Below are 55667 nucleotides of genomic sequence, written 5' to 3' on the forward strand. Positions count from 1 at the left end.
TGACCAGGGTGGATTCAGTTATGTTGTGCCCCAAGGCTGGGCGCAAGCGGACGCGCGCAGGCTGACATACGGTTCGGCGCTGCTGACCAACCCAGCGGCGCCAAACGGCAGCATTCTCCTGGGTCGCCTCGATCTGAAGCTCTTCGCGGGCGCCGAGCCTGACAACCAGAAGGCCGCACGCAGGCTCGCTTCGGATATGGGTGAGTTCTTCATGCCGTACCCGGGGAACCGCGTCAACCAGGAAGATCAGAGCTTCGAAGTGGCGGGCATGCCCGCGGCGTCCTCGTACTACGAGGTGAAGTTCGATGACGCCGCCAAGGAGCCCGGTCAGATCTGGGCCGCGGCCGTGGGCAAGGGCAAGGATCGTTGGTTCATCGTGTGGCTCGGCACGGCGGCATCTCCGGTGGACAAGGGAGTGGCCAAGGCCCTCACCGACTCGGTTCGCCCGTGGACCCCGCCCGCTCCTGCCACGCCTCCGGCCGGGCAGCCCGCCGATCCGAACCAGCCGGCACCCGCGCCTGCGGACCCGAACCAGCCCGCGCCTGTGCCTGCCGATCCCAACCAGCCACCGGCTCCTGCGGCACCGGGTGCACCGGCGCCCGAACCCGCTGCTCCGGGGCAGCCCGTGCCACCGCCACCTCCAGCGGCGCCAGCAGCACCCGGGGTTCCGGTCTAACGCTCGGCTAGTTCGGCTCACGCACTGTGCGGTGAGCGCTGACGGTAAGTGTCGGTGAAGGTCGGATTCGGTGCGCCCACGCGATCAGCGTGGGCGCACGTCACCGATGCACTGTGTTTTCGCCGGAAGATGCCGCCTAAGGGCAGCGACTAGCTTTTGGTTTTCCCGGCGATGAACTTGTAGACGACCAGCAGAATCACCGCGCCGACCAGTGCTCCCAGGAAGGCGTGATTGATCGGCGGGGTAACCGTGAACTTGTGAGGGGCGAACACCAGACTTCCCAGCGTCCCGCCGACGTAACCACCGACGATGCCCAGCAACGCTGTCACGATCCAGCCGAAGTTCTCCTTGCCAGGCACGATCAACCGGGCGATCCAGCCAACGATCAGGCCAAGAATGATCATCCAAATGATGTTCAACACCATGTCTAGCTCCTTCGAGTATGCGTACTGAGGAAACGAGCGTCGACCCGCTGCTGATGCTAGTGGAACACTTCGCCCGTCGGCGCTCTAACGGCGCGCTGCGGGGAGATGTCGTTCTCACGCTCGGTGGATCCGTGCGGTGAGGACGCGGTGACAGCCGGATAACCTCGGCGGAAGAATTCGGGAATCTGACTCGCTCACCATGGCGGGGTGACCGAACTCAGCGCGCCGCCCACCGCGCGCCGTGCCGCCTGCTCGTATTGCGGTGTCGGCTGCGGTGTGGTGGTGTGGGCCGAGAGAAGTTCGGCGGGTCCGGTCACCATCGCAACCGTCGAGGGCGACGCCCTGCATCCAAGCAATCAGGGACGCCTGTGCACCAAGGGCGCCACGCACGCCCAGCTGATGGCCGCCGACGGACGCATGACGGCGGCGCATATCCGTCCCGCGCGCGGGACGGAGCCGGTTCCGGCCCCATTGGCGGCGACAACCGCCGAGGCCGGCAGGCGATTACGCCACATCCTCGACACCCATGGACCCGATGCGATCGCCCTGTACGTATCCGGCCAGATGAGCCTGGAGGCGCAGTATCTCGCTAACAAGCTCGCCAAGGGTTATATCCGTACCACGCAGATCGAGTCCAACTCGCGGCTCTGCATGGCCAGTGCGGGAACCGGATACAGCCAGTCATTGGGAGCCGACGGGCCGCCCGGGTCGTATTCCGATATCGAGCAGAGCGATCTGTTCCTCGTCATGGGTGCGAACATGGCCGACTGCCATCCGATTCTGTTCCTGCGCATGGCCGATCGGCTCGGCAGCGGAGCACGGCTGATCGTGGTCGATCCGCGCCGCACCGCCACTGCCGAACGCGCTGATCTGTTCCTGCAGATCACCCCCGGTACCGACCTGGCCCTGCTCAACGGACTGCTGCATCTGCTTGTGGAGAACGGCGATATCGACTCCGGGTTCATCGCCGAGCACACCGAGGGCTGGGCGGGGATGCCGGAGTTCCTGGCCGGTTATCCACCTGTGACGGTCGCGGCTATCACGGGCCTGGCCGAGGACGATATCCGCACCGCCGCCCGGTGGATCGGGGAGGCGCGCGAATGGATGACGTTGTGGACCATGGGCCTCAACCAGAGCACTCATGGCACCTGGAACACCAACGCGATCTGCAATCTGCATCTGGCTACCGGCGCCATCTGCCGCCCCGGCAGCGGACCGTTTTCGCTGACCGGCCAGCCAAATGCGATGGGCGGCAGGGAAATGGGTTACATGGGCCCGGGGTTGCCGGGACAGCGCTCGGTGAAATCCCTCGCCGATCGAGAATTCGTCGAGCGGCACTGGCACCTCGCACCCGGTTCCATCCGCGAGGAGTTCGGCACCGGAACCGTGGATATGTTTACCCAGATGGCCGCCGGCGATATCAAGGCGTGCTGGATCATCTGCACCAATCCGGTTGCCTCGGTGGCTAACCGGCAGAATGTGATCGACGGACTGCGCCGGGCCGAGCTGGTGATCAGCCAGGATGCCTTCCTCGCGACGGCCACCAATGAATACGCCGATGTGCTCTTGCCCGCCGCGCTGTGGGCCGAATCAGATGGCGTGTCAGTCAACTCGGAGCGCACGGTAACGCTGACCAACCGGGCTGCCGACCCGCCGGGGGATGCGCAGCCCGACTGGCGCCTGATTTGCGATGTCGCCCTCGCGATGGGATTCGGCGACGGTTTCGACTACGCGTCAAGCGAGGAGATTTTCGAGGAGATCCGCGGATTCTGGAATCCACGGACCGGATACGACATGCGCGGGGCGAGCTACGCGCGACTGCGTCAAGGCCCCGTGCAATGGCCTTGTCCACCCGAAGATTCGGGGGAGCGGAATCCGATTCGCTATCTCAACGACGGAGTCAGCCAAGGCCTGCATATCGGCGAGGACGGCACTATTCCGCGGCTGGCGTTCCCCACCCCGTCGCGGCGGGCGGTGTTCCACGCCCGTGCCCACCGCGACCCCGCGGAAACCCCCGGTGACGGGTATCCCATGGTCTTGAACACCGGTCGTTTGCAACATCATTGGCATACTCTCACCAAAACCGGCCGCATCAAGACGCTCGAGCGGCTCCATCCGTCCCCGTTCGTGGAGATCCACCCCCGCGACGCCGCCACACTCGGCATCTCCGAAGGCGATATCGTCGATATCGCCTCGCGGCGTGGCACCGCCGAACTCCCGGCGATCATCAGCGACAGGGTCAAACCCGGCAGCTGCTTTGCGCCCTTCCACTGGAACGACGCGCAGGGTCCCGGATTGGCGATCAACGCGGTGACCAACGACGCCGTCGACCCGGATTCGCTACAGCCCGAGTTCAAGGTCAGCGCGGTGATGCTGCGTCCCACCGGACGGAGCGTTGTCCACGAGGTGCTCGACAGGCCGGCACAAGCATTGGGCGACATAGCAATTCTGTGGACATCGCAAACCGGCAACGCCGAGACTGTGGCCACCTCGGTGCACGGGCTGCTGGCGACAGCGGGAATCTCCGCCACACTCACCGCGATGGACGAGTGCGCCCCCGTCGATCTCGGCGAGGTTCGAACAGCCGTACTCATCGCCAGTAGCTTCGGCGAGGGTGGCCCGCCCGATAACGGTGCGCAATTCTGGTCCGCACTCTCCGGAGAGACCAAGCCCCTGAACCGCCTGCGTTATGCGGTGCTGGGGTTCGGCGACCGGGCTTACGCGGATTTCTGTGGTCACGCCAAGGCGCTCGACGCCCGGCTGCTCGAGCTCGGCGCCACGCCGGTACTGGCCCGGGTAGACGGCGAGGCGAATGACCGAGCGCTGATCGCGGCGTGGACCGCGGACCTGCTGGAGGCGATTGGGGATGGCACCGACGCCAGCGTCGAGGCGGTCAGACGATTGCGCAGCGACGGGCTGCCGACGGCCGCGCCGGAACTTTTCACCCGCGACGCGCCGATCCTGGCGGCGTTGTCACACAACGAGGTCCTCTCCGCGCCGGGCTCCGGCAAGGAGGTACGGCGCATCGAGTTCGACCTGACCGGCCACGATGTGGGCTACTCGGTGGGAGATGCTCTCGGCGTCTATCCGACGAACCGCGAGGAAGATGTCCAACGCTGGCTCACTGCAACAGGTTTCGATGCGGAGTTGCCGATCACGATCGACGGGGGCGAGCTGCCCCTGGGTACCGCGCTCGCCAGCCACTACGACATCTGCCGCGTCACCGATGACCTGCTGCGTTTCGTCGCCGAGCGGCGCGGCGACAAACCGGCCATCAAGCTGTTGCGCGGCCCCGACACCGCGACGCGCGAGCGGTGGCTACAGGGCCGTAATGCCCTCGACGTGCTGCGCGAGTTCCCCGTCCGTGCCGGTATCGAGGAGTGGCAACAGGTCCTGATCCGACTCACCCCACGCCAGTACTCGATCTCGTCCAGCCCCTTGGTCAGCCCGAAATCCATTGCATTGACCGTGTCCATCGTCCGGTTCCAGGGGCCCGACGGTTCGGCCCGTGGAGGTGTGGGATCGACCTTTCTGGCCGATCGTGCACAGCGGCTGCCTGTCCCGATCTTTCTGCAGAAATCGCCGCATTTCCGCCCGCCCGATTCCTCGGACACGCCGATGATCATGGTCGGTCCCGGGACCGGTATCGCCCCATTCCGCGGGTTCCTGCAGGAACGCCGTGCTCTGGGCCACTCCGGACCCAACTGGTTGTTCTTCGGCGACCAGCACCGCACCCAGCATTTCTACTACCGCGACGAGCTCGACGGCTTCCTGCGTGATGGCTCCCTGCGCCGACTTGACCTCGCGTTCTCGCGCGACCAGCAAAAACGCATCTATGTCCAGCACCGCATGATGGAGCAGGGGGCACAGATATGGCGGTGGCTCGCTGACGGCGCGCATCTCTACGTGTGCGGAGACGCCAGCCGGATGGCCAAGGACGTGGACAGCGCATTACTGGCCATCGCCCAGAAGCACGGGCGGATGTCGCCCGAAGAGGCTCTTGAGTTTCGTAAGGAGCTCGTCGCCGGGAAACGGTACGTCCGCGACGTGTACTGACCCGTCTCGCGCTATATTCGTCACGCGCGATGGATCTCGCCGGGGCTTGTCCCGAACCGCCACTGATGGCTGATAGTTCCTGTGTTGATGAGTCGTAACACGATGGGACCGAATGTGACAGGTGCGCAGCGCGAAGAGTCCGTGCGACCCCTCCATCTGCGACCGTACGCCCTGCTGTGGGTTTTTCTCGGCGGCGTGTGTGGAACCGCCTTGCGGTATTGGTTCGAGAAGATGTGGCCGGCCACCGGCGCGGCCTGGCCTTGGGGGACCTTTGCGGTCAACCTGACCGGAGCGTTCATCCTCGGGGCGCTGCTGGAAACCCTCACACTGCTGGGCCCGGACGGCGGTTGGCGCCAACGCGCCCGGTTGTTTGTCGGCACGGGCATCTGCGGCGCCTTCACCACGTACAGCGCCTTCGCCCTGGAGATCAGCACTCTCGCCCGCAACGGATTTGCGGGATTGGGCGTGGGGTACGCACTGGTCAGCATCACGGCCGGTCTGGCCGCCGCCATGGCCGGGATAGCTGCCGCCGCCGCGGTCCTGGGGCGGTACTCGGGAGGTTCCGCGTGACGGTTATCGCCGTGATTCTCGCCGGGGCTTTGGGTGCGGTAGCGCGCTTCGTCGTCGATTCCCTCATCAAGCATCGCCGGACCTTCCGCTTCCCATGGGCGACGCTCCTCATCAACCTCAGCGGATCGGCCCTTATCGGCGTGGTGGCGGGCACCGTGATCTTCCACCATTCGTCGTCGGCCCTGCTGGCTGTCGTGGGGACTGGGTTCTGTGGCGGCTATACGACTTTCAGCACCGCCAGTGTGGAATCGGTCAGGCTTCTCGAGCGGCGTGAATGGTCACTCGCCCTGTACAACATGTTCGGCACGCTGCTGGGCACCGTCGGGGCCTGTGTCGCGGGACTAGCGCTGGCGTGGTCGATAGCGTGAGGATGTCACTATGACCGAATCGTCAGGTGTGCACGTGGTAGTCGGATGGGACAGACACCCGCCGAGCACTGCCGCGCTGCGCTTCGGGATCGATATGGCCCGGCGCCTGGGCGCCTGCGTGCACGTGGTGCACATCCTCGATATGGACGACGAGCCGATGGATCTCGACACCGACAGCTGGGAAGCGCAGGCAGGCAACGCTGTTACCGCTGCCGAGGCCGAGGCTGTCGAACAGCTTGCGGGCCAGGAAGTGGCGTGGAAGTATCACCGCGCGCAGGGACCCGCTGCCGCCGCCCTTTTGGGCGTGGCACAGCAGTATGAGGCGATGATGATCATTCTGGGTAGCCCCCGGGGAGGGTTGGCGTCCGCGCTGGATGCGTTGCTCGGGCAGTCGGTGTCGCATCGCCTCATCGGCGCGAAAAGGGTTCCGCTCGTTCTCGTGCCCGCCACCTGACGACTTTCACGGAGCGAACGTTTCTCCTGTAGCCTGACGCGGTGTCTAGCAAATCCGGCCTCCGGTCCGTGGCGGACCTTGGGCCGGTCACGATCGGCGGGGTGACGGTACTGCTACGGCCGCCCCGGCTCGCGGATGGTCCATCCTGGCGGGAGACCGCGCTGGCTTTCACCGAGCGGCTGTCACCGGCGTTCAATCGTGACGACATGGATTGGGAGAGCGCGCATTCTCCGGTTATCTGGGTGGACACCTGGCGTTCGGCGCTTGCCGATGCGCGCGCAGGCGGAGTCTCATACCTGCTGGTAAGGATCGATGACGGCGTCGAGAGAGTCGTTGGGCACTTCTCGATGACCGGCAGGGATCCACGAACCGGGGGCGCCGAGATCTCCAGCTGGGCGGTCGATGTGCCCTCGGCCGTGAGCGGGTGGGCGCAGCTGGTCACGGTGCTGGCTGCCTTTGAGGGAAACCCTGCGATTCCACACGCGTTGGCGCCCGTGGCGGTATCAAACGTGCGCGCAAACAGGTTCTGCGAATCCATGGGCTGGACCCAGCTACAGACACGTCGTGCTCTGCGTAAATACGATGGGCAGATCTCAGACCACAACATGTGGGTGCTCGCCAATACGGCCGAGTACCGAGATTGGGTAAGGCAGCGCCTCACGGAAATCCCCGCCACGAGAACGCTTCTCGCGCCCACCGTGTCCCGCAGGCCGGACGCTGGATACCTCGCCGCGTGGGCCCGATTCGCGGCGATTCGCGTCCGGCAGCGGATCAGTGCCACACTGCGGCCCGCACCGACTGAGTCCTCACTCGAAACCTCCACCACCAATGGGGAAGTGGTGCATATTGCACCGGCTGGTCGCGGGCAGTTCCGGGTGGCGGTGGCTGAGCGCACGGCCGGTTCGATTGATGTCTATACCGATGTCGGCACGTCCACAACGGAATTGGTACCACGATTCGAGCCGTGGGTGTCCCGCGATGCCGGCGCGTGCGCACTGTCCGCACTCGCAAGCCATGTCGCCGCTCGCCCCGGCGGGTCGCGCCGGACGGTCGTTGCGGTCAGCGGCGCGGATGGCACGCTCGCGGACCAGCTTGCCCGCCGTGGTTTTGTCGACGAGGGTGAGGCGCCGGCGACCCTGGGTGACGGTGGTACCGCGCGGCGTATGTGGACGCTGCTGGCGGGCCCGCTTCCAAAATAGACAGCCTGTACTTGGCAATCATCTTCTCGCAGTTGCCGATTAATCGCCATACGCCTGTGCCAAGGTGCGCTACCCTGCCGGGGTGTTCGCAAGCGATCGGCCCACTCCGACATCTCTGGGGCCGGTTGAAATAGACGGTATGACCGTAATGCTGCGCATTCCGCGGCTCTCCGATGGCTCATCGTGGCGGGAAACCAACCTGCGCTACGAAAAGCGGCTGGCACCGGCGTTCAGCCATCCGGACATGCCGTGGTCGACAGCGCATTCGCCGTACATGTGGATTCACACCTGGAAGCAGGCACTCTCCGATGCCGCGCGTGGCTGGGTCTCGTATCTGCTCGTGCACCTCGATGGAGGCCGCGAACACGTCGTCGGCCACTTGGCCATGGCGGGGCGACATCCGCGAACGGGGGGCGCCGAGGTATCAACATGGACGGCCGGTGTTCCACACAGCGTCACCCGGTGGGCGCAGGCATCGCTCATCATCGCCGGATTCGAGGCTGATCCCCGGGTTCCGCACGCGGTGGCGCCGCTCGCGGTGGAGAACATCGCGGTGCAGCGACTTGCCCAGTCGGTGGGCTGGTCGCAGCTACAGACATGCCGCCGATTGCGCATGTACGACGGAAACCCCACCGATCATCAGATCTGGTTTCAGGGCAACACCATCGAGAACCTGGCGGCGTTACGCCGGACGCGAGACGCCCTGTCCGGCAACATCACCAGCTGGACGACGTCAGGGCGCCGCGCGGCGGTTTCCTGGAGCGATCTGCTGGCGCGCGGTCGCTACGAACTGCGCAACTGCAGACGGCGCGTCGCTGCCGATGCGAATAGTTCAGTCGCGGTGACGGTTTCGGGGACATCTCTGGGATCTGTCGAGATCGCTGTCGATCAGGGCAGCTCCACCACGGAGCTCATTGGCAGGCCCCGTCCCGATGTATCTGAGGATGAGCTCACCGCGACCATCGCAGATCTTGCGGGACGCTTGATGGGCGCTCCTTCACCCACTAGGCGGATCGTCGTCGCGGTGCGCGATGAGGATCGGCCCTTGACCGGGGCTCTCGCCGTGCACGGTTTCCGCAACGAGGGGCGCACCCTGCCCACCCTGGGCGACGCATCCACAAACCGACAGTTGTGGGCCAGTGTCAGCGACAACTAGTCGTCACGACCTCGTGCGTATGCCTCCGCCAGCAGTGGCCGGAGCACCTCGGCGAAGGTGTCCTCACCTGGATTTACCACACACACCCATTTGGCGCCGCCGTACTCGGGATGCGGAAGTACCTGGTCGAACTCGGTGTAATCGGGCTGGATCGCTTCGTCCTGACCGGGCACAACCTTGACGAAGGTGTCACCGCTGACGCCGATGTTGAGCCGGTAGACGTGCGGTCGTCCGAGGTCGGAGTACGTATCGAATGCCTCGTTCGACATCAGGGTGATGACCGGCAGCTGACGTTCGGGGCCTTGGAAGAAGAACCAATTGCCCTGTACAACCTCGTGCTGCAGATCCGGGAAGGTCGTGACGATGTATTCGATGATGGCGCCCTCATCCATGACACCGAACCTACCGGCCTAGGCTGCTGACATGTTGCGAGCGGGAATCGTCGTCACGGGTACGGAGGTCCTCACCGGGCGTGTTGCCGACGCAAACGGCCCATGGCTTTCCGAACACCTGCGGGAAGTGGGCGTGGATGTGGCACATATCTGCGTGTGCGGGGACCGCAGAGAAGACCTGACAGCGCAGCTGCGGTTTCTCGCCGATCAGGGTGTAGATCTCATCGTCACATCCGGCGGCTTGGGTCCGACGGCCGACGACATGACGCTGCCGACTGTAGCTGAATTTGCCGGTACCACACTAATTTTCGACGCAACGCTAGAAGCGGCCATCATGAACCGGCTGCGGCCGATCGCGGATCGCTGGGAGAATGTCGATTGGGAAGCACTGCGCGTCGGCATCGCCAAACAGGCGCTTGTCCCGGCTCGGGGCGAGGTGCTTGATCCGGTGGGCACGGCGCCGGGAGCGATCATGAGTGCGGACGGTGTTCTCATCGTGGTGCTGCCCGGGCCGCCGCATGAGCTTCAGCGGATGTGGCCGTCGGCGCTCGACGCCGCGCCTTTCCGGGCGCTCCTCGGCGAGGATGTCACCGCTATCGAGCAGGCCACACTGCGTCTCTATGGAATCACCGAGCCGGATATCGCCGAGACACTGCGCCTTGCTGAGGGCGAGTTGGGAAGCCTTGCCGCGCTGGAGATCACCACCTGCCTGCGGCGCAGCGAGGTCGAGGTGGTCGCCCGCTTCGAGGCCGATGCGCACCCATTATGGACGCGCCTGCATGAGTTCATTCAGACCCGGCATGGAGCGGCACTGTTCTCTGCGGATGGCTCGACCGTCGACGACGTGGTGGCCCGGCTGCTGAACGGGAGGCGCTTGGCGGTGGCGGAGTCATGCACGGCGGGACTGTTGGGCGCTCGCATCGCCGACGTCCCGGGCTCTTCTGCGTACTTCCTGGGTGGGGTCATCAGTTACGCCAATGACGTCAAAATCGGTCAGCTGCAGGTGGATCCGCAGCTACTTGCAGAACACGGTGCAGTATCACCGGAGGTCGCCGAGGCCATGGCGGAGGGCGCGCTGAAGGCGCTGGGTGCTGATATCGCGGTGTCGACGACGGGTGTGGCAGGCCCGGGCGGTGGTACGGCGGAGAAGCCGGTGGGCACGGTGTGTTTCTGTGTCAAGACCTCGGCGGGGGAGAAGGCTGCCCTTCGCGTCGTTATCCCGGGGAATCGCAACCAGATTCGTGAGCGTGCAACCACTGTCGCCCTGCATTTGCTGCGTCGGTTGTTGCAGCGCTAGCGCTACTCGCTGAAGGGCGCCGCCCTGATCAGTAGCGGAAACGCCGCATAGCGAGTCAGCCAAGCCGCACGGCCCGCCGGCACCGCGGCGCCCTCTGCGGCCCAGGCCGCGAGCATGTGCCGCTTGAATTGAAGCCTCGGGTGCCGTTGCAGCAGCTCGTCCACCCACGTGGCGTCGAGGTCGGAGAGCCGTAGACCGAAGACGTCTGTTCCTGCGCCGGCAGAGACGAATCCGCCCGGATCTGCGAGGTTCTCGCTGGCACCGAGAGTGATGTGTGCGGCGATCGCTGCGCCGACCGCCTCCGCGCGGGCTTCCGGCGCCCCTTGATCCCGGACGAACTGCGCGGCACGCTCGCCACCCGCGACGGCGAAGCACCGGCCGGGCGTGGGATGTTCGAGTTGTAGATCGTGCAACAGACTCGCGACGTACACGAGCTCGTCATCGACTGCTACGCCATCGAGCGCGGCCAGTGCCTTCCCGAAGAAGTAGGTGCGGTACGAGTGTTCGAGCACGTGCGGGGTCACCGAATCGCGTGCCTCCTGCTCGGCGGCAAGAGCAAGCGTGGAATCGGGCACTGCGATCGATCCGAGTTCCACTCGCCCCTGCCCGCGGCGGCCGGTGCGCGTCCTGATGGCATCGCCGATCATCGCGGGTAATGCGCGAAACAGGCGTCCGAACAATGCCCGCCGCTGAGCCGACGAGATCTCCCCGCCGGTCTGAGTGGCCCAGTGCCAATCCAATTCGGTCGTCATGGGCTTCAGTCAAGGCGGGTATGTCCCCGAAGGCCAGTGGCATGAATGCCATAGATGCTCCGATTCATGCCATAGTGAGCCATGGGCACCAAGACGGTGGCGGCACTGGCGCTCGACGGCGTCATCACCTACGACCTGGCATGTGCCGTGCAGATGTTTCGCCGGGGGCCGGGGCGTGCCGGTCAGCCGGACGGTTTCGACCTGGTGACCTGCGGCCATCGAGCGGGCAGCGTGTGGACACCGGACGGTTTCAAGCTCGAAGTGGAACACGGTATCGACGCGCTGGAAACCGCCGATATCGTCGTCGTTCCCGCGCGTGCCCCACACGACCGTCCGCCACCGGATGACGTCTTGAGCGCGCTGGTGACTGCGCACGAACGCGGCGCAGTGATCTTCAGTATCTGCCTGGGTGCGTTTGTCCTGGCAGCAGCCGGGTTGCTGGATGGACGCCCTGCCACCACACATTGGGAGTACTGCCAGGACATGCGCACGCTGTACCCACAGGTCGATCTGCGGCCCGATGCGCTGTACGTCGACGACGGGGACATCCTCACCTCGGCGGGGCTTTCCGCGGGGATGGACCTATGTCTGCACGTGCTGCGACGAGAGCTGGGAGCCGCCGCGGCGTCGGAGATGGCGCGGTGGAATGTCATGGCGCCGCACCGCGATGGCGGCCAGGCCCAATTCATCCCGCCCCCAAGGAATTCTCATGATTCGGCTGGGCTCGGTCCGACCTTGAGCTGGGCATCGGAGTATCTCTCCGAGATCGACGATGTATCGGCGCTGGCACGGCACGCACACTTGAGCCTGCGCACATTCAACCGGCGGTTCGGCGAGGAAGTCGGTACGACTCCCAAGCGGTGGCTCGACCTACAGCGCGCCACCCGTGCCCGCGAATTGCTCGAGAACACTGATCTGACTATGGAATCCATTGCTGCACAGTGTGGTTTCGGCAGCGTTACCGCCATGCGGACACACCTGCGCAGGGTCACCGCAACAACACCGAGTGCCTACCGTCGGGCATTCCGGCGGTAGGCGATCACGGTCAGCGCACGACGTGCGGCATCAGGGCATCGGGCGGAATCGCACCGAAGCGACCGGCCTGATAGTCCTCCACGGCCTGGATCAGCTCCGCCTTGGTGTTCATCACGAATGGCCCGTAGGCCACGACACGCTCACGGATGGGCCGCCCGCCCAGCAGTAACACCTCCAATGCCGGGCGGTTCGCGTCTTGTTCCGCATTGGCCTGCACCGAGATCCGGTCACCGGGGCCCAGCACCGCGAGCTGCCCCTGTTCGATCGGGTGCCCCAGTGCCCCCACCGTGCCACGTCCGGAGAGAACGTAGACGAGGGCGTTGAACTCTCGATTCCAGGGCACATTCAACTGCGCGCCCGGCTGGATCGTCGCATGTGCCAATGTGATTGGCGTGTGTGTGCTGCCCGGTCCGTGATGGGGCCCGACGTCTCCGGCGATGATGCGTACCAGCGCACCGCCGTCGGGGGAGCTCACCAGTGTGGTTTGCGCCCCCTCGATGGCCTGGTAGGCGGGCGTCAGGAACTTGTCCCGCGCCGGCAGGTTGACCCAGAGCTGGATGCCATGGAATAGCCCGCCACTCTCCACCAATTCTGCTGGGGGAGTTTCGATATGCAGAATTCCCGATCCCGCCGTCATCCACTGGGTGGCTCCGTCGTGGATGAGCCCGCCTCCACCATGGGAGTCTTGATGGGCGAACCTGCCGTCGATCATGTACGTGACGGTCTCGAAGCCGCGATGCGGGTGCCAATCCGTCCCACGCGGCTCGCCGGGCTCATACTCGACTTCGCCCATCTGATCCATGTGGATGAACGGATCCAACTCGGCTGACGGGACTCCGGCGAACGCACGCACGACGGGAAAGCCTTCGCCCTCGTACCCGCGCGGCCCGCTGGTGATGGACCGCACCGGCCGTTCGGTATCGGCAGGCTCGGGAGCGGGGATGCGCGGCAGAGTCAGGGCGTCCGTTGACGACACAGTGATAGCTGGCATGCAAACCTCCTGTTGAGAGTTCCTATGCCTGCTTAACCGGACTGCGGTCCGCTTTATTCCGGAAGTGTGCTCCCGGTGGCGAGCGCGGTCGACACCGCCGCCGCGACGGTTTCACCGGCGGCCAGCAGGGGCTCGGTGCTGCGCAGCGCCCGGCTCAGCACGAACGCACCTTCCAGGCTGGTGATGAATCCCAGCATGAGGCGTCGGCACATCTCGGGCCTCAAACCCGATCCAGCGATCCGTTCCGCCCCCTGATCGATCCAATCCGTGAAGACGTCGGCGGTGGCACAGCGGAGCGTCTCGTCGGTGCTCGCCACTTCGAGGGCGATGGTGGCGATCGGGCAGGCGTCGGCGTAGTCGGTTGCGACGAGATTGTCCGCTGCGGCCGCGAACGCGATCCGGACGGTGGTCGGCAGGTCTGGACCACCTTCATCGAAGATCGCTAGTACCAGATCGCGGTACATGGCCCCGGCTGTTCGAATTGCCTCGTCCGCCAGTTGCACCTTGCCTCCGGGGAAGAAGTGGTAGATCGACCCGAACGGTGCGGCGGCGCTCTGCGCGATCTGCTTGAGCCCAGTGCCCGTCATGCCCTGCCGTCGGAACAACTCGCACGTGGAGGCAACGATGCGGTCGCGTGTGTCAGCGGGCATGGCGAGTCCTTCGGGGAGTCTTGTATCCGATTGCACAGCATTGTACGGTCCTTACTAGAACGTTCTATCAAGTACGGCCGAGGTGGAGAGCGTGGAGATGGACAAAGTGCTGAAGTACCTGGCGATCCTGACCGGGGTGATCTGCCTGGCCATCGGCCTCTATCACCTCATCGGGGGACCGGGGACCGTCATCGGCGGGGGAACGGTCACCGCGAGCACCGACAGTCAGGAGCGCTTCTTCTCCGGGTTGTTCGCCGTCTATGGTGCGGCATGGATCTGGGTGGCGCGGCGATCGCCCATTCCCGGCGCTGCCATTAGGTTCCTCGCCGCCGGCCTGCTGGTGGGCGCACTTGGCCGAGTGGCATCACTGATCGACTCCGGACAGCCCCATCCATTCTGGATTGTCATGCTCACCGTCGAAATTCTCGTCCCCGCACTGTTTTTCGTGATCGCGGGCGCAGACGAGAAGGCGCGTTGACTTCGTAAAATCAATATGCGAGTTCAGATTTCGCAACCGCTAGAGTGCGTAGTACCGACAGCACAATGTGTTTCTCAAGCACTCTAGGAGGAAGCTATGCGGTTCACCTTCGCCGAGGCCATGACCGATCCGTCGTACTACGTTCCCTTGGCCCGGGCGGCCGAGGCGGCCGGTTATCACGGTATGACCATCGCCGACAGCCTGGCGTATCCCTACGAGTCGGATGCGAAGTATCCGTACACGCCCGATGGGAACCGCGAATTCCTGGAGGACAAACCGTTCATCGAGGCGTTGACGCTCACGGCCGCGCTCGGCGCGGTGACCTCGACGTTGCGGTTCAACATCTTCGTACTCAAACTGCCGATCCGCCCGCCCGCCCTGGTGGCCAAGCAGGCCTCGTCCATTGCGGCACTGACGGGCAACCGTCTCGGGCTCGGCGTCGGTACCAGTCCGTGGCCCGAGGACTACGAGCTGATGAACGTGCCCTTCGCCAAGCGCGGTAAGCGCATGGACGAATGCATCGAGATCATCCGGGGGCTGACCACCGGTGACTACTTCGAGTTCCACGGCGAGTTCTACGACATTCCTAAGACCAAGATGTGCCCCGCGCCGACGCAGCCCATCCCGATCCTCATCGGTGGACATGCCGACGCCGCACTGCGCCGCGCGGCGCGGTGCGATGGCTGGATGCATGGTGGTGGCACCGAGGACTTGGACGAGCTGTTGGTCAAGCTCAACAAATTCCGTGAAGAAGAGGGGACGGCCGACAAGCCCTTTGAGGTCCACGTCATCTCCGTCGACGGGTTCACCGTGGACGGGGTGAAGCGCCTGGAGGACAAGGGCGTCACCGATGTCATCGTCGGCTTCCGCATTCCCTACATCGTCGGGCCGGACACCGAGCCGCTGGAGACGAAGATCAGGAATCTGGAGGGCTTCGCCGAGCACGTCGTCGCCAAGGTCAACCCCTAGCGGTCCCATTTCGTGAGCTGGGCTACCCCCAGCTCACGGAATGCGTCTCGGCGCTGTGCGCGACCGTTGACAGATATTCAACGCAAGCGTTAAATATCAACTATGAGCACACGCCCTAGTTTGGCCTCGGCGGTCGTCTATCAAGACCCGGCGGCAGCACTTGACTGGCTGGAGAAGGCCTTTGGTTTTGAACGATCCATGGTCATCACCGACAACGACGGCAAGATTGAGCATTCCGAGATGCGCTTCGGGGACGGTTACCTCATGGTCGGATCCGAGTGGGACTCCAGCGTCGCCAGCCCAAAGAGTGTGGGCGGTAGATGTACCCAGACGATCCACGTGCAGATCGACAGCGAGATCGACACGCACTGCGAGCGGGCGGAGGCCGCCGGCGCGAAAATTCTCATGCGCCCGGCCGACCAGTTCTACGGCGATCGGGTGTACCGCGCTCAGGATCCCGAGGGGCACGTCTGGACCTTCGGGCAGTCAGTGCGGGCCGTGTCGCGTGAGGACGCCGAGAAGGCCAGCGGTCTGAACATCGAGGGCTGGGTTTGACCCGGCCCTCGCCGCAACTCGCGAGCATTGATCGCACGCTGACTGCACTTGCCGATCCCAATCGGCGAAGAATCGTTGAGGTGCTGCGGGATCAACCGCGTCGGGCAGGGGAGCTGGCGCAAGCCGTTGGCCTGAGTCCCGCAGCGCTCAGCAGGCATCTGCGGACCCTCAAGGCCAGCGAGCTGGTCGAGGAGTCGCACCCGGAGTTCGACGCGCGTGTACGCATCTACACCCTGCGGCCCGCGCCTATGGCAGAACTGAAGGGTTGGCTCGACGAGATCGAGAAGCTCTGGGCTACACAGCTTTTGGCATTCAAGGAGCACGTCGAACGCGAGCCGGGCCGATGACGTCACGAGTGCTGGTATCGCTGCGCGTGGGCGCTACGCCGGCACGTGCATTCGAGGTGTTCGTCAATGACATCGGAATGTGGTGGCGGCCCAACACGCTGTTCCGATTCACCAGGCAACGGAGGGGAACTCTCGCGATAGAACCGGTGCTCGGGGGCCGCTTCGTCGAGTCGTACCCGGACGGCACCGAGTTCGAAATAGGCAGGGTCACCACGTGGGAACCGGGCAGCAGGCTGGGATTCACCTGGCGCCAGGACAGTTTCACCGGGGATCAGATAACGACCGTCGAGGTGAGGTTCGAGCCGGTTGGCGACGAGACCCGGGTGACGGTGGAACATCTCGGCTGGGAGTCCGTGCCGCAGGATCACGTTGCACGCCATACGTTTCCCGATGGGCTGTTCTTGCGGCGCCACGGCGAATGGTGGCAGGACCTTCTGGAATCGCTGCGTGCCCGGGTCGGTGCGTCATAGAGCGTTAGGAGCTTCCCGGGGTGTGCAGCTGTGCCGCCAGCCACGGCAATGCGTCGGAAAATGTCCGGCTGGCGAACTGCCAGGTGTGCCCGCTGATCATCTGGTGGATGGTGCAGGAGATCTGTACCTGCTGAGCCGCTGCGCACAGGTCCGCGGCGGCACCTTCTCGGTCATCATCGGTCACGTCGTCATGCCCGCCGATGCCCGTGGGCGTGTCGGCCGTGGGCCGCTTTGCGCCACTGGGTTTCTTGCTGTCCGCAGGTGGTATCGCATCCTCGAACCATCCGGTCACACCGGTGTACGGCCCGTGCTTCGCCATGACGGTGCGCGGGTCGAAGGCGTCCCATCGGGCGGCGTCGCCGCCGTATAGCCGCTCAATGGTCTGCTGTTTGGTTCCGGCGGTGGGTCCGTGGTCGCCGGCGATGTCGACGAAGGTGGAGAACAAATCCGGGTGCATGACTGTCAGGTCGATAGCGCAGGTACCGCCCATCGACCAGCCGACCACGGCCCAGTTGGCGGGATCGGGCGATCCGTCGAACTCCGAAACCACATAGGGGCGAACATCTTCGGTGAGATGGTCGGCGGCGTTGCCGCGTGGCCCGTTGACGCATTCGGTGTCGTTGTTGAAACTTCCCGCGACGTCCACGAAGACGAATATCGGCGCCTGTCCGCCGTGTGTCTTGGCGTATTCGTCGATCATCTGGGTGGCGTTGCCCGTGCGAATCCAGTCGGCGGGAGTGTTGAACTCGCCGGCGATCATCATCACCACCGGCAGCCTCGGCGGGGTATCGCCGGCGAACCAGGCCGGCGGGAGATAGACGTACTCGCCCCGGTGTTTGAATCCGCTGGCATCTGCGGGGATGTCCACTTGTACGAGCTTGCCGGTGTTGGGCTTCGAGTTACGCAGACCCGCAAGGTCACTCATATCGACCTCGTTGGGAAGCGGTCCCGCGGACACCGCACCCCAGGCCGCCTGCACAGTGGGGTAGTAGCCCACCCAGGTGTTGAGTGCGACGAGTGCGGCGAGCAGCGTCACCGGAATGGCCACCACCGATACGCCACGGCGCCACCATTGCGCACTGGGGAAGCCGATCACGGCGATCGCGACCGAGGTGACGAAAACACCGATCCAAATCCATAGTCTGAAAGGCGCCGGATCGGACGCCAACCCTTCGGAGTTCATGTAAATCCATGCCGCCAAGGCGCCCAACGCTCCGACCGCTACGCTCACGGGCACCCACAGGAGGCGCCACCGGCGGGTGCGCCATCCGATGACCACCACCAACGCCACGACCGCCAGTACCTGAACGACGATCGGAAACCAGCCGCCGAGCGCGGAAATCCCATGGTTGTACTGGTGGAAGTCATTGGCGGGCAACTGTGGGATAGGGGTCGGCGCCGGAGCGGGCGTCGGCGTAGTCGGTGGCACGCTGACATTGTGATGAGGTTTCCTGGGAGGAAGCTGGACATGACCCAGGGTTATCTGTCGGACGAGACGATTGCGGCGCTGTCGGCAGCCGAGCGCAGGGACCTCATTCAGCGACTGGAACGCCCGCTCAGCGAGGTGGCACCGCCGAACCTGGCCAGGTTTCGTGCACTGCGACTCGGATTGATGATCGGCGGCGCGCTCGCGCTGATTCCCTGGATCACCTACCTTGCGTTCACGCTGCCGGAAAACTATGTGGCGCAGCGATGGACGGCGACATGGGTGGGTTTCGACATCCTGCTGGTGACGTTCATGCTGGCCACTGCGGTGCTTGGCCTGCTGCGCCGTCAGCTACTTGTGCTGACGGCCTTCACCACCGGTGTGCTCTTGATCTGTGACGCCTGGTTCGACGTGATGACGGCCGGACCGAGCGAGGTGCGGTGGGCGATCCTGACAGCGGTGCTGGCTGAGTTACCGGTGGCCGTGGTGATGATCCGGGGCGCGTTGCTCATCACGCGATTGACGATGACGCGCCTGATGGTCATCGATCCAGGAGTGCCGCTCTGGCGGGTGCCACTGCTGCCCTAGCCGCTCACCAGCAGTGCGCGAACCCATCGCAGTACTGCGGGAACCGGTCCACGGGTACGTCGAGCGGCTTGACGAACTGCAGGCTGAAGGGCTTCTTGGTCATCCCGGGCTGGCCACCGCACACGGCGCTGTGGATGCTGGTGTGCACTCCGGTCAGGGTTTCGTCGTTGAAGACGTACTTCTCCTGAGTGGGTGCGAAGGTTCCATCGGGGCAGGTCATGCCTTGCGGCCGGGCGTGCAGGAATGTCCATTGGTCATCGACCAGCTTGGCCGGGATGGAGTAGTTCTGGAGTCGGTCGTTGTGTTTGAGGATGTCGGGTGTCGCGCTGGTGACGGTGAGGGTGCAGCCGTCGGCCTGGATGGTGGGGTCGGTGTAGTCGGACTGGATGCGGGTGCCGGATGCCTGCACACACACCGCGGACATCGTCCAGGAGACCTCGCCGGCACCTTCCTCGATCATTCGGTAGGTCCCATCCGCCGGAGGCGCCACGGCCGAGGCCGGGCCGGCGAATCCGATTCCGATCGCCATGGCGACGACGGGGATCATCAGCAGGGAAGGTGTGCGCACGGGTCAAGTATCGCAATGCGATGGACCGCTCACACCGCAACCTCAGTGATTAGACGCGCCGTCCAATAGCGCCACGACCAGATCGGCCACGGCGGTCATACCCTCCTCGTTGGGGTGAAGCGGTGCCGGACGCCCTGGCCACGGGAATCCGGGGCGGTTCGTCCAGGGCCGCGATGACCATGCGTGATGTTCGGCGCTGGCTGCCGATGCGCGGATCATGTCGCAGCCGGCGGCGTGGGCCGCATGCGCGGTGACCGCCGCCAGTTCCGCGGCAACACGGCGCCCGTTGTCAGCCTCGGCCCGGGTGTACGGCGGCGCCGGCTCGTTTTCAGGCGGCAGCAGCGTCAGGTAGTCGATGAAGATCACGCGTGCGCGCGGTGCGCGAGTGCGTACCTGCTCACCCACCGCGCGCAGGGAATCACCCACGACCGCCAGCGCCGCGTCCTGCTTACTGGTGTCGAGCAAGCCGGCCAACCCGCTTCCGATGACCGGCAGGGCACGCAGGATGCGCGGTAGGCGCGCGGCGATCAGAAACGGCACGTAACCGACGTCGTTGCCGCCGATCGTGATCGTCACCAACTCCTCGGTGCCATCGAGTACCCCGATCTGAGGTGCGGCGGCGTGCTGTGCGTCGGTCAGGATATGCGCCGTGGTCGCCCCCGAGTAGGTGACGTCGACCAGCTGATATCCCTTGCGTTCAGCGATTTGGTGCGGATAGTTGCGTGCAGAACGCCCGGCAAGCCGGGGCGAGCCCGGTACACGCGGCGGGATACCCGGCCCCGACGCCATAGAACTGCCCAATGCCACATAACGTCCCGCCATGGACCAAGCCTATCGGCGAGCCAGCCTGGTGAACCTGCGCAGCGACGAACTCACCCCACGTGGCCTCGGATCGTCCAAACGCAAGATCGGCCAACCCCGCTCGGCCGCCACGGTGGCGAGCCGGCCACGCGGGTTGACCGGGCAGGGCTCGCCGACGAGAGACATCAGATCGATGTCTTCCTCTCCGTCGGCATAGAAGTAACTCCGTTGCAAGTCAACATCATTGGACTCGCAGAAGCGCGCGACCGCGGTTGCCTTGTTGCGGCCCCACACGATGGGCTTGCGGATATCGCCGGTGAGCAGTCCGGTGTCGTCGAGGTCGAAGTGGTTGCACAGCACATGGGCTATTCCGAGGTGGCGCGCCACTGGTTCGGCATGAATGGTCAGCGCCGAGGAACTCAGCACCACGGTGTGGCCCTGCTCCTGATGTGCTCGCACGCGCTCAGACATCTGTGGATAGATCATCGAGGCATTGTGCTGGTGGAAGATTCGTTCGCCGACGGCTTCGAGCTCGGCCAGCGAGTCGCCGCGCAGGTATCCGGCGGCGCGCACCACCAAACGCTCGAATTCCATGCGGCCCAGCTTGTACCGGAAGGTGGCCTCCAGAACTCCGAGGACCTCACCGACACTCGCTTGACCACGGCGCATCCGATCACGGGCGTGAGCCGTCGGGGTGAATCCGGCCACCAGGGTGCCGTCCAGGTCGAAGAAGGCTCCCACCTGCGGCCCAGCGGGGCGCAACGCTATATCGGCGACCGGGTCGGGTGCCGAACTCACCGTCATGTGGGCCAATCTACCGTTGTGCGGCACGTGTACCCGCCGTAGGCGACAAGATGGGGTATCCACCCGATCGTGACCGACAGGAGCAGTGTTGGACCCCCAACCGCATCGCACGCAAACTCCTGCGCTGGTCACCAGGCGTGCGGTGCTGTCCGCGGGGGCGATCGTGGCGCTCGGCGCCGCGTCTATCGCCGGATGCTCACCGGCACACCCCAAGGATCGACTCACGGCTTCTGGATGGGAAGACCTGCGCCGCAGCATGTCCGGAACGCTCACGGTGCGTGGCGAGAACGGGTTTCATGCGGCAGCGCGGACGTTCAATCCTCTTTTCGACACGAATCATCCAGCTGCGGTTGCCTTCTGTGCCTCCGAGCAGGATGTGGCGTGCTGCGTGGAGTTCACATCGGGTGCTGGGATCCCGATCGCGGCACGCAGCGGTGGTCACAGCTTTGCCGGCTATTGCGTTCCGAATGACGGACTGGTGGTCGATCTCGGGCGTATGGCAACGGTCTCGATGACCGGGACGCGGGCAAAGATCGGGTCGGGGGCACGTCTGATAGATGTCTATGCGGCTGTCTCCGGGGCCGGCCGGATGCTTGCCGGCGGTTCCTGTCCCACCGTGGGCATCGCGGGATTGACCCTCGGCGGCGGGGTAGGGGTTCTCACTCGTAGGTTCGGGCTGACCTGCGACCAACTGGCATCCGCCAGGGTGGTTACCGCGGATGGTGCGATTCGAGACCTGTCGTCGGAATCCGAGTCCGACCTGTTCTGGGCCATTCGCGGGAGTGGCGGCGGAAACTTCTGCATTGCAACGGAGTTCACCTTTGACACCGCCGAAGCTAGCGAGCTTATGGTGTTCGCGCTCGATTACGCGCCGGGGGAGCTGGCTACGATCATGCGCCGGTGGCTGGCGTTCATGGACGATGCGCCGGACGAATTGTGGACGACGCTGCACGCCGTGGGCGGCGCTACTCCGCATGGCCGGATCGTGGGCTGCATCGCCAAAACGGACGATCCACGGGCACTCGTAGACGGTCTCCGCGCCGCGATCGGCATCAATCCATCCGATCGATTCGTCGCCGACATGGCCTATATCGACGCCATGAAGTTCATGGGTGGGTGCTCAACACTGACTGTGGCCCAGTGTCATCCGTCGTGGGGTGGAGTAGGTACCGGTCAACTGCAACGCGAGGCGTTTGTGGCATCCTCCCGGATGATCCCGCACGCTGCGGTCGACACCGCCGCAATAGAGATGATCCTCGTGGGCACGCCGGGGCTGACGTTCATTCTGGATAGCCTGGGCGGTGCAGTCCGCCGAATTCCCGGTGCCGCCACCGCCTTCCCGCATCGAATGGCCCTCGCCTCCCTCCAGATCTATCATGGGGTCGGCGCCGATCCGTCGGCTGCGTATCGCCGCGTGGACGAGGCGCGGGACCGGCTCGGCGAGATCTGCGGTACCGCCGCGTACGTGAACTACATCGATCCGCGTTTACCCGATTGGGCCGCAGCGTATTACGGAGATAATCTGCCGAGGCTGCGACAGATCGCCGCGACCTACGATCCCGACGGGATCTTCGGGTTTACCCAGGCGGTACGCCCTTAGTCGCGCTGTAGGCTCTGCCGGGCCTGTGCGATGAATTCTCCCCACCGGCCCGGCGTGAGCTCATACACGGCGGTGTCCCCGCCGTACGCGCTGGAGATGACGACATTCGGGACGGTGTCTGCCAGCAGGTCCAGGCTCGCCGATAGCTCGTCGGCACTCCCGCGACCGGGGACTAGGAAGGTGGACCACGATCCGGCCTCGGTCGGGAACATGGTGTCCCCGGTGAAGAGGTATTTCTCACCATCGGCACCGGTTACCAGATAGCTTGTACTGCCGGCGGAATGACCCGGTGTCGGTATCACTTCGACGCCATTTTCGTCCACGTGACGCTGCGTTGTCGGGACATCGATGTCGGTGTGTGTGCTGATCTCACCTTCTTCACGGGCGGATGCGTGCAGTTTCGATCCGAATCGCTGCTTCACGACTGCGAGCATGGGTCCTGCCTCGTCCTGATGGGAAAGGTACTGATGGGCGACTCCGCCCAATTCGGCAATTGCCTCGAAGTCGGCCTCGGTGGCGGGGCTGTAGAACAACACGTTTCCTTCGGGGCGGACCCACAGGTAGGCGTGAGTGGTCAGCCCGGGGAAGGGGTTGTCCGTTCGTGTCTCCCACAGGTCTGATCGAATCTGGCGCACATTCGATGTCTTCGTTGTCATCACCCCAGTGTTCAGTCTCAAGTGAACTTGAGGTCAAGGGGTAATACGGCGCTGCGTCAGCCTGGGCTACGCGCCCGATTCGGCGAGCGCGCCTAGCCTGTCCACCGACGCTTGTAGCCGTTCGGGCGTGGTGAGACGAGCCCGGGGCAGTCTGTTCTCATCGGTGAGATTCGTCCAGTCATACGTGTGCGTCACCCGAGTGCGGCTGCCATCGCCGACCGGCTCCAGTTCCCATCGCCAGAGATGGCCCGGTGGCTGCTTGCCCACTTCTGACGGTAGCCATGCGATCCGGCGCGCCTCGTCGAACTCCACGATGCGGTTTTCCCGGACGTGGGTATTGGTCAGTGTCATCACGAACACGTCACCCACGGCATGAACCCGTTGGCCCGGGGCCGCCTCGGCGAGGTTTTCGTTGCCGTCCCATTCTCGCTGCCGCGCCGGGTCAGCGATGAGTTCGAAGAGCACCGCCGCCGGCGCATCTATTACGCGGCTCGCCGAGACCACTCGGACATCCTCAGTCATACAGCCCATCCAACCAGAATCTTGCCGCCTAGCCGATCAACTCACGAGTGATTTTGCGCGCCAGCGTTATCGGTGCAACTGATTTCTCGATCTTCGAGGCGGTCAATGCACCGTCGTAGAGCAGTTGAACCTGCCGGGTGAGATTGTCGGGGCGCGATATCCCTGCCTCGCGGCCGAAATGTTAGGCGTGCGATCGGGTTTGGGCTATCAGATTCTCAACGCCCGCGACCAGCTGGCCTACGATCAGGTGACGGCGGTGATTCTCGTGATCGGTGTGCTCGGATACGTCCTTGATGTGGCCGCAAGGCGACTACTCGGCCGCATCACGCCAAGGAGCAAGTAGAAGCGCGCACGCCTTCCGCATATTCCGTTCGGCCTGATCCGGCGTCGTTTCCCCCATCACTGCCCAACACAGAACACCGAACGCCATCTGTTCCACAAGCAACGCTAGTTGAGCGTCCTCGGCCGTTGGGGCACTCTTTCCGGCCACCGCCAAGATGCTTCGGCGCACTTGAAAGTCCCTTGCAAACTCAGACTCTGCGCGTAGGACGTTGACCGAGACGATCATCGCTTTGGCAAGCAGCGGTACAGCCAGGGTGCTGCGTACCATCTGCACCATCAACTCAGTTGCGTCTGTTATCGGGCAACCAGATGGCTTTGCCGGCAAACTGGGGTGCTGGCTATATCGAAACAGCAAGGCCGCGAATAGATGATGTTTGGTGGGATAGTAGCGATACAGCGTCGCGGTGGACACCTCCGACCGGTCCGCGACCTCCTGCATGCGCACCGCTTCCAGGCCCTGCCTGGCTCCGAGCTTGGCTGCCACAGAGAGAATTCGATCACAGCGAGCCTTTTGCGCGGGGGTCGAAGGACTTGCCGGCTCGCGCCCCCGCGATGCACTTGGCATTGCGACCTCCGATTTCAATGGCTGTGCGGCGCGGTTCCTTCAATTAGCTTCTGCATCATTCGATGAGAGGCCAGAATAGCTTGTGCTCGATCAGCCATAGGCTGGAGCACTGGGTTGTTCTCGTTGCCCGAGGCGACATGTATGGGGCCCTGCGGCAAGCTAGTAAGCCCCTGTGCAGCAACGTCCTTCGCCGTCGATATGTGCATTCCCGGAACTTCAAGGTTCAAGCCGATACGCCTCATCGCCGGGGTATCTGTCACACCTAACACGAGTTCGAGAACGTGCACGTTGTATTCCCGTAGTTCCAACCACAATCCCTCCGCGAATATGCGCGCGAATGCCTTCACGCCACCGTATACCGTGTGTCGGGCTGCCCCAAGGTATCCACTCAGCGAGCCGACCAACACCACACCACCGCGTCGACGTTCACGCATCGGGCCGCACAGACGGTGGATGAGGGCAAGCGGTGCAGTGACATTGAGATCAATCACCCGGCGGAACTCGGCCAAGTCTCCGTCGATGAACTCAGCGCTGTGCGTATTCGCACCGGCGTTGTAGACCAGCAAGCCGATCTCGATGTCAACCGTGGCCGAAGATATCTCCGAAACGCAATCCGCATGAGTCAAGTCGAGGCTCAGCACCCTCACCTGCACGCCATAATCACCGCATTCTGAAGCGATACCTTCCAATGTTTCTCGAGTTCTCGCCACGAGAACGAGATTCATGCCCGCCTCTGCCAGCATCAGCGCGAATTCGGCGCCTATCCCTTCTGACGCGCCTGCGACTACTGCCCACGGACCATACTGCCGCAACCATTCCGGGCCGAACGCACTGGACAACATCCACCTCCAAAACTAAAATATATTTTAGTTTTGAGGATACCGTACAACCCAAAGGAGGTCGATATGCCGCGTAAACCCGCATCACCGGCATGTATGGGCGCGCTGCCATGCTGATCGGAATAGCGACGCCCGTCGTGGTCCAGGTGCCAGGGGTTGCCGCGGAGTGGGAATCCTCCGGCACGGCCACCGACATCGCCAATATCTCCAGCTGGGCTGATCACCTCGGATTCGACTACCTCACCTGTTCCGAACACATCGCCGTGCCAATTGAGGCCGCCACTACGCGAGGATCGGTCTACTGGGACCCGCTCGCTACCTTGTCCTACCTGGCCGCATTCACGTCAAGAATTCGGTTGGCCACATCAGTTGTCGTGCTGGGGTATCACCACCCCCTCGCAATCGCCAAGCGGTACGGAACGCTGGACCGAATCAGCTCGGGCCGACTAATCCTGGGTGTCGGCGTGGGCTCGCTACGTGAGGAGTTTGATCTACTCAACGCCTCATGGGATGACCGCGGACAGCGCGCCGATGATGCCATTCGTGCCTTGCGATCTTCGCTATCGACTACCACCCCGACCTACCGTGGTAAGTACTACCAGTACACGTCCCTGGACATTCGTCCCTGTGCGGTTCAGCGGCATGTGCCCGTATGGGTCGGCGGACGGACAGTTCGCTCCTTGCACCGAGCCGTCGAATTGGCAGACGGGTGGATGCCTTTCGCCGTGTCACTCACTCAAGCGGCGAAGATGCTCAGCTCTGTCGATATTCCGGATGATTTTGAAGTCGCGCTGGGCACGTCACCGCTAGACCCCTGTGAACAAACCGAAGAGGCCTTGCATCAGATTGCGTCCCTGCGCGAGGCCGGTGCAACTGCTGTCACTTGCTCACTCTCGTCGCGCTCCGCGAGTCATTTCCGTGAACAGCTCTCGGCCCTCAGTGAGCTCGTCCACCCGCTGCAAAGAAGGAAACATGACAACATCCGACCTCGCCAAGCTTGAATCGATGATTCGACGAATAGAAGATGAACGTGCCATCGAACGAATTGTCGCGTCATATGGTCCGCTTGTGGACGCGGGTGAAGCGACCGCGACAGCTGAGTTGTGGTCTCCCGACGGACGTTACGACGTAGAAGACTGGACCATGTCGGGTCGATCCGATATCGAGGCGATGGTCAATTCGCAAGAGCACCAAGGGCTGATTGCTCGCGGATGCACTCATCTGCTGGGGCCAGCGGTCGTTACCGTGCGAGGCGACGACGCTGTTGCCGTGTGCGAATCAGTCTTACTTGTCAAACACGGAGTGACCTATTACGTCGCGCGAGCGGGCGTTAACCATTTCGCACTGCAGCGAAGCGCCAGAGGCTGGGAAATCGTACAGCGCACGACACGCAGGCTAGACGGAACCTCGTTCCCTCGGGCATTGCTCTCCAGGGGAGTCGAAGGCCTTCCGGTGCAACAATCAGAACAGGATCCCCCATGACAATGTCTTGCCAGCAAGGTCATTCATGGCGGCTCCTGGAACGGAAGGTGGTAATTGTCACGGGTGCCGCGCGCGGCATATCACCCGCCTTGCTTCAGCGAGGCGCGTCAGTGCTGGTGGCGATGCGCTGCCCCGGACGACTACCGGAGGTTCGTCAACAGCATGACTCCGCCGCCTACACACGCTGAACGTTGATAGCGGCGAAGGCGTCACAGTGACGCGATTTCAACCACGCATGAGCAGCGAACGGCCCGCGCACCACATGCAGCCGCGAGTAGGCTTACCGGCCATACATAACCCACGTTCCGAGGTAATTCGAATGAGCAAGCTTATGCGCTTGACGATCGTTACCGCGGTGGCGACGCTGATACCCCTTGCCTGCACCGTCGCGCCGATCGTCTCGGCAGATCCCATCGTGCCCAACTGTCCGGACGGATGGTGGGACCCGGTGGCCAACACCTGCCGTCCGGCAATAGCCACAACCCCGTTGAGCTGTGACAACGGTTGGTGGTGGGACCCGGTGGGCAACGTGTGCCGCCCACCGGTCATTCCTCCTCAGTAAGAACGCGTCACGCGGCCAGGGCAGCGGTGGTCGCGGCGAACATTGTCGTCTTGATGGCACCCAGCGTCCCGCTGTTCTTGCCCTCCAGGGGTTTCATCAGATCGACTGCGACGCTGAGTACTTGGTCCTCGGATACGGCCCGGTCGGCAAGACCCGCGGCCACGGCCGCTTCTCCGCCGTACCGGTGCCCGGTCGTCATCGCGGTCACCGCTGTCTGCGGGGTCACCTTGGCCTGAATGAGGCTCGCCATACCGGGGGTGAACGGGATGTTGATATCGACCTCGGGGAAGCACAGATATCCACGGTCGGATCGCATCACTCGATAGTCGTGGGCCACGGCGAGCATTGCTCCTGCTCCAAACGCGTGACCGTTGACCGCCGCGACGGTCGGCAGCGGGAGGGTGAGGACTCGACTGAACAACGCGTGGACACGACCGACGTACCAGTCGGCCTGATCTCCGTGGGACATCAGCCAATCCAGGTCAAGCCCGTTCGAATAGAACTTTCCGGTCCCCACGGTGATCAACGGCTTGGCGTGCTCCAGCGCGTCATCGAGGAGTCCGTTGACGGTATCGAGCCAATCCGGGGAGAACCGGTTTTCGTCCGGGCCGAGGTTCAGAACCGCAATGGTGTCCTGAAGTTCCAGGGTGGGACTCATCGTGCTTTTCCTTTCGTTTTGGCGCCCTTAGCTTTTGGGTGCACCGGTGGTGGATCGAGGGTAAGAATGGCGCGCACTGCGGCCTCGAGCCGTGCGCGTGCGGCAGCGTCGGGCTTCTGGCGCCCTCGCAGTAGGAGACCGGTCGGCAGTCCCACGACGCAGTCCTCGATGACTTGAACCGCACGGCCGTCCTCCCGATCCCATAAGGCGCGCGACAATCGGATGAACAACGCGACCAGTGTGGAGTCCACGCGTGTCATCGTGTCGGCGACATCCGCAGGTATGCCGGAGCCCAGTAGATCCTCGCGCCGCACCCCAAGCACGAGCCGCGAGGACGCAGGGAAGCGTTCGGCGAAGGCGGCAGGGGTGTCGGCCGCCGCGACGACCGCATTCACGGCGGCGATGTGCATCGGCTCACCCGCCGTCAGCGCGTGATCGACGGCGTGCCGCTGCATATCGAGGAATCTCTCCGCGGCACGCAGCCAGGCCCGCCCGACCATCGCGCCGCGTGATCCGAAGGCGTGGTAGATCGCGCCATTGGAGGTGCCGGTAGCCAGCGAAACCGCCCGGACCGTGACGGCCGCTGGTCCGTCGTCGACCGCGATTCGCTCGGTCGCATCGAGCAGATCGTCGATGGAGTGGACACGTGGTCGAGGCACACGCCAGACCGTAACAGAGCAACTGCTCTATTACGTAATCGCCCGGTGTCGTGGATTCTGAATTACTACTACCGCTAGTAGTAATTACGTACTACTCTCCGTAGTAGGCACAAAGTCTCTTCCCAAGGGAGCAGCTATGGGTCAAGCAACGGAGCTTGCCAATGCGATCGACTCGCGCTATCACGCGTCATCGGGCCTGCGAAGGCAGATGAACAAGGTCTTCCCGACGCACTGGTCATTCCTGCTGGGGGAGATCGCGCTGTACAGCTTTGTGGTGCTCCTGATTTCGGGCATCTATCTGGCGCTGTTCTTCGACCCATCGATGGCCGAGGTCACCTACAACGGCGTCTACCAGCCGCTGCGCGGTATGCAGATGTCCAAGGCCTACGAAAGCTCGTTGAATCTGAGCTTCGAGGTTCGCGGCGGCCTGTTCGTGCGCCAGGTCCATCATTGGGCGGCGCTGATGTTCGCGGCCTCGATCGTCGTACACCTGGCCCGCATCTTTTTCACCGGGGCATTTCGCCGCCCGCGGGAGGCCAACTGGGTCATCGGATCACTACTGCTGATCCTGGCCATGGCAGAGGGGTTCGCGGGCTATTCGCTGCCCGATGATCTGTTGTCCGGCACCGGACTTCGTGTGGTCACGCAGGGCATGATGTCGCTGCCGATCGTCGGTACCTGGATGCATTGGGCGTTGTTCGGCGGCGACTTCCCCGGAAACATCGTGCTGCCAAGACTTTACGTTCTGCATGTGCTACTCGTTCCCGCCATCATGATCGCGCTCATCGGCGTGCACCTGGCACTTGTGTGGTATCAGAAGCACACGCAATTTCCCGGCCCACGGCGCACCGAGACCGATGTTGTTGGGGTAAGGATTGTTCCGGTGTTCGCCCTGAAATCTGGCGCATTCTTCGCCATCGTCACGGCAGTTCTCGCTCTCATGGGCGGGCTACTGCAGATCAACCCAGTGTGGCTGCTGGGCCCCTACAAGCCATCGCAGGTAGCGGCCGGATCACCGCCCGACATCTACCTGATGTGGACGGACGGCCTGCTGCGGCTCGTCCCGGATTGGGAGCTGTACATCTTCGGCCACACCGTTCCCGCCGTGCTGTGGGGAGTGCTGGGCATCATGCTCGCGTTCGTGGTGATCGTGGCCTGGCCATTCATCGAGAGACGCTTGACCGGCGACGATGCGCATCACAACCTGCTGCAGCGTCCGCGTGACGCTCCGGTCCGCACCGCCATCGGAGCAGCTGGCTTTTCGCTCTACATCTTGCTCACCCTGTCGTGCATCAACGACATCATCGCGTTGAAGTTCCATATCTCGCTGAACGCGACGACGTGGATCGGCCGTATCGGCATGGTCATCTTGCCGATCGTGGTGTACTACCTGGCCTACCGCTGGGCCATCGGCCTGCAACGCAGCGACCGCGCAGTACTCGAACACGGCATCGAGACCGGCATCATCAAGCGACTGCCGCACGGTGAATACATCGAGCTGCACCAGCCACTGGCCGGTGTCGACGAGCATGGTCACGCCATCCCGCTGGAATACCAGGGCGCCGCAGTGCCACAGCGCATGAACAAGCTCGGATCGGTCGGCACACCCGGCACCGGCTCGTTCCTGTTCGCCGACCCCGCTGACGAACAAGCCGCACTGGTGCAAGCCGAACACGCATCGGCGCGCACCGAATTAGCGGTGCTCCGCGGAAGATCGCGGTAACCGATCCGCCGACCGCAGTTCCGGCAGCGGCGTGCAGTACCGTCGAAACATGTCGCAGCGTTTGCGTGTGGTGGGTGCCGCGGTCCTCGCGCTGGCACTCATCGGTTGTAGCGAGCCTTCGCCGGCTCGTGCCACCATCGCCGAGTGCCACTTATCCGAACTGCCGTCGGAGGCTTCCGGAACGGTGGACCTGATCCATGCCGGCGGGCCGTTCCCGTATCCGCGTAACGACGGTGTCGTGTTCCAGAACCGCGAGCGGGTCCTGCCCTCGGAGCCCCGCGGGTACTACCACGAGTACACGGTCCGAACTCCGGGGAGTAAGACGCGTGGCACTCGGCGCATCATCACCGGTGGTAATCCACCGAACGATCCTCCACACGTCTATTACACGGGCGATCACTACCAGTCATTCTGTGAGGTTGAAGGCGCATGAAGACCTATGTCGTCGAAGGCTCCCACGTCCGCACCCGGGCGGACTTCTTCACCGAACTCGGGCGCGCGGTGAACGGGCCGGGCGGCTACTTCGGCAGCAATCTCGATGCTCTCGTCGATTGCCTCCGGGGCGGCTTCGGCACCCCTGACGACGAGCCGTTCCGGTTCGTTCTGCAGGACGCGACACGCATCAAGTCCGCGGTGGGGAAGAAGGATTGGGATGCCATCGAGGAGATCTTCGAGGAAGCCGGAGTGCCGCTGACCGTGCGAACGAAAGACGCCGACTAGTCCTGGCGATAACGCGATGGCCGGCCCCCGAAGGAGCCGGCCATCCACGTGTGGCGGGTATCAGCGGACGTCGAAGCGGTCCGCGTTCGACACCTTGACCCATGCCGCGACGAAGTCCTTGACGAACTTCTCCTTGGCATCGTCCTGTGCGTAAACCTCTGCGAGAGCTCGCAGTTCGGAGTTCGCGCCGAACACCAGATCAACCCGGCTGGCGGTCCACTTCACCGCACCGGTACTGCGATCGGTACCCACATACGTGCCGTCGTCGGCCGAGGACGGCGTCCACTCGGTGCCCATATCGACCAGGTTGACAAAGAAGTCATTGGTCAACGTCCCGGGCTTGTCGGTGAGCACACCGAGCTCGGAACCTTGGTAGTTCGCACCCAGCACGCGCAAGCCACCCACCAGGACTGCCAGTTCCGGCGGAGATAGCGCCAGCAGGTTGGCTTTGTCGATCAGCTTGTACTCCGCCGGTATCTGGGCACCCTTGCCCAGGTAGTTGCGGAACCCATCGGCAGCCGGCTCCAGATAGGAGAACGAATCGACGTCGGTCTGTTCCTGCGTCGCATCGCCGCGGCCGGGCGTGAATGGCACCGTGATGTTGAATCCGGCGTCCTTGGCCGCCTTCTCGACGGCGGCAGCTCCACCGAGTACGACAAGGTCGGCGAACGAGACCTTCTTGGCGCCGGCGTTGAACGACTCCTGGATGCCTTCCAGCGTGCGGATCACCTGGGCGAGCTCGTCGGGCTCGTTGGACTCCCAGCCGGCCTGCGGCTGCAACCGGATACGTCCACCATTGGCGCCACCGCGCTTATCACTGTTGCGATACGACGCCGCGGCCTTCCATGCGGTCGACACCAGCTGCGGCACGGTAAGGCCTGAGGCGAGAAGCTGCGCCTTCAGCTCGGCGACGTCAGCGTCCCCGATATTGGTATCCGAGGCGGGAATGACGTCCTGCCACAGCAGGGTTTGTTTCGGCACCAGCGGACCGAGGTAGCGGGACAGCGGCCCGAGATCGCGATGGATCAGCTTGTACCAGGCCTTTGCGTACGCATCGGCCAGTTCCTCGGGGTGATCGAGCCAGCGCCTGGTGATCGCCTCGTAGATCGGATCGAAGCGCATCGAAAGGTCGGTCGTGAGCATCGATGGATGCGTCTTACCCGCGCCCTGCGCCATGGGTACCGAGTTGGCCCAGCCGCCGTCCTTGGGCTTCCACTGATGCGCACCGGCCGGGCTCTTGGTCAGCTCCCAGTCATTGCCGTAGAGAATCTCCAGGAAGCTGTTGTCCCACTTGGTGGGGGTATGGGTCCAGATGACCTCCAGCCCGCTACCGATCGCGTCATTTCCCTTTCCGGAGCCGAACGCGCTCTTCCAGCCGATGCCCATCTGCTCAAGCGGTGCATCTTCGGGATCGGGACCGACCAGCCCGGCGTCGCCGGCACCGTGCGTCTTGCCGAAGGTGTGGCCGCCCACAATGAGCGCGGCCGTCTCCTCGTCGTTCATCGCCATCCGGCCGAACGTCTCACGGATATCGATCGCCGCGGCCAGCGGATCCGGATTACCGTTGGGGCCTTCGGGATTGACGTAGATCAGACCCATCTGCACGGCGGCAAGTGGGTTCTCCAGGTCACGGTCTCCGGTGTAGCGCTCATCGCCGAGCCAGGTGTGCTCGGGGCCCCAGTAGACGTCCTGCTCGGGCTCCCAGCGGTCCTCGCGCCCAAAGGCGAAGCCAAAGGTCTTGAACCCCATGGTGTCCATCGCGTGATTGCCCGCGAAGACGATGAGGTCTGCCCACGAGAGCTTGTTCCCGTACTTCTTCTTCACGGGCCACAGCAGCCGGCGGGCACGGTCAAGTAGTACGTTGTCGGGCCAGCTGTTCAGCGGGGCGAACCGCTGCATGCCGGCACCGGCGCCGCCACGGCCGTCGCCCACGCGGTAGGTGCCCGCGGCGTGCCATGCCATGCGGATGAACATCGGGCCGTAGTTGCCGAAGTCGGCAGGCCACCAGTCCTGCGAATCGGTCAGGACCGTCTCGACATCCTTTTTCAGCTCGTCCACATCGATTGTCTGTACGGCTTTGGCGTAATCGAAACTCTCGCCAAGGGGGTTCGCGGCGGGCGGATTCTTCTTGAGAATGCCCAGGTTGAGCTGGGTCGGCCACCATTCGCGGTTGGCGTTACCACCCTCGACGGGGTAGTTCAGGCGACCACCGGCAACGGGGCAACCGTTCGAGGGCTGATTGTTCGCCTCAGCGATGGGCGGGTGTTCTTCAGGCACAGCGATCCTTTCGGGAGGGGGGTGATATGGGCTGTGATCACGTGTGTGATCCCGAAATTTGGGTGGACGCAGCGTGTGCTGCACAGTCGGGGCATAGGCCCCAATAGATGACCTCGGCCTCCTCCAGGACGAATCCGTTGTAGTCGGACGGGGTAAGACAGGGCGCGGCGCCGATCGCGCAATCGATGTCCGCGATGACACCGCACGAGCGGCATACGGCGTGGTGGTGGTTGTCGCCAACCCGTGATTCGTACCGTGCGACGGAGCCGGAGGGCTGAATCTTGCGCAGCAGGCCGGCCGACGTCAGCGCCGCCAAGACGTCGTAAACGGCCTGCCGGGACACCTCGGGCAGGCCCGCCCGCACCGCACCGAAAACGGTCTCGGTATCGGCGTGCGGGTTCGCTTCGACGGCCTCGAGCACGGCCACTCGGGGCCGGGTCACACGCAGATCGGCGGTCCGCAGCAGCGCCGCGTACTCGTCCGGTGTGAAGGCCACAACGGCAGTATGCCTGAATTATCTGGAATGAGTCCAAGAAATCCGGAAAAGAGTTGGAAAGAGTTCAGAACCCGTTCAACCAGCGCAAAGGCGTCATCAATGATGGCCAAACGTCGTCAATAGTGTTGACACTGAGCACTTTTGCACGCGGAGGTGGGTGAACTACCGCGCCGACATCGTCTCGATCACTCCGCCGAGCAGCCTGCGCAGCTGGGCACGATCCTTGTCCGTCATGTTGGCCAGAATCTCGTCGTCATCCTCGCGCAGCGTGGCGTCGGCACGCTCGAAGAGCTTTCGTCCCTTGGCGGTCAACTCGGTGGTCAGCACCCTCGCGTCTGCCTGCCGTCGCGAACGATGCACCAAACCTGCCTCCTCCAGCGACCGCTGGACCAGGCTTACCGCCTGGGGGGTGATTCGAAGCTCTGCGGCGATCTCAACATTGGATATCCCCGGCTGTGCGGAAAGCACGGCCAGGCACTCCATCTGCGGAACAGTCACGCCGAAGTCGCGCACGATCACCGAAGCGCGTGACCACAGCACCCGGTAGATCTGAGACACCAGAATGCCCATCGGAGATTCCTCGTATGTGCTCATACCGCGCTAACAGTAGCGGACCTCGCCAATGTTCCACCGCCCGAAGCGCTGTGGAGAGGCGGCGTGTCGTCCGGTACATTCGCACCAATTCTTCAGTGCATCAAGCACATTGATCAATGCTCTTGATGAGCATTAAATCTGTCGGGTGCCTATGACGCGGGGGCGCCGGGTGCACGTACCACCATGGGCACGGCGGGGAAGTAGGCGGCCATCACCGATCGGGACTTTCGCAAAGCCGCGGTGCCGTAACCCTTCTTGCGGTGGTCGGGATGGACCCAGATCCGCACGTTCACCTCACCGTCGACCAGCTCACCAAAGACGATGCCCACCTTGCTGGGCCCTTCGACGGCGACGAACCAGGCCGCCTCTTCATCATCGATGCGCGCGAGAGCCGCCCGCAATTCGTCTTCGACACCCCCGGCGGGGGCGCCGGACCCGTCGCCGGCCTGGCCGATCTCTTCCGTACGTACGGCGAAGATGTCGGCATCGGCATTCCCGGAGAACGGGCGCAGCTCAAGGCTGTCTCCCGAGCTCGCGGGGCGCTCCATGAGTGTGAAGGTGAGCTGGCTGTTGAGATCCTCGAGCTCGGCCGCGTTCTTGCGGCGCTCATCCTTGGTCAGATGATCGAATGACATCCCCATGACTGCCTCACCGCCCAGATGCGAGGTTCCCAATAGTGCGGCTATCGCGTCGATCGCGCTCTTCCGGTCATCGGCTTCCACAATCAGGTCAAGCACTTCGTGACGCCGTTCGAACGCGCTGGTGAGTGCGTCGGCGATTTCGCGGCGGGCGGCAAGGCGGTCGTGGTCGGTCATGGCGCCAGCCTACGACCGGCGGGCCAACCGCGCTCAAGAAACGTTGAGCGCAACGGTTGACATATCGCCGCACAGCTTCCCCGTGTCACCGTTCGGTCACAGTACGACAACTCATTGGCTATGTCGCAGAACCTAATTGGGATCTACACGGCGTCAACGGTAGAAAGGATCTTGGTGGTCATCGCCGGCCGGAAGGAACCACCCGGTAGCCAGAGTTCACGGCCGGAGAGAAGCGACAATCGAATGAAACGCACCTATGCAGTCCTACTCGGCATCGCCCTGTTGTTCGCCACGCCGGGGCTGGCCGCCGCTGACGTCCACAGAAGCCCCGCCGACGCGCAGAAGGCCATTAACGCGGTGATCGCGAGGGGTCTGGCTCAGCGCGGCGTGCCGTTCACGTATGGGGGCGGTAACGCCGACGGACCGACCACGAGCACCGACACCGCGCCGGCCGCACCCGAGGCGGCGACGAGCCTGTTGGGATTGATCCCGGCCCCAGTGGCTACGCCCGCCCCGAAGGTTCCGGGATTCGACGCCTCCGGGCTCATGGTCTACTCCTATGCCGCCGCCGGCATCAAACTGCCCCGCCGGTCCGGCGACCAGTACGACTACAAAGGTGGCCGGAAAGTTCTTCCAGCACAGGCACTCCCGGGAGATCTCATCTTTTATGGCCCCAACGGGAGCCAGAGCGTGACGATGTTCTTGGGGAACAACCTCATGCTCGAGGCGTCCGAACCCGCGGTGCAGGTATCGCCGGTGCGCTTCAATGACATGGCCCCCTACCTTGTTCGCGTGATCGAGTAGTGACCAGCGCGACTTCCTGCGCGATCAACGCTCCCGCAGGAAGTCGTCAATCCGTTCCAGCACAGCAGGCCAACCCACCAGACACAGCTGCCTGAACCGCATCTGGTCGTGGTCATTCGGGTTGAATCCGGTCGCCTCGACAGATAGCCGGGTTCCGTCTGCATTCGGGTTCAGGGTCCAGCGTGAGTCGATGGTGATCGATCCGTCGCGGGTGGTCATCCGGTAGGCCAACAGCTCGTCGTCGACAACCTCGGTGAATCGGCCGTCGATCTCTCCGACGAATCCGCTTCCCACGAACGGGAAGACGCTAAACGAGAACGCGAGTCCCGTCTCGTATTTGGTCGGCCCGAAATCTTTGACCCACTGCCCGAACAACTGCGGTGACACAAGAATCGACCACACCTGGTGGGCCGGATACGAGTAGTGGTATTCGAAATTGACCGTAGTGAGGTCCCCGACCTGCTCAGCCACCAACGACACCTTTCGTGCGCACTGCCCCTGGATGTACCGGACGCAAGTAACCTAAACCCAATGCCTCGCCCGCGCGTGATCTTGATCGGGCTGATGGCATCATCGGCGTGTGAGCGCGTTTGAGGTGTCGGCTTTTGGGCCCTTCTTCGCCGTCGAGACCCATGACACCGGTGACGCGCCGATCCCGCCGTGGCGGCCTGTGGCGGAGTTGACCGACGGATCACACGCATTGGCGGGTCGGATTGAGCGCGTCCGAAGCAATCTCGCCGCACGGATAGCGGTGAGCCCCGCCGACATCGATCCGCGGGTAGCAGGCTCGGTGGCTCATCTTGGTTTGGTCGCCCGCATCCTGGCGCCAACGGTCGCCGCAGCGGCATGCGACGAACCGCGGATCTCGCAGCAGCCACACGAGTTGTGGTGGCAGGACGAGCTCGGCGGTCCGTTTCCGCTTTCCGTGGTCATGCGGATGGGGGAGGACTCCGCCATCACCGGGTCGGTAGTGGAATCGATCACCGAGGGCGTCATGGAACACGCGGGGGTAAGCGACCGCGTCCTCTGGGGAAACGTCGGATCGGCCGTGAACAGCGCCGCGCGCCTCATCGCCTCGTCGCGACCCGAACTGACCGACGCCGCCCGCGAAGTTGCCGACTCCTACCTTCGCGACCGGCGCATCGACGACGGCACCCAGCGTGCAGGACCTGATTTCCGGCGGCGCAGCTGCTGTCTGATCTATCAGCTCACCGACGACCGTTCCGCGGTATGCGGCGACTGCGTACTCGGCTAACCCACCCAGAACCGGCTAGGCCAGCTGATAGGCCTCCAGCGGGAATGACTCCTGCTCCTTGTACGCGCTGGCCGTGGATGTCGGGCGCAGCAGTGCGGCCTCACCGTGCTGGTTGAAGTAGTAGCTTCGTGCCGTCTGGCAGCTGCCGAGATAGAACACCGAATTGTCCAGGTTGCCCACCATGCGGTTCAGGAACTCGGTGTTGGCCTCGTCGGTGACCTCGAAGGTTTCGGTGCCAGTGCGAGCCATCTCGCCAAAGAGCCGCTTGATATGCCGCATCTGGGACTCGATGGTGTCGAAGTAGGACAACCCGCTGTAGGAGTAGGGCCCGTTGAGTGTCAGCAGATTCGGGAACTTGGGCACCGCGATACCTTCGAACGCCTGGAAGCGATTGTCCCGCCAGAATTTTCCGAGGTTGTAGTCCTCACGACCGACTACCTCGAACGCGGGGAAGGCCGATTCCCACAGATTGAAACCGGTGGCCAGGACCAAGGTGTCGATGACCGTCTTGCGACCGTCTGCGGTGACGATGCCATCGGGCTCGATCCGCTCGATCGATGCCGTCTCAAGGCTGACGTTCTTCTTGCTGAAGGCCCGGAAGTACGTGTTCGAGAATGTCGGCCGCTTGCAACCGAAGTCGTAGTCGGGTGTCAGCTTGCGGCGCAGCTCGCGATCGCGCACCTGCGCGAACAAATGCGCCTTGGCCAGCATCGCGGCCCCGTTGTTGGCCTGCCGGAACTGACGGAAATGCAGTACTCCGCCCACCATGATCACTTCAAGGATCGCCGAACCCACTGTGCGAGCGATCTTTTGGGTACGTGGCACCTTCGCGAAAAGCTTCTTGATCACACCGGGGACCTTCGCGTCGGCCTTGGGTACGACCCAGATCGGGGTGCGCTGGTACACGGTCAGGTGCTGCGCGTCCTTGGCCAGCTCAGGGATGAGCTGAACGGCGGTGGCGCCGGTGCCGATCAGGCCGATCTTGTGGCCCGCGGCCCGATAACTGTTATCCCACTTGGTGGTGTGGATGACCTTGCCGGCGAAGGACTCGATACCCGCAATATCGGGCATCTTGGGCTGAGACAGGTATCCGGTGGCCGTCAGAAGATATTTACCGGTGAGGGTCTCACCGGACTCGGTGGCCACAACCCAGTGTTGGCCCTCCTCGTCCCAGCGTGCACCCGATACCGGGGTGTTGAACCGCATGTACTTGCGCAGGTCGTGCTTCTCGGCCACGTGGGCGGCGTACTGCTTGAGTTCGGAACCCGGCGCGAACAACCGCGACCAGTAGGGATTGGGCTCGAAGGAGTACGAATAGGTCGCCGAAGGGATGTCGACAGCCAGGCCGGGGTAATGGTTGACGTGCCAGGTACCGCCCAAATCGTCCTCGCGATCCAGGATCGCAAGGTTGGTCAGGCCCAGCTCCTTGAGCTGGATCGCCGCGCCCATCCCGCCGAAACCGGCCCCGACGATGACGGCGTCAAACTGCGTTGTCATGTCCCAATGCTAGCCGCGACCTCCGAGAAATGGTCCGCCTGTCTAGATGTGCCCCACACCACATGAAACGATGTGTGCAGAATGACACAATGTGTCATATGGTGGATTCAACCCGAGAGGAGCACCGTCACATGATCACCGAATGCACAGTTCACAGTGCCAAAGCGCTCGTCAGGGCGGTGTCCTCGGCCGGGTTCGTCGCCGTGGCGGCGAGCACGGCGGTATTCCTTACGCAATCCCCGCTGGCCGCCGCGGGCCCGGCCGCCGTCGGGGGCGCCCAGGGGGTCATCGACATGCTCACCTCGGAGGGGTACCGCGTCATCGTCACCAAGACGGGCGGGCGAGGCATCGAGGACTGCACGGTTCGCTCGATCCTGACCCAAACCCCGGTGCAGCACCAGCACACGAGCGATATCAGGCCGGCGCCCGCCCGCGATGGGGAAGCCCCTGACTACAAGACCGCCTATGTCACCCTGAACTGCGCGTAGGCGAAGGACGCTCGTGACTCAGCCGAGAAAGACGGGAATTCTGTTCCCGTCGGCTCCCAAGGCTGCGGTTTGTGCGGCGGTTGGGGAGCGGCGCCCCGTTCCGATCACCAGGGCGTCGGTATCCGTCAGTGTCGCGGGGATCTTGTATCCGGCGATCTGCTCCACCATCTGACGCGTACGCGAAAGCCCGGCGGCGGGTGGGGCTGCCGCGTCGGGCAGATACGCGACAAGGTCGAGATGATGCAATGTCCATTCCAGGACGTAGGCATCCAGATAATCGCCCACGGTGAGGACCTGTCCCTTGGTGGCGACGCACTGGTCGCGATGGGCGAGGAGCGCGGCGCGCCCGGCCGCGGCGCCCAGGTCATCCAGGTGAAAGGTGAGCAGGGCCGGCTCCTGGTAGGCGGCGGCCAATCTGACGATCAGCGCATCGAGGGCGTCGTCACCGGCAGGGGGCGCACCGAGGACTTCCCAGTAGGTCAGCGCATCGCGCGTCGGTGGTTCCTCGCTGGGGGTTGCCAGGGTTATCAGCACGTCCTGGGCATCGATGATCAGATGGCACACCAGATCGCGCACGAGCCAGCCCGCGCAGCCGGACGGCTGGGTAAATGCCTGGTCCGGCAGATCGGCGACAGCGGCACGCAGAGCTGCCCAGGTGTGGGTGAAGAGGTCCACCGCCGGAAAGTAGAAGTACGACAAGTGGTACGGAACTCCCGCGCCACCGCATCCGACCTCTAGTCTCACAGATGTTCGAATTTGGGAGGCATTGAGTGAGGACGCAGCGCCACGACGACGTTGGACTTGAGGACACGCTGCGCGCGATCGAGCGCGGCGTGCTTGAGGACGTCTGGATGAGCAGGCCGCGACGCTGGACCGCGCTGGTGGCGGCCATCGTCCTGGGCGTGGCCGCGGCGAGTCGCTGGTCAAACCTCGGCGCCCAGGCCAGCCCATCGCTGCATGTCGATGCCGTGGTGCCGGGGACGTCCATCATGTTTCTGGTGGCATGCCTTGTTTCGCTCGTAGCTCTGCGCCGGAGGCACTTCCGGTGGTGCTGCGCGGCGGCGTATACCGCCGCGCTGAGCGCGGTGACAAGTCTGGCCGCGCTGTGGTGGCATCAGACGGCGGACGGCTCCGATCCGTTGATGTGGACGCTGCTGGCTGCGCTCGCCTCCACCACGCTGACGGTCACCTGGCTCGCGACAATCCTTACCCCGCTAGAGGATTCACAGCCCGATATGCGGGCCGGGAGCCACTAGCCGTACGGCTGAAATCCCGCCGAGCACAAAGGTTCCCACCGGCGATCCGGTCATGCACCGTGGCGTCACGTGACTACGACCAGTGCGGCGCCTGCCGTTCACGCGGGTGGACCGGCCCAGAGCGGTGGTCCCGGCCCCCGTACCGTTGCGCTGAGCTGCATGGTCGGCACCACCATCGAGTGGTACGACTTCTACCTCTACGCGACGGCTGCGGCGCTTGTCCTGAGGCCCTTGTTCTTCCCGACCGTCTCCTCGACAGCCGGCACGCTGGCCTCGTTCGCAACCTACGCCGCGGGGTTCGGTGCGCGCCCCGTGGGAGCCGTCATCGCCGGTCACCTGGGTGACCGGCTGGGGCGCAAGGCCGTTCTCGTTGGGGCCCTGCTCCTCATGGGCATTGCCACCGCGCTGATCGGCGCACTGCCGACCTATACCGAGGCGGGTGTTTTCGCACCGAGCGCACTGGCGACGCTACGGGTGTTGCAGGGGCTCGCGGCCGGAGCGGAATGGGGTGGCGCCGCCCTGCTGTCGGTTGAACACGCCCCGTCCGGCCATCGGGGTCTGTTCGGCAGCTTCACCCAGTTGGGCTCGCCAGCGGGAATGCTCTTGGCTACCGGCGTATTCGGTCTCACTCGAATACTCACCGGGCCGGACGTGTTTCTTGCCTGGGGCTGGCGCATCCCGTTCTTGAGCAGCGTCATCTTGGTGGCCGTCGGCCTGGCGATCAGATTGCGGCTGAGTGACTCAGCGGACTTCCGGCGGCTGCGTGAACGAGGCGAGCTCGCCCGGCTGCCTGTCGTGGAAGTCGTGCGCACGCAGCCCCGTAATGTGCTGTTGACCATCGGCTTACGGCTGTCCCAGATCGCCTTGTTCGTACTGCTGACCACCTACTCGTTGACCTACCTGCAAGACGTGTTCGGGAAGGACAGTCAAGTCGGGTTGACTGCCGTGTTGATCGCTTCGGCGATCGGCATCGTGAGTACGCCGGCGTGGTCGGCACTCTCGGACAGGATCGGCCGACGTCCCCTTTACCTGTTCGGAGCGGTGGCCGGACCGGTGGCGTTGACGCTGTTCTTCCTGGCAGCCGGAAGCGGGTCGACGGTTCTCGTGGTGCTCTCAATTATCTTCGGGATCAACGTTGTTCACGACGCCATGTATGGTCCCCAGGCCGCGTGGTTCGCCGAGCTGTTCGACATCCGGGTCCGCTACAGCGGCGCGTCTCTGGGCTATCAGATCGGTGCGGTGCTATCCGGTGGATTCGCCCCGCTGATCGCAGCAGCCCTGCTGGCCGTCAACCATGGAAACCCATGGCTCATTGTCGTCTACTACCTGGTGCTGGCCGCACTCACGTTCGCCTCCGCATATGCCGCCCGTGAAACCTATCGAGACAAGATCGGAGCCTCTCGATGAGCCGGATCTACCTCAATGCCTTCGACATGGCATGTGTCGGTCACCAATCACCGGGCCTGTGGCGACATCCCGAGGATCAGGGACACCGATACCGGACCTTGAGCTATTGGACCGAACTCGCCCGGTCGCTCGAGACCGGCGGTTTTGACCTGTTGTTCCTCGCCGATGTGCTGGGTGCGTATGACGTGTACGGAGCTTCGCGCGATGCGGCCGTGGTCGATGCGGCGCAATTCCCGGTCAATGACCCGTCGTTGGCGGTATCGGCGATGGCGGCGGTGACCGAGACATTGGGATTCGGGATCACGCTGTCACTCACCTACGAGCAGCCGTATGCCTTGGCCCGCCGTCTCTCGACGCTCGATCACCTCACCGAGGGGCGGGTGGCATGGAACATTGTCACATCGTATTTAGACAGTGCAGCAAGGAATTTGGGACTGGACGCCCAAATACCGCATGACCGGCGCTACGACATCGCCGACGAGTACCTCCAGGTCTGTTACAAGCTGTGGGAAGGTTCGTGGGAGGACGGTGCCGTGGTGCATGACAGGGCGCGGGGTGTCTTCACCGACCCGGCCAAGGTCCATGACATCGCGCACCAGGGAAGGTATTTCACTGTTCCCGGGCCATTTCTGTGCGAACCCTCGCCGCAGCGCACACCGGTGCTGTTCCAGGCGGGTGCCTCGGCGCGGGGGGTTCAATTCGCGGCGGCTCACGCCGAAGCGGTGTTCGTATCGGGTCCGACGCCGCAGGTCGTGCGCGGACCGGTGCGGGCCTTGCGTGAGGCCGCAGCGGGATTGGGCCGCGACCCGCGGGCCATCAAGGTTTTCACCATGGTGACCCCGATCGTCGCCGAGACGCGGGATCTGGCGATCGCCAAGCTGCATGATTACCGCCAATATGTCAGCCCCGCAGGTGCATTGGTTCTATTTGGTGGCTGGACGGGAGTTGATCTGGCTGGGCTCGGGCCAGACGAGGCGCTGCGGCATGTCCAGACCGATGCCAACCGTTCCGCGCTGGCGTCGTTTACCAAGGATCCGAGCCGTACCTGGACGGTGGGTGAGCTGGCGCAGGAAATCGGGATCGGCGGGCGTGGGCCGGTTCTCGTCGGTGCCGCCGCCGACATCGCCGACGAACTGGAACACTGGGTCGATGCTGCCGATGTCGACGGGTTCAACGTCGCGTATGCGACCACACCCGGGACCTTCGTCGATTTCGCCCGTTTCGTGGTGCCCGAGCTCCGGCGCCGAGGCCGGGTGCCGTATCGGCGGGAAAGGCTCAGCCTGCGCGAGCATCTCGGCGGCTGCGGTCCCCATCTGTCCGACGGACATCCGGGCCGGTCGTATCGTCGAGCAGTCCTACCCGGCTGACAAGGTGGAGTGATCTCCGAATCGATCACTGAGCGCCACTAGCAACTGATCCAGTGCGGCCAGCTCGGCGCGTTTGGCACCGACGAGCCGGTGCAGGCGCGAGAGGCTCGATGGCTTGCCGCTCTGTCTTCTGCGCTCCAGGGATGCCACATGGTCGTCGAGTTCGCGCAGGGCCACCGCACGTAGCTCGCCGAGGACATCCTGGTAGTACTGCGCCTGACGCAGATCCGCGCTCCGACCCGGAAGGATCGGATCGACGACCTTGATCAGGCCGCTCACGGTTCACCGCCCATGTTGCCTCCGGGTGTCGCTTTCATGCGCACACGCTAGGGCCGCACAATTTCCCGGACGCTGCCCCCAATTCACCGGGACATCTCAATCTGTTCACACTTCGCCGGCTATCCGCTGTGAGATGAGTGCCGAACCGCGAGGCGGGTGGAGGTCAGGCGGCGTCCGGCAACGAAGCGATCATGTGTTCCCACGCCTGATGAAGCCGGGCCGTGATCGGGCCGGTTTGCGTGATGGTCGTGACGCACCGACGGCTGTGGTCGTAGAGCTCGACCGACGATGTCAGGCCCTGAGTACCGTGCGCATGTGTCACCCAGGACTCGGCGATGAACACCGGATCCATGGCGTACCTCGAGGCTCCGAAGATGACGGCGATATGTGCGCCGGCCTGTTCGACCATCGCGGCGTGGCCACGGTGCAGCTGCACGCAGCCGCCACCGGGAACAGCGATCGTGAACGGCATGTCCACGTCCACGATGTGAGTCAGCAGATGGGGGATGACCTGCGAATCGATCTTGCGGGCGCCGGTGAACGGAAGCACGCGGTAACGCCCGGGGGTGAGTGCGTCGAGGTGGGTGAGCTGATCGGTGTCATGCCAATTGACGTCGGACCAATCGGTGACGGGGAACGCTTCGGGGGCCGCTGCCGGTGCCAGCTCGAGGGCGCTGATCGTCAGGCGGTCCGAAAGCGGGGTCAGGTAGGCGCGGTGCGTGCCGGTCTCGGCGACCATCGTCAGCGCTCGCGGTGCCAGGAAGGCATCGCGGACGAGTGCAGGGTTGAGCCGCAGGGCGATGTACTCGTCGTCGCAGCACAGTGCCTCGCCGGGAAAGGCGGGTTCCAGGTACTCGCCGGTGTGGCTGATCAGGGCGGCATCGTTGGCGGTCACGGCCACCACCGTGCCAAGGGCGGGGAGTGCTTCGGCGATGGCGTTGGGCCCCGCCACGATTCGTCGGGCGGGGCAGTGTTCACAGCGCTGGCCGTCAGTACACATCGCGGACGTACCGCTTTTCCCGCTTGAGGGTGTTGACGTACTCGGACGCCTCATCGGAGCTGAATCCGCCGTGCTCACCGACGATCTCGTGCAGTGCCTTGTCCACATCCTTGGCCATGCACGTGGCGTCGCCACACACGTAGAAGTGCCCGCCATCTTGGAGCCATGCGAACAGATCCTGGCCATGCTCGCGCATCCGCGTCTGTACGTAGATCTTCTCTGCCTGATCACGCGAGAAGGCCAGGTCGAGCCGGGTGAGAAGGCCGGAGGTATGCCACCCGTCGAGCTCGTGCTCGTAGATGTAGTCGTGTTCACGGTGCTGGTCACCGAAGAACAGCCAGTTGCGGCCGCTGGCGCCGCGCTGCTCACGTTCCTGCAGGAACGCGCGGAACGGCGCCACGCCGGTGCCGGGGCCGACCATGATCATCGGCGCATCGTCATCACTCGGGACCCGGAAGGACTTGTTGGGTTGCAAGAAGATACGGGCATTACTGCCACGATCTGCCAAGAAGGTGGAACACACCCCGCCGCGTTCACGGCCCAGGCTCAGGTACCGCACGCTGGCGACCGTCAAATGGATGCGCTCTGGGTGAGCCAGTGAGCTGGAAGAGATCGAGTAGGCGCGGTGCTGCAGCGGTTTGAGCAGTCCCATGAACTCTTCCAGGCTCAGTGCATCCCCGCCGATGCGCAGGATGTCGAGGATGTCCTTGCCGTACAGCCAGGTATCCAGCACCTCCTTGACCCCGCCCCGGAGTGCATGCGAGAACTCCTCGCTCTCCGCGCGGCTTTCCACCTCGCTCAACAAGTCTCGCGACGGGGCGCTGATCTCGTAGCGGGTGCCCAACAGTTCACCCAGGGGCTCACCGTCGACCAGGGTCTCTGTAGAGACACGGAAGTGATCCGCGATCGCCCCTACCAGTGCCGGATCGTTCTCCGCGATGACCGCGAGCGCGTCGCCCGCCTCGTAGGTGATCCCGCTGTCCGCGAGCGCGAACTCGAAGTGCCGGATCTCCTTGTCAGAGCCCGCGCGTGAGAGCAGCCGGTTGACCCGTACCTCCGCGGGGAACGGATTCTTGCGGGTCCATCCGGAGCGCACCACGGTGCTCGGCGGGGGAGTTCCAGGGGTGCCGCTGGCTCCAGCCAGGGTGACCAGGCTCGCGACCGCGCCCTGGACCCATTCCGCGGCCTGCGCCTCGTAGTCGATGTCGCAGTCGGCACGACCGACCACCCGACTCGCACCGAGTTGTTCGAGACGGGTGTCGATGAGCTTGCCGGCCTGGCAGAAACCGTCGTAACTGGTGTCGCCGAGGGCGAGCACACCGTAGGACACCCCTTCGAGACGGGGTGCCAGTGTTGAAGACAGTGCTTCCCAGAACAGTTCGGCGTTATCGGGCATCTCGCCCTCGCCATAGGTGGACGTGACGATGAGGACGTATTTCAGTCCGGCGAACTGATCGAGCGCTATCTCCTCGAGGCCGCTGACCGTCACGTCGAATCCCTGAGCCTTGGCCGCTGCAGCAGCGTCGCCCGCGACGATTTCGGCATTACCGGTCTGGGTGCCGTACAGGATGCGTAGCGGCGGGCGGGGAGCTTCCAGGTCCCCGGAGGCCGCCGGCGGTGGCGCTGCCAGGTTCATGGCGAGACGGGAGTGCAGCCCCGCCAGGAAGCCGGAGAGCCAGGCGCGCTGGTCCTCGTTGAATGGGGCGTCTTCGGGAATGTAGGCGATCTTCATGGCTTCTTCACGTGGTCTGGAGGGACGGTCCGGACAGGGCGACAACAGGTAACGCTTGATGTGCGAACAGTTCTTCGAAGGAAGGCAGACGGCCGATCTTGTCCCGGTTTTTGTTGCTCTGGTACAGGATCCAGCCGTAGGTTCCCGGGCTGTCCATGGACAAGACGTTGCGTTGGCTCAGCGCCTCCTTGTAATCGTTGAGGCGCTTGTCCGCGATAAGCACGGCCAGGTCCTCATCGCTATGCCCGTCGATCGCCTCACGTGCATACTTCTGCAGCTTCTGGATCAAGAAGAAGTCCTCGGTGAGTACGAGATTGCGCACTGCCTTGCCGATCCGGGGGTCGGTGACGTCCGTGACGTTCGGCATCCTGGACAGCGCGAGCTGCTGGGCCATATTCAGCACCGTGTAGGTGTTCAGCAGCGCGTACATCCCTTCGGTATCGGTGTCGCCGTATGCGGGCACCGATCCTTCGAGGACATCGCGCTGGCTGCGGTAGGACAGCTTGAACTTGTGTACTTGGTAGCCGGCCAGGGCGGCGGCCAATTCGTCCAGCAGTTCCTTGCGTGTCTTGCCTTGCAGAATGGCGTCGGAATCCTGGTACTGCAACAGCGCCCGCGACATCGTGTAGACCAGGTGCTCTCGGGTGCTCTGCCAATCATCAAGCAGGGCTTGGCCTCTGACTGACCCGGTGGCCGCCACATGCCATTGCAGCAGGATGCGGGCTGCGGCCTCGTGGAACGGGGCATCGGTCACGGGCAGTACCAGCACCGAGTCGCTGCTGACCTTCGAGGGCAGTTCGCCGTGCGGGTCGTACTGGTACAGGAAGCCGCCGCTCATCCCGTTCGCCACGCCCTTGCCGAATCCGCCGATGTTGAGCACGGCACCATTGGTCATGTATTCACAAAGGAATTCGCCGACGCCCTCGACCACTGCCGTTGCACCCGAGTTCCGAACCGCGAATCGGTCGCCGGCCTGGCCTTCTACGAACAGGCGTCCCCCCGAAGCACCGAAGAGGGCGAAGTTTCCGATCAGGACGTTGCCGCCCGGCGCCTCCGAACCGCCGCCGGGTGAGCGCACGGTGATCGTGCCGCCGCAGGCGCTCTTACCGACTCCATCGTTGCAGGTGCCCGTGTGCATCAGCATCATGCCGTCGTTGCAGAACACGCCGTAGCTCTGGCCTGCCGAGCCCGTTGTGGTGATCGAGACGCTCTCGGGTAGCAAGTAACGACGGCCACGTTCGTCAACGGCGACCGCGGATCCTTCTGCCCCTTGATAGTTGAGCATCCGCTCGATATCGATCGCGAGTTGTCCGCCGACGCTCTTGTTCTGGTTGGTCAGCTGTCTGGGTGGCAGTACCGTGCCGTCGAGGTCGAGCTGCTCGGTGAACGCATCGTCCACCGAGTAGTCCTTTTCCATGTACACCGGATTCTGGACGACGAATTCCTCTGCCACGGCAAGCATGCGGCGCAGATCGAGGGTGCCGATGCTCGACGGGTGATCCAGCAGATGCAGGAGGTCGCTGCGACCGCGCGCTTCACGCAGCGTCCGCAGGCCGAGCGTCGCCAGTAGCTCCCGCGCTTCGTGCGCGATGTTCAGCAGATACTGGGCAAGTGCCCGAGGGTCACCTTCGAAGACCTCGGCGTTGGTCGTCAGCCCGGCCGGGCATTTGATGTTGCAGTTCTTGGCCATGACGCACTTGAGCATCATCAGGGCGGTGGTCCCGAACTCGAAACTGTCCGCCCCCAGCAGCGCTGACTTGATGACGTCGCTGGCGGTCTGATGCGCGCCCGAGCAGCGGAGCACAACCTTCTGCCGGATTCCATTGGCGCACAAAGCCTGATGTACCTCGGCTACACCGATTTCCGCCGAGCGGCCCGCATACTTGAGGCTTGTCACGGCCGCCGCGCCGGTGCCACCGGTGTTGCCCGCGACATTGATGACATCGGCGCCGGCCTTGGCAACACCCACGGCAATCGTGCCGATGCCCTCCGAAGAAACCAGTTTCACGATCACCCGGACACGGGCTGCCTTGCAATCGTGGATCAGCTGCGCGAGGTCCTCGATCGAGTACGTGTCGTGATGGGGCGGAGGAGAGACGAGTTCGACACCCGGGGTTCCTCCGCGCGCCGCGGCGATCTGGACGGTTACCTTCGGCGCTGGAAGCTGGCCGCCTTCACCGGGTTTGGCGCCCTGCCCGATCTTGATCTCCAGCTCCTGGAGCATCGGGTCGGCAAGGTATCCCGCCCACACTCCGAAGCGCCCGGAGGCGAACTGCTTGATACGGGAGCCGCGAATGGTGCCGTAACGGCTGATGTGTTCGCCGCCCTCGCCGCAGTTGGAGAGTCCGCCAACCAAGTTGGTTCCGTGGGCCACGGCCTCGTGCGCCGGGGCCACCAACGCGCCGTGGCTCATGGCTCCCGATGTCAGCGTGGGGGTGATTTCACTGGCCGGTTGCACTGAGGACAGGGAAACCGAATCCGGAGCCGTCCTGATCTTCGTCAGGTAGCTCGCCGCTTGGCCGGTCGCCTTCAGATGCAGCTCGTCGCCGATGATCTCCTGGCTGGTGATGTCAGCGCCGAACCGGACCCGAAGCGAGGCTGCCAGCGCCGCGAGCCGCTCGTGGGTGTGTGAGAGCCGCAGCACGAACTTGCCATCGGAGTCCCGGCAGGACAGGCCACGCACCTGAAAGTCGTTGTTTCCGAACCGGGCGAATTGCCCCATTTCCCTGCGGAACTCGTTGGCGGTACGCACGAAATTCACATCGGCGGGCAGCGCCAGCACGTCCCGAAGCGCCGCCGGGCGCCGGGTGCGTTCTGTGTTCATCGCCCGGACAAAACTGCGGTAGCCCGGTGTGATGTCGAAACTATCGACAGCACGCGTGGGCAGCTCGTCAAAGCTGTTGTTGCGGTATGCGCCGTCGTCCAGCCCGAACGCACCCTCGAGTTGGTGCAGTGGCAGCAGCCTCAGGTAGGTCGGGTCGGCCATGTCGGGGTTTTCCGGGCGCGCTTCGTCCCCGAATGAGATGGCTTCCTCGGTCATATCGACGAATCCGCGCACTGCCGTGGTGCCGTACGAGTGGCCCGCGCCCTCGGCTCGCTCTTTGAACAGCCCCAGCAGCGGAACGTCTTTCTCGCCGGTCACCGCCAGTGCACGCGCATGCCAGTCGGCGACAGCTGTCGCGAGAGTAGAGAAACCGACACCGGCGACCGGTGACACGACATTGGGGAAGTATCTGTGCAACACCGGATCAGAGGTATCGAGGTAATTCGGTTCGAAGAACTCGCCGCCGATGTAACTCTCGACGGTACATAGGCCCACGCGGCCCATCGTCTTCATCAGTGACTTCTCGGCCGCCTTGGCGAAATGTTTGAACGCCTTGTCGGCATCGGCCCCGTACTTCTCCTCGGCCCGCATCTGTACGGCCAGCGGGTACACCGCCGACGCGCCGAATCCCAGCACGGCGGCCACGTGGTGCGAGGAACACAGTTGTCCGCTCTCGGCGATCAAAGAAACACGCAGCCGTAGGCCCTCTTCGATCAGCCGCTGATTGATGGCGGAGATGACGATGATGAGGGGCATTGCCGCGCGATCACTGGAGACATGGCGGTCGGAGATCACCGCAATGCCGCCGGACTCCCGCGCGAATTGCTCTACCGCATCGCATAGTTCATCGATGGCCCGCACGATTCGTTCGGCGTTGGATGCCGGGTCGGAGAGCTCGATGCGATAGCGCATCCCGAAACGCCGGACCGGGGTGCCCTGCTGCTCGCGGATCTTGAGCATGTCGAGATGGGTCAGGATGGGGGAGGGCACCACGATCTGCGGTGCGGGCTGAGCCCCGCTGTTGGGCTTTGCGCCGAGCGCAACACGCAAGGTCATTCCATCCGCCTCGCGGATGGAATCCAGTGGTGGGTTGGTCACCTGCGCGAACCGCTGCGAGAAATACTTCGCAACGCCACCTTCCTGATTGGAGAGGGCGTTGATGGCTGCGCCGTAGCCCATCGCGGAAATCTTCTCCTGACCGGTCGCCAGCATCGGATCCATCAGGAACTTGAAGCTTTCCTGGTTGAGTGAGTACGCCACGTATCGCTGGTGACGGTCGAGATCGCCGTCGTATCGTGCCGGCGAGCCCTGGCCCGCCGGGGGCACGTGGGGCAAGTCCGCGATGTTCACGCGGGCCTGCGCCAGCATGGTGGGGTAATCATGGCGCGCGGCAAGCTTTTCGAGAGCCTCGATGGTTCCGTAGGAACGGCCTTCGGCATGGTCGTAGTAGCGCATGCCGCCGGCCTCGATGCGGCCGCGCTCGATCACGGTGTCGGGGTCGAAGTAGATCTGTCCGGCCTCGGACATCACTCCGAGGTACTCGGCCGTCTCGACCGTGCGTAGTGGCCTGAGCCCAAGCCGGTCCAGGCGCGCACCGATGATGTTGCCGTCCCCGAAGATCAGCGCGGCGGGGCCGTCGTTCTTCTCCTCGTAGAGGCTGAAGTATTCGAGCATCGCCGTCACGCCGGGCGAGAGTGTTGTGTCGTTCTCCCATGCGGGCGGCATCATCGCAACGACGGCGGTGACGAGGTCGAGATCGTCCTCAAGCACCCGGCTTTGCAGGGTTTGATCCAGTCGGCAACTGTCCGATTGCCCCACCGGGCGAATAATGGCCCGGTTACGGGCCAGCGCGATCGCATTCTCGGACAAGCGATTCTTCTTGTCTGTGTTGAGCTCACCGTTGTGCGCCATCAGCCGGAACGGCTGAGCCATGGTCGCATTCGGTGCGGTGTTGGTGGAGAACCTGGTATGGAAGAACATCGAGTGCACTTCCATCCGCGGATCGGACAGGTCGCTGAAGTACGGCACCACTTCGTTGGAGTTCAGGCGCCCTTTGAGGACTTGAGTGTGCGTGCTGAGCGAGAGTGGATAGAGCCCAAGCAGTTCCGGGCGCGTGTAGGCCACGGCCTCGATCGCCATGAGCGCCTCATGTGTCTTGCGCTCGGAATCGGAACGGAATACCCATTGCCGAATCGGCAGCTGGTATTTCACGGCGGCAGGGCGAATCGCCCCGTTGTCCACCGGCACATCCCGTGTGAGCAGGATCGTGAATCCCTGTGCCCGCAGGGCCTGTTCGATGACCGCCTCGGCCTCGGGGTGGAATGCGGGGTCGGTGGGCAAGAAGAAGTTGCCCACCCCGAACTTGCCCGGCAGCAAGTCGGGATCGCCGGTCAGTTCGGAAAAGAAGCGCAAGGACAGGTCCATGTTCACGCCGGCGCCGTCACCAACGCCCTCGGAAGACATTCCTCCTCGGTGCGGCACGGCGCAGAGTGCCTCGTGGAGCTTGCGCACGACATCGTGTGTCTGGATGCCGTCTTTACGGGTCAGGAAGCCGACACCGCAGCTATTTTTCTCCTGGCTCTGGTCATACAGCCCGTTCAGCCGATTCTCCTCACCCAGCGCCGCGCACGGCGTATCCAGCGTGTGACGTTGGGTTTCTCGTTCGTTGAGCGAACCCGCCCTGACCAGCGCTCGGCATGGTCGCGACCTGGCAGACGCCGGTTCCCCGGCCTCCTGGGGTCAGTTAAACCAAGCCTAGCCTAAGTCGATGAGGTCTGATAGTCGGCGGGATATACGTCACACCGAGGATCAGGCCTAGCAAGCGTGCCGACGCTTCGATGGACCGGCCGCCACTTCCCATTATGGGGCAGCGGCGGGAAAATCGCCGCTCAGTAGTTATTGCAGGAGTTGGCGACCTGGTTGATCAGGACGGTGTACTCCTGAACGGCCGGCATGCCCCGTACCTCGTTGACCATCTGCTGGCGCTTCACCTTGGGCGACGCCACGAATTGCTGCAGCCAGGCACCGGCGATCGGATTCGCGTTCACCTGCTGTGCCGCCGCGGGCGACTGCTCGTTCAGTGCCGCCATGATTTGCGGGTATGTGCATGTGGTGTTGACGATGGCCGTCACATCCGGGTCGGCGGACGCGATTCCACCGCCTGCAACCAGCGACAATGCCATCGCGCCAGAACCAACAATCAACTTCGCCGTCAAGGGCATTCTCGTCTACCTTCCACCAGTTCCCCCGACGTCCATATCGACGGTCGGCGAGATTCCGTTACGCACAACGCTAGCAGGATCACGAGAGTCCTTAGTCATGCTATCTACCGGCTGGTGAGCTCCAAATGGAAGCTCTGCCAACACGAATGACACGTCGATGACGTGATGAAGCCCACTTTTGTATGGGCGAAAGTCACTGGCAGTGGGGATTTTGGCCCATGGCTGCCGCGCCGGGCGGCCAATAGTGTCGGGGAGGAGGAGCAGAGCCGCCCTATCGCATCGGAGGAGCCATGACCACCACGACACCCAACCCCCACATTCTTGTCGGTGTCGACGGATCGACATCGGCGCTCCACGCCCTGACGTGGGCAGGCGCCGAGGCCCAGCAGCGGAATCTGCCGCTGACGCTGGTGCACGCCGTCGATCACAGCAGCTTCGGGCAGGGCTACAACCTGGGGGCGTCGGCGAGCTTCTTTGATCACCTGGACACCGATGGTGCCGAGTTCCTCAGTCAGGCCAAGGACCATGTCTACGCACTGTTCCCGAATGTCGACGTGTCCACGGTCAAGGCGGCGGGTAAGCCCGTCGCGATCCTCGTGGAGTTGTCCCGAAACGCTGTCATGACGGTGCTCGGGTCCAGCGGGCTCGGCGGATTCACCGGCATGATGGCCGGCTCGGTATCGGTATCGCTGACCGCGAAGGGGCACAGCCCGGTTGTCGTGGTGAGAGAAGCGGCGGGACCTGCAGGGCCGGTTGTCGTGGGAGTCGCCGATTCCGATTCCAGCGACGGCGCGCTTGCGTGGGCGTTCGAAGAGGCCTCGATGCGACACGCCGAGCTGGTGGCGGTGCATGTCTGGAACAACATTCCGCCGGGGTACGTCTACGCGTACACCGCGTGGAGCGCCGTCGATTCGACCACAGAGGAACGGCGCCAGGAACAGATTCTTGCCGAGCGTCTATCCGGCTGGCAGGAGAAGCATCCGGACGTACCGGTGCGGCGCGTTCTCGCGATCGGGCATCCCGCCGATGTCCTGCTCCGCGCGTCCGAGGGCGCGCAGTTGATCGTCACGGGAAGCCGCGGCCGCGGTGACGTCGCGGGATTCTTCCTCGGATCCACCAGCCATGCGCTGATTCACAAGGCTGCTTGCCCGGTGCTGGTGACACCGCGGCCGTAGTCTCAATATGTGACCACCGCGCTGAAGGAATGGAGCGCGGCGGTGCACGCGCTGCTCGACGGCCGACAGCAGATTCTGCTGCGCAAGGGCGGAATTCACGAGAAGCGTTTCACGCTTGCCGATTCCCGGTTCCTGCTCTTCCCGACGATCGTGCACGGCTACGCCGAACGGGTGCGACCCGAACACCATGACGTACTCGAGCGTGCCGCCGCCGATAGCACCGAAACCGACGTAGTGGTGCGAGCCGGGGCCGAGGTTGTCGCCGCAATCGAGGTCACTCGGCCCGAGGCGCTCGAAGAGATTGCGTCGCTGCATATCTGGACAGCCGAATCCATTCGTGAGGACCGCGTGGATTTCCGGCCCAAACACCGGCTGACAGTCTTGGTGGTGCGTGCGTACCCGTTGGTCATGCCTGTGAGAATTCCCCGTGACAACGGGCATGTCGGCTGCACCAGCTGGGTGCAGCTCGAGGTCAACCCGCGGTGGGGCACACCGGTACACACGGAAGGAACACTCGCCGAGGTCGCTCAGCGGGTCCGCGAGTCTGTAGGTGCGTGAGGGAGCTCGGGGGTTGGTGTCCCACCGATAGCGTCGAGCCATCGCCGGCGTACCGGACCCCACCGGCGGTCGAACACCAGGGCCCGCTGCCGCGCTCGTTCGAGCTTCTCCGGCGAGTAGCGCCACCGCGCCCACGGGGATGTCGGGCGGGCCAGGCGAACCGCCGCCCACCAGGCGATGGGGGCGATGAAAATGCCGATCATCGCGGTGGGGTACTTGCCTTTGAGGGCGGTGAGCGCCACCAGCCCCAGGTGTACCAGCAGCAGCATCACCGCGACCCCGCGAGCGATGGCGATGACGCCGGTCAGGCCATCCACATTCAGCGGCGAGACACCGACCGCGGCCAGACCGATGCAGGCGGTGGCAAGCGTGACCATATCGACCGAAAGCTGTCCTTCGTTGGACCAGTAGACGTCCTCCAGATGGAAGATCATCGCGAACTCGTCGAGCACCAGCGATGCGCCGATCCCCACCAGTAGACCGGCGAGGTATGTCCACACCGACAACGGCGGAGAGCCGAGCGCTGTGAACCCTCCGACGATCAACAGGATCACGCCCGGCACGGAATGGTGGATGTGGACGCCGCCACCGGAGATGTTGTGAAACGGGCCCCGTCCGTCACGGATGAGCCGGGTAATGGTGCGCGTCACCACGAAGGTCACCACGAACGCCACGAAGCCGAGCAGCAGGGGACCTTTGTAACCGTCCACCACGTCGTACTGCCACCAGGTATCCAGCCAGGCCACCTTCGAATGTTAGCCGGTCAGAGGTGCGGTACCGGGAAAAGAGAGGGGGAGATCCCCACGGCGTTGCGCGTCAAAGTAAGGTCGCCCTCACCCAGCGCTGGGGAGCAGCCCCGCGCGCGCGAGTGAGGGAGTGCTGTGACCGCCCAGCCGGATTTTTCGTTGATCGTCGGCTATGGCACCGATATGGGCAACGCCGAGGACGCTGCGATGTCGTTCTCCGAGGCCCTGGAAGAGGCCACCGGAATCAAGTCCGAGGCGATCGAGCTCAACCAGATTGATGTCGCGGACTTGCAGTCGGCATCGCATTTCGTCGCGGTGGTGTCGACATTCGGCGATGGCGAGTTCACCGACAACGCACTGCTGTTCTGGGAGGCGATCAGCGCCGAGGCGGCAGGCCGGCTGGAGCACCTGAGTTACGCGGTGCTGGCGCTGGGTGACAGCAGTTACGAGTTCTTCTGCAACGCGGGTCTGCTGCTCGATCAACGTTTGGAGGCGCTCGGCGCGGTGAAGCTCACCGACCG

59 protein-coding genes, 2 pseudogenes and 1 riboswitch (2 of these 62 cut by a window edge) are annotated in these 55667 nt (G+C 63.9%); of the genes and pseudogenes, 32 read left to right on the forward strand and 29 right to left on the reverse strand.

What is annotated here, in order from left to right:
* Positions 1 to 676: the 3' portion of an APA family fibronectin-binding glycoprotein gene (locus tag AOT87_RS08965; protein ID WP_057968276.1), read on the forward strand. Its footprint begins 338 nt before the window's first position; only the last 676 of its 1014 coding nucleotides appear in the window; its start codon lies beyond the left edge, outside the window; its stop codon occupies positions 674 to 676.
* Positions 677 to 825: 149 nt separating this feature from the next.
* Here the strand turns inward: AOT87_RS08965 and AOT87_RS08970 are convergent, their stop codons facing one another.
* Positions 826 to 1101 carry a GlsB/YeaQ/YmgE family stress response membrane protein gene (locus AOT87_RS08970; protein WP_030097937.1) on the reverse strand — a complete coding sequence of 92 codons (276 nt, stop codon included), beginning with the start codon at positions 1099 to 1101 and terminating at the stop codon, positions 826 to 828.
* Between the two features lie 282 nt (positions 1102 to 1383).
* On the opposite strand from AOT87_RS08970, the gene AOT87_RS08975 reads away from it, so the two are divergent.
* The 6 genes from AOT87_RS08975 to AOT87_RS09000 all read left to right on the forward strand — a co-directional run bounded on the left by AOT87_RS08975 (position 1384) and on the right by AOT87_RS09000 (position 8904).
* Positions 1384 to 5157 (forward strand): bifunctional nitrate reductase/sulfite reductase flavoprotein subunit alpha, encoded by a 3774-nt coding sequence (locus AOT87_RS08975; protein WP_057968300.1) that lies wholly within the window; start codon positions 1384 to 1386, stop codon positions 5155 to 5157.
* 16 nt (positions 5158 to 5173) lie between these two features.
* Positions 5174 to 5246: riboswitch (Fluoride riboswitch) on the forward strand.
* A gap of 13 nt (positions 5247 to 5259) precedes the next feature.
* Complete coding sequence (gene crcB / locus AOT87_RS08980; RefSeq protein ID WP_081343154.1) at positions 5260 to 5727, forward strand: fluoride efflux transporter CrcB; 468 nt, start codon at positions 5260 to 5262, stop codon at positions 5725 to 5727.
* Positions 5724 to 6095 carry a fluoride efflux transporter CrcB gene (gene crcB / locus AOT87_RS08985; RefSeq protein WP_057968277.1) on the forward strand — a complete coding sequence of 124 codons (372 nt, stop codon included), beginning with the start codon at positions 5724 to 5726 and terminating at the stop codon, positions 6093 to 6095. Before crcB (AOT87_RS08980) ends, crcB (AOT87_RS08985) begins: the two co-directional genes overlap by 4 nt.
* A gap of 10 nt (positions 6096 to 6105) precedes the next feature.
* Positions 6106 to 6549 (forward strand): universal stress protein, encoded by a 444-nt coding sequence (locus AOT87_RS08990; protein WP_057968278.1) that lies wholly within the window; start codon positions 6106 to 6108, stop codon positions 6547 to 6549.
* A gap of 41 nt (positions 6550 to 6590) precedes the next feature.
* On the forward strand, positions 6591 to 7748 hold the full coding sequence (locus AOT87_RS08995; protein WP_081343155.1) for a GNAT family N-acetyltransferase: 1158 nt from the start codon (positions 6591 to 6593) through the stop codon (positions 7746 to 7748).
* A 139-nt stretch (positions 7749 to 7887) separates the two neighbouring features.
* Complete coding sequence (locus tag AOT87_RS09000) at positions 7888 to 8904, forward strand: GNAT family N-acetyltransferase (RefSeq protein ID WP_057970338.1); 1017 nt, start codon at positions 7888 to 7890, stop codon at positions 8902 to 8904.
* Here the strand turns inward: AOT87_RS09000 and AOT87_RS09005 are convergent.
* Entirely contained in the window at positions 8901 to 9296 is a 396-nt protein-coding gene (locus AOT87_RS09005; protein WP_057968281.1) for a DUF6194 family protein, read from the reverse strand. The genes AOT87_RS09000 and AOT87_RS09005 overlap by 4 nt on opposite strands.
* A 31-nt stretch (positions 9297 to 9327) precedes the next feature.
* On the opposite strand from AOT87_RS09005, the gene AOT87_RS09010 reads away from it, so the two are divergent.
* Positions 9328 to 10593 carry a competence/damage-inducible protein A gene (locus AOT87_RS09010; protein WP_057968282.1) on the forward strand — a complete coding sequence of 422 codons (1266 nt, stop codon included), beginning with the start codon at positions 9328 to 9330 and terminating at the stop codon, positions 10591 to 10593.
* Between the two features lie 2 nt (positions 10594 to 10595).
* Here AOT87_RS09010 and AOT87_RS09015 read toward each other — a convergent pair.
* A pseudogene (locus AOT87_RS09015) lies at positions 10596 to 11397 on the reverse strand (HD domain-containing protein).
* 29 nt (positions 11398 to 11426) lie between these two features.
* Here AOT87_RS09015 and AOT87_RS09020 point away from each other — a divergent pair.
* Positions 11427 to 12380: a helix-turn-helix domain-containing protein gene (locus tag AOT87_RS09020; protein WP_057968283.1), complete on the forward strand. Its 954-nt coding sequence runs from the start codon at positions 11427 to 11429 to the stop codon at positions 12378 to 12380.
* Between the two features lie 10 nt (positions 12381 to 12390).
* Here the strand turns inward: AOT87_RS09020 and AOT87_RS09025 are convergent, their stop codons facing one another.
* Entirely contained in the window at positions 12391 to 13371 is a 981-nt protein-coding gene (locus AOT87_RS09025) for a pirin family protein (RefSeq protein WP_057968284.1), read from the reverse strand.
* Between the two features lie 53 nt (positions 13372 to 13424).
* Entirely contained in the window at positions 13425 to 14021 is a 597-nt protein-coding gene (locus tag AOT87_RS09030) for a TetR/AcrR family transcriptional regulator (RefSeq protein ID WP_057968285.1), read from the reverse strand.
* A gap of 97 nt (positions 14022 to 14118) precedes the next feature.
* Here AOT87_RS09030 and AOT87_RS09035 point away from each other — a divergent pair, with 97 nt between their 5' ends.
* From AOT87_RS09035 to AOT87_RS09055, 5 genes are all read left to right on the forward strand, one after another.
* Positions 14119 to 14499, forward strand: coding sequence for a DUF4345 domain-containing protein (locus AOT87_RS09035; protein ID WP_057968302.1), 381 nt, complete (start codon positions 14119 to 14121; stop codon positions 14497 to 14499).
* A gap of 96 nt (positions 14500 to 14595) precedes the next feature.
* Positions 14596 to 15468 (forward strand): TIGR03619 family F420-dependent LLM class oxidoreductase, encoded by an 873-nt coding sequence (locus tag AOT87_RS09040; RefSeq protein WP_030097923.1) that lies wholly within the window; start codon positions 14596 to 14598, stop codon positions 15466 to 15468.
* Positions 15469 to 15570: 102 nt separating this feature from the next.
* On the forward strand, positions 15571 to 16023 hold the full coding sequence (locus AOT87_RS09045; protein WP_057963464.1) for a VOC family protein: 453 nt from the start codon (positions 15571 to 15573) through the stop codon (positions 16021 to 16023).
* Positions 16020 to 16370, forward strand: a complete 351-nt coding sequence (locus tag AOT87_RS09050) for a metalloregulator ArsR/SmtB family transcription factor (RefSeq protein WP_030097921.1) — start codon at positions 16020 to 16022, stop codon at positions 16368 to 16370. Before AOT87_RS09045 ends, AOT87_RS09050 begins: the two co-directional genes overlap by 4 nt.
* Positions 16367 to 16840, forward strand: coding sequence for an SRPBCC domain-containing protein (locus tag AOT87_RS09055; protein ID WP_057968286.1), 474 nt, complete (start codon positions 16367 to 16369; stop codon positions 16838 to 16840). Before AOT87_RS09050 ends, AOT87_RS09055 begins: the two co-directional genes overlap by 4 nt.
* Before the next feature lie 4 nt (positions 16841 to 16844).
* Here the strand turns inward: AOT87_RS09055 and AOT87_RS09060 are convergent, their stop codons facing one another.
* Complete coding sequence (locus AOT87_RS09060) at positions 16845 to 18269, reverse strand: alpha/beta hydrolase-fold protein (RefSeq protein ID WP_057968287.1); 1425 nt, start codon at positions 18267 to 18269, stop codon at positions 16845 to 16847.
* A gap of 39 nt (positions 18270 to 18308) precedes the next feature.
* Between AOT87_RS09060 and AOT87_RS09065 the strand changes: the two genes are divergently transcribed.
* Complete coding sequence (locus AOT87_RS09065) at positions 18309 to 18854, forward strand: hypothetical protein (RefSeq protein ID WP_057968288.1); 546 nt, start codon at positions 18309 to 18311, stop codon at positions 18852 to 18854.
* A gap of 4 nt (positions 18855 to 18858) precedes the next feature.
* Here AOT87_RS09065 and AOT87_RS09070 read toward each other — a convergent pair whose 3' ends face one another.
* Genes AOT87_RS09070 through AOT87_RS09080 form a run of 3 tightly spaced genes read right to left on the reverse strand, consistent with a single transcriptional unit; the run spans position 18859 to position 21027 of the window.
* Positions 18859 to 19422 (reverse strand): hypothetical protein, encoded by a 564-nt coding sequence (locus tag AOT87_RS09070; RefSeq protein WP_057968289.1) that lies wholly within the window; start codon positions 19420 to 19422, stop codon positions 18859 to 18861.
* A gap of 42 nt (positions 19423 to 19464) precedes the next feature.
* Positions 19465 to 20244: an SGNH/GDSL hydrolase family protein gene (locus tag AOT87_RS09075; protein WP_057968290.1), complete on the reverse strand. Its 780-nt coding sequence runs from the start codon at positions 20242 to 20244 to the stop codon at positions 19465 to 19467.
* Positions 20245 to 20253: 9 nt separating this feature from the next.
* Positions 20254 to 21027: an HAD-IB family hydrolase gene (locus tag AOT87_RS09080; RefSeq protein WP_057968291.1), complete on the reverse strand. Its 774-nt coding sequence runs from the start codon at positions 21025 to 21027 to the stop codon at positions 20254 to 20256.
* An 85-nt stretch (positions 21028 to 21112) separates the two neighbouring features.
* On the opposite strand from AOT87_RS09080, the gene AOT87_RS09085 reads away from it, so the two are divergent.
* Complete coding sequence (locus AOT87_RS09085; protein ID WP_234796458.1) at positions 21113 to 22627, forward strand: FAD-binding oxidoreductase; 1515 nt, start codon at positions 21113 to 21115, stop codon at positions 22625 to 22627.
* Here the strand turns inward: AOT87_RS09085 and AOT87_RS09090 are convergent.
* The 3 genes and pseudogenes from AOT87_RS09090 to AOT87_RS27700 all read right to left on the reverse strand — a co-directional run.
* Positions 22624 to 23283, reverse strand: a complete 660-nt coding sequence (locus tag AOT87_RS09090) for an MBL fold metallo-hydrolase (protein ID WP_057968292.1) — start codon at positions 23281 to 23283, stop codon at positions 22624 to 22626. The genes AOT87_RS09085 and AOT87_RS09090 overlap by 4 nt on opposite strands.
* Positions 23284 to 23349: 66 nt before the next feature.
* Positions 23350 to 23805 (reverse strand): SRPBCC family protein, encoded by a 456-nt coding sequence (locus AOT87_RS09095; protein WP_057968293.1) that lies wholly within the window; start codon positions 23803 to 23805, stop codon positions 23350 to 23352.
* A gap of 28 nt (positions 23806 to 23833) precedes the next feature.
* Positions 23834 to 23977: pseudogene (locus AOT87_RS27700) on the reverse strand (TetR/AcrR family transcriptional regulator); the annotation flags it as partial.
* 15 nt (positions 23978 to 23992) lie between these two features.
* Between AOT87_RS27700 and AOT87_RS27705 the strand changes: the two are divergent.
* Positions 23993 to 24148 (forward strand): hypothetical protein, encoded by a 156-nt coding sequence (locus AOT87_RS27705; RefSeq protein ID WP_234795862.1) that lies wholly within the window; start codon positions 23993 to 23995, stop codon positions 24146 to 24148.
* On the opposite strand, the gene AOT87_RS09100 is transcribed toward AOT87_RS27705, so the two are convergent.
* Both AOT87_RS09100 and AOT87_RS09105 read right to left on the reverse strand, forming a co-directional pair.
* A complete protein-coding gene (locus tag AOT87_RS09100; RefSeq protein WP_234795863.1) occupies positions 24116 to 24631 on the reverse strand; it encodes a TetR family transcriptional regulator in 516 nt (171 codons plus the stop codon). The two genes, AOT87_RS27705 and AOT87_RS09100, sit on opposite strands and share 33 nt — an antisense overlap.
* 95 nt (positions 24632 to 24726) lie before the next feature.
* On the reverse strand, positions 24727 to 25554 hold the full coding sequence (locus AOT87_RS09105) for an SDR family NAD(P)-dependent oxidoreductase (RefSeq protein WP_057969735.1): 828 nt from the start codon (positions 25552 to 25554) through the stop codon (positions 24727 to 24729).
* A gap of 107 nt (positions 25555 to 25661) precedes the next feature.
* Between AOT87_RS09105 and AOT87_RS09110 the strand changes: the two genes are divergently transcribed.
* The 3 genes from AOT87_RS09110 (at position 25662) to AOT87_RS09115 (ending at position 27595) form a co-directional block, all read left to right on the forward strand.
* Positions 25662 to 26552, forward strand: coding sequence for an LLM class F420-dependent oxidoreductase (locus AOT87_RS09110; protein ID WP_057969739.1), 891 nt, complete (start codon positions 25662 to 25664; stop codon positions 26550 to 26552).
* A 4-nt stretch (positions 26553 to 26556) separates the two neighbouring features.
* Complete coding sequence (locus AOT87_RS27710; protein WP_324612891.1) at positions 26557 to 27033, forward strand: nuclear transport factor 2 family protein; 477 nt, start codon at positions 26557 to 26559, stop codon at positions 27031 to 27033.
* A gap of 319 nt (positions 27034 to 27352) precedes the next feature.
* Positions 27353 to 27595: a hypothetical protein gene (locus AOT87_RS09115; protein ID WP_057969734.1), complete on the forward strand. Its 243-nt coding sequence runs from the start codon at positions 27353 to 27355 to the stop codon at positions 27593 to 27595.
* Between the two features lie 7 nt (positions 27596 to 27602).
* Here AOT87_RS09115 and AOT87_RS09120 read toward each other — a convergent pair whose 3' ends face one another.
* Entirely contained in the window at positions 27603 to 28253 is a 651-nt protein-coding gene (locus tag AOT87_RS09120) for an enoyl-CoA hydratase/isomerase family protein (protein WP_057967774.1), read from the reverse strand.
* Positions 28250 to 28912, reverse strand: coding sequence for a helix-turn-helix domain-containing protein (locus AOT87_RS09125; protein ID WP_057967773.1), 663 nt, complete (start codon positions 28910 to 28912; stop codon positions 28250 to 28252). The genes AOT87_RS09120 and AOT87_RS09125 overlap by 4 nt, the downstream gene beginning before the upstream one ends.
* A 136-nt stretch (positions 28913 to 29048) precedes the next feature.
* On the opposite strand from AOT87_RS09125, the gene AOT87_RS09130 reads away from it, so the two are divergent.
* From AOT87_RS09130 to AOT87_RS09140, 3 genes are read left to right on the forward strand one after another with little or no spacing between them, the layout of a single operon-like run.
* Positions 29049 to 30635, forward strand: coding sequence for a cytochrome bc complex cytochrome b subunit (locus AOT87_RS09130; RefSeq protein WP_057967772.1), 1587 nt, complete (start codon positions 29049 to 29051; stop codon positions 30633 to 30635).
* A gap of 49 nt (positions 30636 to 30684) precedes the next feature.
* A complete protein-coding gene (locus tag AOT87_RS09135) occupies positions 30685 to 31068 on the forward strand; it encodes a ribonuclease domain-containing protein (RefSeq protein ID WP_057967771.1) in 384 nt (127 codons plus the stop codon).
* Positions 31065 to 31355 (forward strand): barstar family protein, encoded by a 291-nt coding sequence (locus AOT87_RS09140; RefSeq protein ID WP_057967770.1) that lies wholly within the window; start codon positions 31065 to 31067, stop codon positions 31353 to 31355. Before AOT87_RS09135 ends, AOT87_RS09140 begins: the two co-directional genes overlap by 4 nt.
* A gap of 60 nt (positions 31356 to 31415) precedes the next feature.
* On the opposite strand, the gene katG is transcribed toward AOT87_RS09140, so the two are convergent.
* From katG to AOT87_RS09160, 4 genes are all read right to left on the reverse strand, one after another.
* Positions 31416 to 33632, reverse strand: a complete 2217-nt coding sequence (katG, locus tag AOT87_RS09145; protein WP_057967769.1) for a catalase/peroxidase HPI — start codon at positions 33630 to 33632, stop codon at positions 31416 to 31418.
* A gap of 37 nt (positions 33633 to 33669) precedes the next feature.
* Positions 33670 to 34128, reverse strand: coding sequence for a Fur family transcriptional regulator (locus tag AOT87_RS09150; RefSeq protein ID WP_030097899.1), 459 nt, complete (start codon positions 34126 to 34128; stop codon positions 33670 to 33672).
* A 162-nt stretch (positions 34129 to 34290) separates the two neighbouring features.
* Entirely contained in the window at positions 34291 to 34698 is a 408-nt protein-coding gene (locus tag AOT87_RS09155; RefSeq protein WP_030097898.1) for a MarR family transcriptional regulator, read from the reverse strand.
* Between the two features lie 173 nt (positions 34699 to 34871).
* The gene (locus AOT87_RS09160) at positions 34872 to 35537 is read right to left on the reverse strand and encodes a GNAT family N-acetyltransferase (RefSeq protein ID WP_057967768.1); all 666 of its coding nucleotides are present in this window, start codon (positions 35535 to 35537) and stop codon (positions 34872 to 34874) included.
* 243 nt (positions 35538 to 35780) lie between these two features.
* On the opposite strand from AOT87_RS09160, the gene ripD reads away from it, so the two are divergent.
* Positions 35781 to 36341 carry an NlpC/P60 family peptidoglycan-binding protein RipD gene (gene ripD / locus AOT87_RS09165; RefSeq protein WP_057967767.1) on the forward strand — a complete coding sequence of 187 codons (561 nt, stop codon included), beginning with the start codon at positions 35781 to 35783 and terminating at the stop codon, positions 36339 to 36341.
* A 24-nt stretch (positions 36342 to 36365) separates the two neighbouring features.
* Here ripD and AOT87_RS09170 read toward each other — a convergent pair whose 3' ends face one another.
* Entirely contained in the window at positions 36366 to 36812 is a 447-nt protein-coding gene (locus tag AOT87_RS09170; RefSeq protein ID WP_057967785.1) for an SRPBCC domain-containing protein, read from the reverse strand.
* 109 nt (positions 36813 to 36921) lie between these two features.
* Here AOT87_RS09170 and AOT87_RS09175 point away from each other — a divergent pair, with 109 nt between their 5' ends.
* Entirely contained in the window at positions 36922 to 37596 is a 675-nt protein-coding gene (locus AOT87_RS09175; protein ID WP_057967766.1) for a (2Fe-2S)-binding protein, read from the forward strand.
* Between the two features lie 15 nt (positions 37597 to 37611).
* Here the strand turns inward: AOT87_RS09175 and AOT87_RS09180 are convergent, their stop codons facing one another.
* A complete protein-coding gene (locus AOT87_RS09180) occupies positions 37612 to 39093 on the reverse strand; it encodes an NAD(P)/FAD-dependent oxidoreductase (protein WP_030097893.1) in 1482 nt (493 codons plus the stop codon).
* Between the two features lie 98 nt (positions 39094 to 39191).
* On the opposite strand from AOT87_RS09180, the gene AOT87_RS09185 reads away from it, so the two are divergent.
* The gene (locus AOT87_RS09185; RefSeq protein WP_057967765.1) at positions 39192 to 39581 is read left to right on the forward strand and encodes a hypothetical protein; all 390 of its coding nucleotides are present in this window, start codon (positions 39192 to 39194) and stop codon (positions 39579 to 39581) included.
* An 18-nt stretch (positions 39582 to 39599) separates the two neighbouring features.
* Here the strand turns inward: AOT87_RS09185 and AOT87_RS09190 are convergent, their stop codons facing one another.
* Positions 39600 to 40256 (reverse strand): maleylpyruvate isomerase N-terminal domain-containing protein, encoded by a 657-nt coding sequence (locus AOT87_RS09190; RefSeq protein ID WP_057967784.1) that lies wholly within the window; start codon positions 40254 to 40256, stop codon positions 39600 to 39602.
* Positions 40257 to 40351: 95 nt separating this feature from the next.
* Between AOT87_RS09190 and AOT87_RS09195 the strand changes: the two genes are divergently transcribed.
* The 3 genes from AOT87_RS09195 (at position 40352) to AOT87_RS09205 (ending at position 43611) form a co-directional block, all read left to right on the forward strand.
* Entirely contained in the window at positions 40352 to 40837 is a 486-nt protein-coding gene (locus AOT87_RS09195) for a hypothetical protein (RefSeq protein ID WP_057966393.1), read from the forward strand.
* 159 nt (positions 40838 to 40996) lie between these two features.
* Positions 40997 to 42244 (forward strand): MFS transporter, encoded by a 1248-nt coding sequence (locus AOT87_RS09200; RefSeq protein ID WP_081343157.1) that lies wholly within the window; start codon positions 40997 to 40999, stop codon positions 42242 to 42244.
* Positions 42241 to 43611 carry an LLM class flavin-dependent oxidoreductase gene (locus AOT87_RS09205; RefSeq protein WP_057967763.1) on the forward strand — a complete coding sequence of 457 codons (1371 nt, stop codon included), beginning with the start codon at positions 42241 to 42243 and terminating at the stop codon, positions 43609 to 43611. Before AOT87_RS09200 ends, AOT87_RS09205 begins: the two co-directional genes overlap by 4 nt.
* Here the strand turns inward: AOT87_RS09205 and AOT87_RS09210 are convergent.
* From AOT87_RS09210 to AOT87_RS09230, 5 genes are all read right to left on the reverse strand, one after another.
* Positions 43600 to 43890, reverse strand: a complete 291-nt coding sequence (locus AOT87_RS09210) for a hypothetical protein (protein ID WP_030097887.1) — start codon at positions 43888 to 43890, stop codon at positions 43600 to 43602. The genes AOT87_RS09205 and AOT87_RS09210 overlap by 12 nt on opposite strands.
* A gap of 163 nt (positions 43891 to 44053) precedes the next feature.
* A complete protein-coding gene (locus tag AOT87_RS09215; protein WP_057967762.1) occupies positions 44054 to 44890 on the reverse strand; it encodes a hypothetical protein in 837 nt (278 codons plus the stop codon).
* Positions 44880 to 46622, reverse strand: a complete 1743-nt coding sequence (locus tag AOT87_RS09220; RefSeq protein WP_057967761.1) for a sulfite reductase flavoprotein subunit alpha — start codon at positions 46620 to 46622, stop codon at positions 44880 to 44882. The genes AOT87_RS09215 and AOT87_RS09220 overlap by 11 nt, the downstream gene beginning before the upstream one ends.
* 7 nt (positions 46623 to 46629) lie before the next feature.
* Positions 46630 to 52047, reverse strand: coding sequence for a glutamate synthase-related protein (locus tag AOT87_RS09225; RefSeq protein WP_081343158.1), 5418 nt, complete (start codon positions 52045 to 52047; stop codon positions 46630 to 46632).
* A 287-nt stretch (positions 52048 to 52334) separates the two neighbouring features.
* A complete protein-coding gene (locus tag AOT87_RS09230; RefSeq protein WP_057967759.1) occupies positions 52335 to 52667 on the reverse strand; it encodes a hemophore-related protein in 333 nt (110 codons plus the stop codon).
* A gap of 290 nt (positions 52668 to 52957) precedes the next feature.
* Between AOT87_RS09230 and AOT87_RS09235 the strand changes: the two genes are divergently transcribed.
* Both AOT87_RS09235 and AOT87_RS09240 read left to right on the forward strand, forming a co-directional pair.
* Positions 52958 to 53842: a universal stress protein gene (locus AOT87_RS09235; RefSeq protein ID WP_057967758.1), complete on the forward strand. Its 885-nt coding sequence runs from the start codon at positions 52958 to 52960 to the stop codon at positions 53840 to 53842.
* Positions 53843 to 53851: 9 nt separating this feature from the next.
* On the forward strand, positions 53852 to 54400 hold the full coding sequence (locus tag AOT87_RS09240; protein ID WP_057967757.1) for a DUF1802 family protein: 549 nt from the start codon (positions 53852 to 53854) through the stop codon (positions 54398 to 54400).
* Here the strand turns inward: AOT87_RS09240 and AOT87_RS09245 are convergent.
* Entirely contained in the window at positions 54370 to 55146 is a 777-nt protein-coding gene (locus AOT87_RS09245; RefSeq protein WP_057967756.1) for a hypothetical protein, read from the reverse strand. The genes AOT87_RS09240 and AOT87_RS09245 overlap by 31 nt on opposite strands.
* 135 nt (positions 55147 to 55281) lie before the next feature.
* Between AOT87_RS09245 and AOT87_RS09250 the strand changes: the two genes are divergently transcribed.
* Positions 55282 to 55667 carry the start of a sulfite reductase flavoprotein subunit alpha gene (locus AOT87_RS09250; protein WP_057967755.1) on the forward strand. It continues 1231 nt past the right edge of the window, so only the first 386 of its 1617 coding nucleotides appear in the window; the start codon lies at positions 55282 to 55284; the stop codon falls past the right edge of the window.

It is taken from the genome of Mycobacteroides sp. H003 (assembly GCF_001440135.1).
Lineage (GTDB): Bacteria > Actinomycetota > Actinomycetes > Mycobacteriales > Mycobacteriaceae > Mycobacterium > Mycobacterium gwanakae.

What these genes read in the sequence shown, in the direction of transcription:
- AOT87_RS09205 (WP_057967763.1), top strand. Translation starts at nt 42,241, where the DNA reads ATGAGCCGGATCTACCTCAATGCCTTCGACATGGCATGTGTCGGTCAC.
- AOT87_RS09235 (WP_057967758.1), top strand. Translation starts at nt 52,958, where the DNA reads ATGACCACCACGACACCCAACCCCCACATTCTTGTCGGTGTCGACGGA.
- AOT87_RS09035 (WP_057968302.1), top strand. Translation starts at nt 14,119, where the DNA reads ATGGACAAAGTGCTGAAGTACCTGGCGATCCTGACCGGGGTGATCTGC.
- AOT87_RS09005 (WP_057968281.1), bottom strand. Translation starts at nt 9,296, where the DNA reads ATGGATGAGGGCGCCATCATCGAATACATCGTCACGACCTTCCCGGAT.
- AOT87_RS09040 (WP_030097923.1), top strand. Translation starts at nt 14,596, where the DNA reads ATGCGGTTCACCTTCGCCGAGGCCATGACCGATCCGTCGTACTACGTT.
- AOT87_RS08970 (WP_030097937.1), bottom strand. Translation starts at nt 1,101, where the DNA reads ATGGTGTTGAACATCATTTGGATGATCATTCTTGGCCTGATCGTTGGC.
- AOT87_RS09155 (WP_030097898.1), bottom strand. Translation starts at nt 34,698, where the DNA reads ATGGGCATTCTGGTGTCTCAGATCTACCGGGTGCTGTGGTCACGCGCT.
- AOT87_RS09160 (WP_057967768.1), bottom strand. Translation starts at nt 35,537, where the DNA reads ATGACCGACCACGACCGCCTTGCCGCCCGCCGCGAAATCGCCGACGCA.
- AOT87_RS09185 (WP_057967765.1), top strand. Translation starts at nt 39,192, where the DNA reads ATGGTGGATTCAACCCGAGAGGAGCACCGTCACATGATCACCGAATGC.
- AOT87_RS27710 (WP_324612891.1), top strand. Translation starts at nt 26,557, where the DNA reads ATGATTCGACGAATAGAAGATGAACGTGCCATCGAACGAATTGTCGCG.
- AOT87_RS09095 (WP_057968293.1), bottom strand. Translation starts at nt 23,805, where the DNA reads ATGACTGAGGATGTCCGAGTGGTCTCGGCGAGCCGCGTAATAGATGCG.
- AOT87_RS09055 (WP_057968286.1), top strand. Translation starts at nt 16,367, where the DNA reads ATGACGTCACGAGTGCTGGTATCGCTGCGCGTGGGCGCTACGCCGGCA.
- AOT87_RS09010 (WP_057968282.1), top strand. Translation starts at nt 9,328, where the DNA reads ATGTTGCGAGCGGGAATCGTCGTCACGGGTACGGAGGTCCTCACCGGG.
- AOT87_RS09045 (WP_057963464.1), top strand. Translation starts at nt 15,571, where the DNA reads ATGAGCACACGCCCTAGTTTGGCCTCGGCGGTCGTCTATCAAGACCCG.
- AOT87_RS09120 (WP_057967774.1), bottom strand. Translation starts at nt 28,253, where the DNA reads ATGAGTCCCACCCTGGAACTTCAGGACACCATTGCGGTTCTGAACCTC.
- AOT87_RS09030 (WP_057968285.1), bottom strand. Translation starts at nt 14,021, where the DNA reads ATGCCCGCTGACACACGCGACCGCATCGTTGCCTCCACGTGCGAGTTG.
- AOT87_RS09000 (WP_057970338.1), top strand. Translation starts at nt 7,888, where the DNA reads ATGACCGTAATGCTGCGCATTCCGCGGCTCTCCGATGGCTCATCGTGG.
- AOT87_RS09220 (WP_057967761.1), bottom strand. Translation starts at nt 46,622, where the DNA reads ATGAAGATCGCCTACATTCCCGAAGACGCCCCATTCAACGAGGACCAG.
- AOT87_RS09020 (WP_057968283.1), top strand. Translation starts at nt 11,427, where the DNA reads ATGGGCACCAAGACGGTGGCGGCACTGGCGCTCGACGGCGTCATCACC.
- AOT87_RS08990 (WP_057968278.1), top strand. Translation starts at nt 6,106, where the DNA reads ATGACCGAATCGTCAGGTGTGCACGTGGTAGTCGGATGGGACAGACAC.
- AOT87_RS09130 (WP_057967772.1), top strand. Translation starts at nt 29,049, where the DNA reads ATGGGTCAAGCAACGGAGCTTGCCAATGCGATCGACTCGCGCTATCAC.
- AOT87_RS09180 (WP_030097893.1), bottom strand. Translation starts at nt 39,093, where the DNA reads ATGACAACGCAGTTTGACGCCGTCATCGTCGGGGCCGGTTTCGGCGGG.
- AOT87_RS09135 (WP_057967771.1), top strand. Translation starts at nt 30,685, where the DNA reads ATGTCGCAGCGTTTGCGTGTGGTGGGTGCCGCGGTCCTCGCGCTGGCA.
- AOT87_RS09065 (WP_057968288.1), top strand. Translation starts at nt 18,309, where the DNA reads ATGACCCAGGGTTATCTGTCGGACGAGACGATTGCGGCGCTGTCGGCA.
- AOT87_RS09230 (WP_057967759.1), bottom strand. Translation starts at nt 52,667, where the DNA reads ATGCCCTTGACGGCGAAGTTGATTGTTGGTTCTGGCGCGATGGCATTG.
- AOT87_RS09025 (WP_057968284.1), bottom strand. Translation starts at nt 13,371, where the DNA reads ATGCCAGCTATCACTGTGTCGTCAACGGACGCCCTGACTCTGCCGCGC.
- AOT87_RS09140 (WP_057967770.1), top strand. Translation starts at nt 31,065, where the DNA reads ATGAAGACCTATGTCGTCGAAGGCTCCCACGTCCGCACCCGGGCGGAC.
- AOT87_RS09090 (WP_057968292.1), bottom strand. Translation starts at nt 23,283, where the DNA reads ATGACAACGAAGACATCGAATGTGCGCCAGATTCGATCAGACCTGTGG.
- AOT87_RS09075 (WP_057968290.1), bottom strand. Translation starts at nt 20,244, where the DNA reads ATGGCGGGACGTTATGTGGCATTGGGCAGTTCTATGGCGTCGGGGCCG.
- crcB (WP_081343154.1), top strand. Translation starts at nt 5,260, where the DNA reads ATGGGACCGAATGTGACAGGTGCGCAGCGCGAAGAGTCCGTGCGACCC.
- AOT87_RS09080 (WP_057968291.1), bottom strand. Translation starts at nt 21,027, where the DNA reads ATGACGGTGAGTTCGGCACCCGACCCGGTCGCCGATATAGCGTTGCGC.
- AOT87_RS09105 (WP_057969735.1), bottom strand. Translation starts at nt 25,554, where the DNA reads ATGTTGTCCAGTGCGTTCGGCCCGGAATGGTTGCGGCAGTATGGTCCG.
- AOT87_RS09110 (WP_057969739.1), top strand. Translation starts at nt 25,662, where the DNA reads ATGCTGATCGGAATAGCGACGCCCGTCGTGGTCCAGGTGCCAGGGGTT.
- AOT87_RS09115 (WP_057969734.1), top strand. Translation starts at nt 27,353, where the DNA reads ATGAGCAAGCTTATGCGCTTGACGATCGTTACCGCGGTGGCGACGCTG.
- AOT87_RS09200 (WP_081343157.1), top strand. Translation starts at nt 40,997, where the DNA reads ATGGTCGGCACCACCATCGAGTGGTACGACTTCTACCTCTACGCGACG.
- AOT87_RS09215 (WP_057967762.1), bottom strand. Translation starts at nt 44,890, where the DNA reads ATGTGTACTGACGGCCAGCGCTGTGAACACTGCCCCGCCCGACGAATC.
- ripD (WP_057967767.1), top strand. Translation starts at nt 35,781, where the DNA reads ATGAAACGCACCTATGCAGTCCTACTCGGCATCGCCCTGTTGTTCGCC.